The organism is Microvirga tunisiensis (assembly GCF_009296175.1).
Lineage (GTDB): Bacteria > Pseudomonadota > Alphaproteobacteria > Rhizobiales > Beijerinckiaceae > Microvirga > Microvirga tunisiensis.
In genome coordinates this window covers 1-54,751 of sequence record NZ_VOSK01000018.1, presented here as the reverse complement: position 1 = coordinate 54,751, position 54,751 = coordinate 1, and the positions used below count along the sequence as shown (strand labels likewise).

Annotated in this window: 52 protein-coding genes and 1 tRNA gene; 22 read left to right on the top strand and 31 right to left on the bottom strand. The window is 61.9% G+C overall.

Features of this window, described 5'->3' with window-relative positions; all coding sequences use genetic code 11:
- Positions 1-422: 422 nt before the first annotated feature.
- Positions 423-1,112 carry a recombinase family protein gene (locus FS320_RS08090; RefSeq protein ID WP_152710660.1) on the bottom strand — a complete coding sequence of 230 codons (690 nt, stop codon included), beginning with the start codon at positions 1,110-1,112 and terminating at the stop codon, positions 423-425.
- A 455-nt stretch (positions 1,113-1,567) separates the two neighbouring features.
- On the opposite strand from FS320_RS08090, the gene FS320_RS50670 reads away from it, so the two are divergent.
- Complete coding sequence (locus FS320_RS50670; RefSeq protein ID WP_152710658.1) at positions 1,568-1,774, top strand: DUF1127 domain-containing protein; 207 nt, start codon at positions 1,568-1,570, stop codon at positions 1,772-1,774.
- A 35-nt stretch (positions 1,775-1,809) separates the two neighbouring features.
- Positions 1,810-2,445 carry a LysE family translocator gene (locus tag FS320_RS08080; RefSeq protein ID WP_152710656.1) on the top strand — a complete coding sequence of 212 codons (636 nt, stop codon included), beginning with the start codon at positions 1,810-1,812 and terminating at the stop codon, positions 2,443-2,445.
- Between the two features lie 354 nt (positions 2,446-2,799).
- Here the strand turns inward: FS320_RS08080 and FS320_RS08075 are convergent, their stop codons facing one another.
- Positions 2,800-3,597: a hypothetical protein gene (locus FS320_RS08075; protein WP_152710654.1), complete on the bottom strand. Its 798-nt coding sequence runs from the start codon at positions 3,595-3,597 to the stop codon at positions 2,800-2,802.
- Between the two features lie 587 nt (positions 3,598-4,184).
- Positions 4,185-4,442: a hypothetical protein gene (locus tag FS320_RS08070; protein WP_152710653.1), complete on the bottom strand. Its 258-nt coding sequence runs from the start codon at positions 4,440-4,442 to the stop codon at positions 4,185-4,187.
- A 406-nt stretch (positions 4,443-4,848) separates the two neighbouring features.
- Here FS320_RS08070 and FS320_RS08065 point away from each other — a divergent pair, with 406 nt between their 5' ends.
- On the top strand, positions 4,849-5,043 hold the full coding sequence (locus FS320_RS08065) for a hypothetical protein (RefSeq protein ID WP_152710650.1): 195 nt from the start codon (positions 4,849-4,851) through the stop codon (positions 5,041-5,043).
- 131 nt (positions 5,044-5,174) lie between these two features.
- On the opposite strand, the gene FS320_RS08060 is transcribed toward FS320_RS08065, so the two are convergent.
- The 8 genes from FS320_RS08060 to FS320_RS08025 form a co-directional block, all read right to left on the bottom strand.
- Complete coding sequence (locus FS320_RS08060) at positions 5,175-5,849, bottom strand: DUF1236 domain-containing protein (protein WP_152710649.1); 675 nt, start codon at positions 5,847-5,849, stop codon at positions 5,175-5,177.
- 224 nt (positions 5,850-6,073) lie between these two features.
- Positions 6,074-6,622: an RNA pyrophosphohydrolase gene (locus tag FS320_RS08055; protein WP_152710647.1), complete on the bottom strand. Its 549-nt coding sequence runs from the start codon at positions 6,620-6,622 to the stop codon at positions 6,074-6,076.
- A 222-nt stretch (positions 6,623-6,844) separates the two neighbouring features.
- Positions 6,845-8,161: a S41 family peptidase gene (locus tag FS320_RS08050; RefSeq protein WP_152710645.1), complete on the bottom strand. Its 1,317-nt coding sequence runs from the start codon at positions 8,159-8,161 to the stop codon at positions 6,845-6,847.
- On the bottom strand, positions 8,161-9,459 hold the full coding sequence (locus tag FS320_RS08045; protein WP_152710670.1) for a murein hydrolase activator EnvC family protein: 1,299 nt from the start codon (positions 9,457-9,459) through the stop codon (positions 8,161-8,163). The genes FS320_RS08050 and FS320_RS08045 overlap by 1 nt, the downstream gene beginning before the upstream one ends.
- 192 nt (positions 9,460-9,651) lie before the next feature.
- The gene (rlmH, locus tag FS320_RS08040) at positions 9,652-10,146 is read right to left on the bottom strand and encodes a 23S rRNA (pseudouridine(1915)-N(3))-methyltransferase RlmH (RefSeq protein ID WP_162002878.1); all 495 of its coding nucleotides are present in this window, start codon (positions 10,144-10,146) and stop codon (positions 9,652-9,654) included.
- Between the two features lie 73 nt (positions 10,147-10,219).
- Complete coding sequence (gene rsfS / locus FS320_RS08035; RefSeq protein WP_420846712.1) at positions 10,220-10,549, bottom strand: ribosome silencing factor; 330 nt, start codon at positions 10,547-10,549, stop codon at positions 10,220-10,222.
- 149 nt (positions 10,550-10,698) lie between these two features.
- Complete coding sequence (locus FS320_RS08030) at positions 10,699-11,355, bottom strand: nicotinate-nucleotide adenylyltransferase (RefSeq protein ID WP_162002877.1); 657 nt, start codon at positions 11,353-11,355, stop codon at positions 10,699-10,701.
- Positions 11,352-12,593, bottom strand: a complete 1,242-nt coding sequence (locus FS320_RS08025) for a glutamate-5-semialdehyde dehydrogenase (RefSeq protein WP_152710664.1) — start codon at positions 12,591-12,593, stop codon at positions 11,352-11,354. The genes FS320_RS08030 and FS320_RS08025 overlap by 4 nt, the downstream gene beginning before the upstream one ends.
- A gap of 181 nt (positions 12,594-12,774) precedes the next feature.
- Between FS320_RS08025 and FS320_RS08020 the strand changes: the two genes are divergently transcribed.
- The gene (locus FS320_RS08020; RefSeq protein WP_244627028.1) at positions 12,775-13,560 is read left to right on the top strand and encodes a DUF72 domain-containing protein; all 786 of its coding nucleotides are present in this window, start codon (positions 12,775-12,777) and stop codon (positions 13,558-13,560) included.
- On the opposite strand, the gene proB is transcribed toward FS320_RS08020, so the two are convergent.
- The 5 genes from proB to rplU form a co-directional block, all read right to left on the bottom strand.
- Positions 13,530-14,645, bottom strand: a complete 1,116-nt coding sequence (gene proB / locus FS320_RS08015) for a glutamate 5-kinase (protein WP_162002876.1) — start codon at positions 14,643-14,645, stop codon at positions 13,530-13,532. The two genes, FS320_RS08020 and proB, sit on opposite strands and share 31 nt — an antisense overlap.
- Positions 14,642-15,676, bottom strand: coding sequence for a GTPase ObgE (gene obgE, locus FS320_RS08010; protein ID WP_152710641.1), 1,035 nt, complete (start codon positions 15,674-15,676; stop codon positions 14,642-14,644). Before obgE ends, proB begins: the two co-directional genes overlap by 4 nt.
- 256 nt (positions 15,677-15,932) lie before the next feature.
- Positions 15,933-16,583: a GNAT family N-acetyltransferase gene (locus FS320_RS08005; protein WP_152710640.1), complete on the bottom strand. Its 651-nt coding sequence runs from the start codon at positions 16,581-16,583 to the stop codon at positions 15,933-15,935.
- 178 nt (positions 16,584-16,761) lie between these two features.
- Entirely contained in the window at positions 16,762-17,028 is a 267-nt protein-coding gene (gene rpmA / locus FS320_RS08000) for a 50S ribosomal protein L27 (protein ID WP_152710638.1), read from the bottom strand.
- A gap of 35 nt (positions 17,029-17,063) precedes the next feature.
- Entirely contained in the window at positions 17,064-17,456 is a 393-nt protein-coding gene (gene rplU / locus FS320_RS07995) for a 50S ribosomal protein L21 (protein WP_152710637.1), read from the bottom strand.
- A 262-nt stretch (positions 17,457-17,718) separates the two neighbouring features.
- Between rplU and FS320_RS07990 the strand changes: the two genes are divergently transcribed.
- Positions 17,719-17,808: transfer RNA gene (locus FS320_RS07990), tRNA-Ser, on the top strand.
- A gap of 589 nt (positions 17,809-18,397) precedes the next feature.
- Here the strand turns inward: FS320_RS07990 and FS320_RS07980 are convergent.
- The 5 genes from FS320_RS07980 to FS320_RS45095 form a co-directional block, all read right to left on the bottom strand.
- The gene (locus tag FS320_RS07980) at positions 18,398-20,077 is read right to left on the bottom strand and encodes a hypothetical protein (RefSeq protein ID WP_162002875.1); all 1,680 of its coding nucleotides are present in this window, start codon (positions 20,075-20,077) and stop codon (positions 18,398-18,400) included.
- A 120-nt stretch (positions 20,078-20,197) separates the two neighbouring features.
- Positions 20,198-20,509 (bottom strand): hypothetical protein, encoded by a 312-nt coding sequence (locus tag FS320_RS07975; RefSeq protein ID WP_152710634.1) that lies wholly within the window; start codon positions 20,507-20,509, stop codon positions 20,198-20,200.
- A 55-nt stretch (positions 20,510-20,564) separates the two neighbouring features.
- On the bottom strand, positions 20,565-21,566 hold the full coding sequence (glsA, locus tag FS320_RS07970; RefSeq protein WP_152710632.1) for a glutaminase A: 1,002 nt from the start codon (positions 21,564-21,566) through the stop codon (positions 20,565-20,567).
- Between the two features lie 48 nt (positions 21,567-21,614).
- A complete protein-coding gene (locus FS320_RS07965; protein ID WP_152710630.1) occupies positions 21,615-21,899 on the bottom strand; it encodes a YXWGXW repeat-containing protein in 285 nt (94 codons plus the stop codon).
- A gap of 28 nt (positions 21,900-21,927) precedes the next feature.
- Positions 21,928-22,065 carry a hypothetical protein gene (locus FS320_RS45095; RefSeq protein WP_153885292.1) on the bottom strand — a complete coding sequence of 46 codons (138 nt, stop codon included), beginning with the start codon at positions 22,063-22,065 and terminating at the stop codon, positions 21,928-21,930.
- Between the two features lie 340 nt (positions 22,066-22,405).
- Here FS320_RS45095 and FS320_RS07960 point away from each other — a divergent pair, with 340 nt between their 5' ends.
- On the top strand, positions 22,406-22,681 hold the full coding sequence (locus FS320_RS07960; protein WP_152710629.1) for a hypothetical protein: 276 nt from the start codon (positions 22,406-22,408) through the stop codon (positions 22,679-22,681).
- Between the two features lie 350 nt (positions 22,682-23,031).
- A complete protein-coding gene (locus tag FS320_RS07955; protein ID WP_152710627.1) occupies positions 23,032-24,033 on the top strand; it encodes an AraC family transcriptional regulator in 1,002 nt (333 codons plus the stop codon).
- Positions 24,034-24,152: 119 nt separating this feature from the next.
- Here FS320_RS07955 and FS320_RS07950 read toward each other — a convergent pair whose 3' ends face one another.
- Genes FS320_RS07950 through FS320_RS07940 form a run of 3 tightly spaced genes read right to left on the bottom strand, consistent with a single transcriptional unit; the run spans position 24,153 to position 29,490 of the window.
- Positions 24,153-25,313: an efflux RND transporter periplasmic adaptor subunit gene (locus tag FS320_RS07950; RefSeq protein WP_152710626.1), complete on the bottom strand. Its 1,161-nt coding sequence runs from the start codon at positions 25,311-25,313 to the stop codon at positions 24,153-24,155.
- A complete protein-coding gene (locus FS320_RS07945; protein WP_152710624.1) occupies positions 25,310-28,396 on the bottom strand; it encodes an efflux RND transporter permease subunit in 3,087 nt (1,028 codons plus the stop codon). Before FS320_RS07945 ends, FS320_RS07950 begins: the two co-directional genes overlap by 4 nt.
- Entirely contained in the window at positions 28,393-29,490 is a 1,098-nt protein-coding gene (locus FS320_RS07940; protein WP_244627027.1) for an efflux RND transporter periplasmic adaptor subunit, read from the bottom strand. Before FS320_RS07940 ends, FS320_RS07945 begins: the two co-directional genes overlap by 4 nt.
- A 396-nt stretch (positions 29,491-29,886) precedes the next feature.
- Between FS320_RS07940 and FS320_RS07935 the strand changes: the two genes are divergently transcribed.
- The 13 genes from FS320_RS07935 to FS320_RS07875 all read left to right on the top strand — a co-directional run bounded on the left by FS320_RS07935 (position 29,887) and on the right by FS320_RS07875 (position 43,997).
- Positions 29,887-31,458 (top strand): AbgT family transporter, encoded by a 1,572-nt coding sequence (locus FS320_RS07935; protein WP_152710621.1) that lies wholly within the window; start codon positions 29,887-29,889, stop codon positions 31,456-31,458.
- A 64-nt stretch (positions 31,459-31,522) separates the two neighbouring features.
- Positions 31,523-32,725, top strand: coding sequence for a M20/M25/M40 family metallo-hydrolase (locus FS320_RS07930; RefSeq protein ID WP_152710619.1), 1,203 nt, complete (start codon positions 31,523-31,525; stop codon positions 32,723-32,725).
- 110 nt (positions 32,726-32,835) lie between these two features.
- Complete coding sequence (locus FS320_RS07925; protein ID WP_152710617.1) at positions 32,836-34,668, top strand: SLC13 family permease; 1,833 nt, start codon at positions 32,836-32,838, stop codon at positions 34,666-34,668.
- Positions 34,669-34,771: 103 nt separating this feature from the next.
- Positions 34,772-35,293, top strand: a complete 522-nt coding sequence (locus tag FS320_RS07920) for a Na+/H+ antiporter subunit E (protein ID WP_244627026.1) — start codon at positions 34,772-34,774, stop codon at positions 35,291-35,293.
- Positions 35,286-35,546, top strand: coding sequence for an MrpF/PhaF family protein (locus FS320_RS07915; protein WP_152710613.1), 261 nt, complete (start codon positions 35,286-35,288; stop codon positions 35,544-35,546). Before FS320_RS07920 ends, FS320_RS07915 begins: the two co-directional genes overlap by 8 nt.
- Positions 35,547-35,549: 3 nt before the next feature.
- Entirely contained in the window at positions 35,550-35,798 is a 249-nt protein-coding gene (locus FS320_RS07910; protein ID WP_152710612.1) for a Na(+)/H(+) antiporter subunit B, read from the top strand.
- Positions 35,795-36,139, top strand: a complete 345-nt coding sequence (gene mnhG / locus FS320_RS07905; RefSeq protein WP_152710610.1) for a monovalent cation/H(+) antiporter subunit G — start codon at positions 35,795-35,797, stop codon at positions 36,137-36,139. The genes FS320_RS07910 and mnhG overlap by 4 nt, the downstream gene beginning before the upstream one ends.
- Positions 36,136-36,828, top strand: a complete 693-nt coding sequence (gene mbhE / locus FS320_RS07900) for a hydrogen gas-evolving membrane-bound hydrogenase subunit E (RefSeq protein WP_152710608.1) — start codon at positions 36,136-36,138, stop codon at positions 36,826-36,828. Before mnhG ends, mbhE begins: the two co-directional genes overlap by 4 nt.
- 12 nt (positions 36,829-36,840) lie before the next feature.
- Positions 36,841-37,212, top strand: coding sequence for a sodium:proton antiporter (locus FS320_RS07895; RefSeq protein WP_152710606.1), 372 nt, complete (start codon positions 36,841-36,843; stop codon positions 37,210-37,212).
- The gene (locus tag FS320_RS07890; RefSeq protein ID WP_152710604.1) at positions 37,206-40,304 is read left to right on the top strand and encodes a proton-conducting transporter transmembrane domain-containing protein; all 3,099 of its coding nucleotides are present in this window, start codon (positions 37,206-37,208) and stop codon (positions 40,302-40,304) included. Before FS320_RS07895 ends, FS320_RS07890 begins: the two co-directional genes overlap by 7 nt.
- Before the next feature lie 322 nt (positions 40,305-40,626).
- Positions 40,627-41,967, top strand: coding sequence for an SLC13 family permease (locus FS320_RS07885; RefSeq protein WP_152710602.1), 1,341 nt, complete (start codon positions 40,627-40,629; stop codon positions 41,965-41,967).
- The gene (locus FS320_RS07880; RefSeq protein ID WP_152710600.1) at positions 41,919-43,037 is read left to right on the top strand and encodes an IS110 family RNA-guided transposase; all 1,119 of its coding nucleotides are present in this window, start codon (positions 41,919-41,921) and stop codon (positions 43,035-43,037) included. The genes FS320_RS07885 and FS320_RS07880 overlap by 49 nt, the downstream gene beginning before the upstream one ends.
- Before the next feature lie 117 nt (positions 43,038-43,154).
- Positions 43,155-43,997: an SLC13 family permease gene (locus FS320_RS07875; protein WP_152710599.1), complete on the top strand. Its 843-nt coding sequence runs from the start codon at positions 43,155-43,157 to the stop codon at positions 43,995-43,997.
- Positions 43,998-44,987: 990 nt separating this feature from the next.
- On the opposite strand, the gene FS320_RS07870 is transcribed toward FS320_RS07875, so the two are convergent.
- The 7 genes from FS320_RS07870 to FS320_RS07840 form a co-directional block, all read right to left on the bottom strand.
- Complete coding sequence (locus tag FS320_RS07870) at positions 44,988-45,818, bottom strand: NAD-dependent epimerase/dehydratase family protein (protein WP_152710597.1); 831 nt, start codon at positions 45,816-45,818, stop codon at positions 44,988-44,990.
- Between the two features lie 165 nt (positions 45,819-45,983).
- Positions 45,984-47,537 carry an arabinosylfuranosidase ArfA gene (gene arfA / locus FS320_RS07865; RefSeq protein WP_152710595.1) on the bottom strand — a complete coding sequence of 518 codons (1,554 nt, stop codon included), beginning with the start codon at positions 47,535-47,537 and terminating at the stop codon, positions 45,984-45,986.
- A gap of 65 nt (positions 47,538-47,602) precedes the next feature.
- Positions 47,603-48,451, bottom strand: coding sequence for an ABC transporter ATP-binding protein (locus tag FS320_RS07860; protein WP_152710594.1), 849 nt, complete (start codon positions 48,449-48,451; stop codon positions 47,603-47,605).
- Between the two features lie 12 nt (positions 48,452-48,463).
- The gene (locus FS320_RS07855; RefSeq protein ID WP_152710591.1) at positions 48,464-49,525 is read right to left on the bottom strand and encodes an ABC transporter ATP-binding protein; all 1,062 of its coding nucleotides are present in this window, start codon (positions 49,523-49,525) and stop codon (positions 48,464-48,466) included.
- Positions 49,522-50,391, bottom strand: a complete 870-nt coding sequence (locus FS320_RS07850) for an ABC transporter permease (RefSeq protein ID WP_152710589.1) — start codon at positions 50,389-50,391, stop codon at positions 49,522-49,524. The genes FS320_RS07855 and FS320_RS07850 overlap by 4 nt, the downstream gene beginning before the upstream one ends.
- On the bottom strand, positions 50,391-51,395 hold the full coding sequence (locus FS320_RS07845; RefSeq protein WP_152710587.1) for an ABC transporter permease: 1,005 nt from the start codon (positions 51,393-51,395) through the stop codon (positions 50,391-50,393). Before FS320_RS07845 ends, FS320_RS07850 begins: the two co-directional genes overlap by 1 nt.
- A 41-nt stretch (positions 51,396-51,436) precedes the next feature.
- The gene (locus tag FS320_RS07840; protein WP_152710585.1) at positions 51,437-53,326 is read right to left on the bottom strand and encodes an ABC transporter substrate-binding protein; all 1,890 of its coding nucleotides are present in this window, start codon (positions 53,324-53,326) and stop codon (positions 51,437-51,439) included.
- Positions 53,327-53,484: 158 nt separating this feature from the next.
- On the opposite strand from FS320_RS07840, the gene FS320_RS07835 reads away from it, so the two are divergent.
- On the top strand, positions 53,485-54,441 hold the full coding sequence (locus FS320_RS07835) for an ArsR/SmtB family transcription factor (protein ID WP_152710583.1): 957 nt from the start codon (positions 53,485-53,487) through the stop codon (positions 54,439-54,441).
- 116 nt (positions 54,442-54,557) lie between these two features.
- Positions 54,558-54,751, top strand: a 194-nt coding sequence (locus FS320_RS47170; RefSeq protein WP_210252203.1) for a hypothetical protein, incomplete at its 3' end; no start/stop codon positions are given.

Here is a 54,751-nt window from a genome sequence, read left to right as displayed (position 1 = left end):
AAGCGCGATCATGGACTACCTGGAGCACCACAATGCCGACCCGAGACCCTTTGTCTGGACCGCCTCGGCCTCAGCTATCCTGGAAAAGGTCGCCCGTGCGAAACAAGCGTTAGAGTCACAACACTAGGTTGTCCGTGGCTTGTCTCAAGGTCCTCCAGGGCCTCACCACCTGACCCCATCTGACTATCATTCATAATATCCAAGCAACTACCCACATGAAGCGAATATTTCCCCTGTGTCACCCGAGATCACAGAGAAGGTCTAGAGGGTAATATGATGTAACCTTAAAGCAATCGCTTGTGTGTTTATTTGTTAAATACTTTACGTGTTTACCTGTTGGAGTGTCAGCAGGTTCCAAGGTCTTTCAAAAAGGCATAACCTATGGCAAAGTAGGGTCCTGACATAATTCCTACTAGTCAGGTCTAGCCATTCAGTCTCTCAAGGACATTTAGGACACCCCTGGCCGTCCACTGGCCTCCTCTAGCCGTAGCGATGCCTTGGCTGTTGAGTGCCTTTGCCATGGCATTGGCTGAGGTAATCCCCTGTGCCCGTAGGTCCTCCAAGACCCCAGCAAGCATCTGTGCCCTATCTTGAGCCCCCTGAGACACAGCTTCCACAGCCTCACGGTTGCCTCGTCCCTTCAGGTGCTGAGCCCCCTTGGGGTTCCCCAACTTCACCCCACATGCCTTAGCAGCAGCCAGAGCAGCTTTGGTCCTCTGGGCAATCAGCGTGCGTTCCTTCTCAGCCAGAGCCGCATAGACATGCAGCATGAAGGGGTCTGCATCCGCCCCAAGCTCAGTGACCACAAATCGGACACGGCTCCTCATGAGTCCACTGATGAAGTGAACATCACGGCTCAGCCTATCCAGCTTGGCCACCATCACCACAGCACCTAGCCTCTTAGCTTTCTCAATAGCGGCTGCTAACTGGGGACGCCGTTCAAGAGCATCAGAACCCTTGCCAGTCTCGACCTCGGTGTACTCAGCAACGACCTCTAGGCCTTCCTGGGCGGCAAATCGTGCCACAGCTTCCCTTTGTGCCTCCAAGCCCAATCCTGACCTACCCTGACGCTTGGTTGAGACACGATAGTAGGCAACAGCCGTGCGGTTCATGTGTGGTCAGCCCCCTGTGTAAATCCACCATACCAGTGTTTGGTGTTTTTACAAATGAGGCGTGTCAAAGCCGGTCAGGAATATACGATGAGATTACTCTCAATCTGAAGTCTATTGGTGTATATTAATCGGAAAAACGGGAACATGATGTGAATATATAAGCCATGTTTGCTCGCCGTAAACAGCACATGTCAGGTATCTGCAGCAATTCGCTACAGTAATACTTGTAATAATACAATTTTAAATTACACGAATTAGTTATTTTCAGTAGTTAATTTTGCTTACTTGCATGTCCTCTCCAATTAAAGCTAACGTGTATCAGGCTTAACAAGCAAAGATTCGTAATATTATCGAAACTCAACAATGCCCATTGATGATGTACTTAGGCATAGTTACCATGGTAACAATGCAGCATACACCCTAATAGCCAGTTTCTCAATCGGCCGCTACAGCGAATGCAGGAGGTTAATATGACTACTTTTGCTCTTCACATGTCGCATCTACAGGTTTCTCTGAGACCGGTTGCTGTAGTTGGCCAGTGGCTAACGAGAAGGCGTATCCGACAGGAACTTCTCGAACTTGATGATGAGCAACTCACCGATGTCGGGCTCAGCAGGGACATTGTGCTGGAAGCAGCGAACAAGCCTTTGTGGTCAGCCTAAGAATTCAACAAGCGACAGCTTGGCGGAGGTGTGACATGTCCTGGCTCCACGAACCTGTTTTTCTCAAGGCAATGGTTCTTGGGTTTTGTGTCGCTGCACCCATTGGGCCCGTTGGAATTCTCTGTATCAACCGCAGCTTAGGAGGCGGTGCTGTTCTCGGTCTGGCCACAGGCCTCGGAGCATCGACTGTTCAGGTTGGATGGATTCTCATCGCGACAGCCAGTGCCGCAAGTTCTCTAATCATCAGGCCAGATTCTAGTATCGCCCATCTTGCCTCTCTCAGCACGGCAACGCTGCTAATCTGGATGGGAATTCGCGCGATACGCCGTGGGGGAAACATTCCGCCCGGCCTCAAAGCAGCACCAACCCTCCTAGTCTGTCTGACCACATATACGTCCGGAGTTGTGCTTGCGGCCTCGAACCCGGTCACCGGCATTCTCTTCATCACAGCGGCTCCGACGATCACTCCTTTTGGCACAGGCAGCTTTGAGACGAAGATTGCTCTGGCTACAGGCACGTTCCTGGGCTCAGCAATATGGTGGGCAGCACTCAGCGGCTGTGTCGCGATATTTAGGAGCCAACTCCGGCCAAGTATCATTCAGATTGTAAATAGGGGCTCTGGTGTTCTGCTCCTGTCTCTCGCGGGCGGAGTGCTAGCCAAGGTTGTCTGAAGCGAGTTTGCCCGAGCCTTCACTCTTCCTCCAAGTCGTGATGATTCCCTCTGGTTTCTCTTGAGCCCTGAGCGTGTCTTGGGGCTTTCTTTTGCCTCGACCTCTCAGGAGTCCCGCTCGCCAAAACTGACCCCAGGGGGTCTGGGGTGACCGGGGTATTTTCCCAGAAGGGTTAAAGGGTCATTCTTATTGCTGTTGGGACCTCTGAGGTGAGTGAAAGCCCTGAGAATTTTTGGGACTCCTAAACCCCCCTCAGCTTCTCTCAACTGCCCCCACCCCTTCCCCAGAAACAACCCACCCATCGAAAGGGTAACTAGCGGTACAGCAATCTAGGGGGCTGTGGCCTTGCTGAAGTCACGTAGCCAACTCTCTAAACCAGGAGCATTGCCTAACTTCCCGCTTGGGGCGAGGATGATAGTCTTGGTTCAATGCGCCGTTTGAGATTTTTTCGAGGACAGGAATTGCCCCACCAGAGTGCTTTTGGATGAAATTTTTCACTATCCAAGTCCAGCAGAACCCATAAAACAGGAATGAGTATACGAGAGGTCCTGTACCTATCGTTGAGTACTTTGCCCATACGGCACCACAAACGACAAGCACCGCCAGAACGCCAGAAAGCCTTACCGCAAGACGAGGGAAGAACGCCCAAGACGCCCAGAACATCCCCTCAATCAATCCCAAGGGAATTGAGGTCAGATTGTATTTATAAAGGAAAATTGAACTTGCGATGAACAGCGATCCGCTGATTAAGCAAATTGTCCTTAAAATGATTGGTTTCTCTATCTCTTTAAGATGGGCCTCCAAGTAATATGAAACTGACTTGGGTTCCTTGAGCCCTACGATAAAAGCACCAATCAAAAGGGCAACAATACCGAAAACGCCACCCATGATTACAGCCATTATGACTGTAGCTGGCGCTGGAGAACCTGTCGTGACCGATGCTAATCCTGGGAAACGGGCGGTTACAAAGCAGAATACACCAATCTCTAGTGACCAGAACAAGACCTTATGCCAAGGCTTGATGGTAGGAGGAGCTAACTCCGGCGGCTTATTACTTGTCTGGGATGCGGAAGCCTGTGCCGCAGCGGGTCCTGGAACAGCCTTATCCGCAGCAGGTCTACTCACCCTCTCCGGCATCAATGCCTTAGTCACTGCCGCTTCGAGGACAGCCGATGCATCTGCTCGCTTCGGGTCTGAGGTAGCTTGAGACTGTGTTTCGTCCTTAGAAACGAAAGTCCCACATTCGCTACAGAATTTATACCCAGGACCTAGCTTTGCCCCGCAATTGTAACAGTAATTCAAGATTGTATACCCCACCCCATATAGCCACGCTAAAATGTGAGTAGGTCTCTGAGCAATCAAAAATGCTGCTTTTCCAGCGCATTCAGTCAGGAGCAAACGCCTCCCACCCTTCAACCAATCAATCTTTGCATGAAGGCATGGGTGGGGTTACCAAGAACGAAACTGGAGTAATAACTGGGGTGCGTCCGAGGTTGTATGTAAATGCACCACTTACATCTGGGACCCAGAACCTTGGTGATACAAATGGTGATACGCCCACTTTCGCCATAGCTGCAACGCGTGTAGAGTCAATGACTTAGGGCGCAAGTGTGATACCCCAGATACCGGCCAGGGGCACCATTCCGGCTTTTAGACGCCTTGAACCCAGCCTCTCGGGGCGCAGTTCTCTCGGAGACTGTGAAGGCTCCTCGGTATCGTTTCCTGCCGAACCACAGGAACTACGGCTCATCCTCGACGATAGGCTCACCGGTCGTATCCTGTATCGGTCCCTCCTCCTCGCTCTTGTGCAGTTTTGGATGGCTCTTCGCGGGTGATGAGGGATCCGTTCGTGCTTGGCGCGCAGCATTGAACTCACCATCCGCCGGTCGCTTTGCCTCAGCGGCGTCTAGCTCCTGTTTCGTCCGCACATAATCAACGGCAGCATTTTCTGATGCTGCTCCCTTTTGCGGTTTTGTATCGTCCGGCTTTTTTACCATGGGAGAACCTCCGAGCAGGGCGGGAGGCCACGAACGTCTCTCGCCCGGCCATTTACGTCGTCCCTCAAGGTTCGCTGCGAACCCGGCTCTCCTTTCGAGAGCCTCCTCAATCCAACATGCGGAAATGGCATGCGTTCCGAATGCTCCGTTTGCCCGCCCTGGCGGTGCACCCGCCAACGACAGGAGAACCGGATGGATCTCAAGTGCGGACGCTGCTTTTAGATCCGATGCCGTAACGCTTTAGGGCTACCCCATCTTCAAACTTGCGAATGACATTCTCTTTCGAACAAATGGCCGCGGCCGAAGGAAGATGCGGATTTATGATCGGGGCGGCGCAAACCTGCGCCATGGGGGGTTTTCGGCACACATCATTGATTGCATTCAAAGCCGCGAGGAGGGGCTTGTGATGGAAGCCGAAATCGAATTCGTTGCCCGCGCTCTCTATACTGCCGAGGATGATGCGCAAGATTGGGACCGTGAATCCAACATCATCAAGGACGAGTTTCGTCTTTATGCCCGAGCAGCCCTGGAACTGCTTGCAGAGAAGCGCAAGCCAAAGACGTTCGACGCAAAGATCTGTATATTTCCCTATGCTGCCTGAGGTGCATCCCGCACGTCGCATGAATCCTCTGTGCAGCACAGTCAGGACGTCATTCGACAACTATTGAAAGGCGAAGGCCCGCGGCCGATCGGCCGCGGGCTTCGTTTCTTCAACGAGAAGAATGAACTCGATCAGCCTCGACGCTCGATCACCGTGACGATCCGGCGGGAGCTCGGCTCAACAATCACGATCTGATCGCGGACGACCACGTATTTACATTCCGGCAGGCCGGACAGGATGCGCTCCACGTTGTCCGGGCAGTCGTACAAGGTCGTCACGGATGTTGGAATGGTCGAGCCGACGCTGACGCTGAAGGTCACGTTCGAGAGCGGCTGAACATTCACGCTGCGGAACGACTCGGTGATCTGGGTCCGCTGCTCCGACGTCACATTGACGCTCGTGGAGTTGGACGAGGTGGTGCTGCCGGTCGTGTTGGCGGCTCCGCCTGACTGGCTGGCCGTGTTGCCCGTCGTACCGCTCGTCCCGCCAGAGGCCGTACCGGATGCGTTGCCGCGTGTCCCGCTGGACGTGCCGGATGAGGCGCTATCCGTCGAGCTGCCGGCGCTGCCCGAAGGAGCGCTCCCGCCGCTGGAGGCGGAGCCCGACGTCGTTCCGCTCGACGTCCCGGATGCAGCACCACCCGCGGCACCACCGGAGCCGGAGGAGCTGCCGGGAGTCGTGATCGTCGAGCCGCCAGAAGCACCGCCGGAGCTGCTGCCGCCTGAACCGCCACTCGTCTGGGCCATGGCCGCGACGCTCAACGAAAGAGCCGCTGCCGCAACGGTTGCCATCAAAGTTGTACGCATCGAAAGATCTCCCATGAATAGAGTGCTCGCAAGAGCTCTCTGCAATGCGTATCAACGAGATGTTTTCGGCCGGGTTCCGCCCCTCTCTTTGGAGTTATGTAACGTACATCTCCCGTTCATCTTCATGAACGTTTTGTACCGCAATGCCGACTTGCTTCGTAACCTAGACAGACATCACCTGCCAGAGCTTAAGCTACGATGCCGATGAAGTAACCTCGGCTTGATCAGGGGCGATCTGAGGCCTGTAGGTGATGCAACGAGAGCGATGCGAAAGCCGCAACGACCTTCTCGTAAACCGGTCGCTTGAATGGGATGATCAGTTCGGGAAGCTTATGCATCTCTTCCCAGCGCCATTCGTCAAATTCAGGCCTATGGCCGCCACCGCCGGGTTGATGAATGTTGATCTCGCTCTCGTTCCCTTCGAAGCGAAAGGCAAACCATTTCTGGTTCTGGCCGCGATAGCGCCCACGCCAAGCACGCCCTGCAACCATGGACGGGAGGTCATAGGCATACCATTCCGGAGCTTCGGCCAGGAGGCTCACCGAACGGACGCTCGTCTCTTCATGGAGTTCGCGCAGGGCAGCCTGGTAAGGCTCTTCGCCGGGATCGATGCCGCCCTGCGGCATCTGCCAGGAATATCCGTCGGTGGCGGTATCGGCCTCGGAACGACGCCGGCCGATGAAGACCAAACCGTCTTTGTTGATCAGCATGACACCGACACAGGAGCGATAGGGCAGATCTTTTCTGGCCTGTGATCCTCTTGCGCTCCTCATTCGACTTTCACTCCCTCGATGCGGCCCCATGGTGCAACCGGTTCTTGATGATTGCCGACGCTGACGCATGGTTCCAAAGCAGGAAAAGAGAGTGCCGGTTCACCGCTTCTTGCACAAGCCTTTCCGCGTGGTTGTGAGAAGCCGAATGAAAAATGGGCCTGACGGTGTATCCCGTCAGGCCCATTTGCAGCATTGTTTCTCAACCGAAAGGGCGAACCACGATCAGTTGGGCGTCGTGGTCGTGTTGGCAGCACCCTTGCGAACGCCATGCAGCAGGTCGTAAGCAGCGAGAAGCTGCTTGTCCTTGGCCGGATCCGGCGGAACGTAAGCGGAGGAACCGCCGCGCTCTTCCTTCTCCCCGCCATTCTGCAGGTGGCCGCGCAGACCGGCCTCGCCCTTGGTCTCATCCTTGCCCTTCAGCTCGTCAGGCACTTCCTGCAGCACCTCGATGTCGGGATCGATGCCCTTGGCCTGGATCGACCGGCCGGCGGGGGTGTAGTAGCGCGCCGTCGTCAGGCGCACGGCGCCATTGCCGCCGAGCGGGATGATGGTCTGCACGGAGCCCTTGCCGAAGGAGCGGGTTCCGAGAACCGTCGCACGTTTGTGGTCCTGCAGAGCGCCGGCCACGATCTCGGAAGCCGAGGCCGAGCCGCCGTTGACGAGCACCACCAGTGGCTTGCCCTTGGCCAGATCGCCGACCTTGGCGCTGAAGCGCTGCGTATCCTCGGCATTCCGGCTGCGGGTTGAGACGATCTCGCCCCGGTCGAGGAAGGCATCGGAGACCATGATAGCCTGGTCGAGCAGACCACCCGGGTTGTTGCGCAGGTCGATGACGAAGCCCGCCACCTTGTCGGCGCCGATGTCGGTCGTGAGCTTCTCGATGCCTGCACGCAGGCCCTCGAAAGTCTGCTCGTTGAACTGGGTCACGCGCAGAACGCCGATGTCACCTTCCATGCGGGCGCGCACCGGACGGACCTTGATGGTCTCACGGGTCAGCTTCACCACCACCGGATCCTTGGCTTCCTTGCGCTGGATCTTAAGGGTGACCGAGGAATTCACCGGACCGCGCATCTTGTCGACGGCCTGGTTCAGGTTGAGGCCCTGAACGGGTTCGTCGTTGATGTGGGTGATGACGTCGTTGGCCAGGACGCCGGCTCTGGAGGCAGGCGTCTCGTCGATCGGCGTCACGACCTTGACGAGACCGTCCTCCATGGTGACCTCGATGCCGAGGCCACCGAACTCGCCGCGGGTCTGCACCTGCATGTCGCGGAAGCTCTTGGCGTCCATGTAGCTCGAATGGGGATCGAGCGAGGTCAGCATGCCGTTGATGGCCGATTCGACGAGCTTCGACTCTTCAGGCTTCTCAACGTAATCCGTCCGGACCTTTTCGAAGACGTCTCCGAAAAGGCTCAGCTGGCGGTACGTGTCAGCCGAGGCGGCGACCGCGCTCATGCCCGACAGAAGGCTGGTCTGAGACACCATGGTCGCGGTGCCCGCGCCAATGGCCGCACCGAGAATCAAAAGGGATAGTTTGCGCATTATCCGCGAACCTTTTCGCTTAGCGATTTTGCCCACCAGGGACCTGGGTCAATTGAACCGCCGTCTTTCCTGAACTCAACATAGAGGACGGGATTGTTCTTTTCTATGGCGGCGCCGATCAAACTCATGAGAGGAGCTTCTCCCATGGTCGCAACGGGTTCGCCTGCGAGCACGAACTGCCCGACATCGACGTTGATGTGGTCCATACCGGCCAGAAGAATATAGTATCCCCCACCGGCATTGATGATCAAGAGTCGACCGTAAGATCGGAAGGGGCCCGCAAAGGACACCCATCCGTCGGTGGGTGATACCACACTCGCCTTGGGCCGTGTCGTGATCGAAATGCCACGCGTCGTTCCGCCATAGCCGTCCGGGGCCCCGAAATCCAAGGTCGTGTCGCCGCTGACCGGCCGCGGCAAGAGGCCCCGGGCCTCTGAAAATGGGATTTTCGGGGCCAATCGAGCCGGGTCCCGGAAGGCGAGCTGGGCAAATTTCTCCCGGGTTTCGCGCTCCTGCGCCTCGGCAGCCTTACGGGCCTCCTCGGCAGCGCGCTGGGCACCGGCGACTTCCGCTTCCATGCGGTCGACCAGTTCTTTCAGCGTGCCGGCCTCACGGGCGAGGTCCTCGGCCTTCTGCCGCTCGGCGCCGGCATTGCGCTCAACCTCGGCGATGCGGCTCTGCCGAGCCTCCATGAGGGCCGCCAGGCGCTCCTGCTCCCGGTTGAGGGCCGTCAACTCCCCATTCAGCGTCGTGCGGTCGGTGGTGATGGCCTCCTTGAGGCGCACGAGCTCGGCAAGGTCCGTTGCCAAAACCTCGGCCTCGCCCCGCAGTTCCGGCAGAACGGCGCCCAGCATGATCGAAGCGCGGACCGCCTCAAGCATGTCCTCGGGCCTCACCAGAACGGCTGGAGGCGGACGGCGTCCCATGCGCTGCAGGGCAGCGAAGACCTCGATGATGACGCCGCGGCGGCTCTGCAGGGAGCGGCGAATGGCCGCTTCGCTGGAGCTGAGGGTCTGCAGCCTCTGTTCCAGACTCCGGATCCGGTCCTCGGTGCCGCGCACCCGGCCGGCGGTGTCGATCAGGGCAGCATTAAGCTTGGCCCGGTCGGCCTTGACGTCTTCGATTTCGGCCTCAAGGCGCTTGCGTGCATCGGCATTGGCCGCGATGGCCTCTTCCAGAACCTTCAGGTTCTGCTGCCGTCTCGCCTTTTCTTCGGCCGTTTGGTCTAGCGCTGTCTGCACTGCGGACACAGCAGGTCGCTGCTGGGCCCCGACGGGCCCCAAGCCGGCAAGAACCATCCAGATGGCAAGGCCGAGCGCATCGTGCGGAAAAGTGAACCCGGTTTTCCGCCGATGCGGACCTTCGGTTTGCCCCGAACGAGGCGCTCGTAACGAAAGAGTGCATCGGATCAATCCCAAAAGTGGAAGCCACTTTTGGGTCCGGTGCTCGGTAGCCTTGCGAAGGAAATGGAACTTGAAGCGGATCATCCGTCAGGAATCATCGTGGCCGGCGCGATGATAAGGGTGTCCGGCTATGATTGTCAGGGCCCTATAGAGCTGCTCGGCCACGAGTGCCCGTACGATCTGGTGCGGCATAGTGAGCGCCCCGAAGGAGACGACGAGGTCGGCGCGCTGCCTCAGCTTGGGATCGAGACCGTCGGGACCGCCGATCACACAGGCCACGCCGGAGCGGCCCTCGTCGCGCCACTGCCTGATTCGCTCGGCGAAAGCCTCGCTGGACGGGCTCCTGCCACGCTCGTCGAAGACGATCAGCACGGACGAGCCGGCCTTTTCGAGAAGGGCCGAGGCTTCTTCCGTGCGCCGGTCGTCCTCGCGGCGTGCCCGGCTCTCGGGCAATTCGACGATGTCGAACCCCGCCAAGCCCAAGGCACGGCCCATGCCATCGACCCGCTGCTTATAGCGCTCGACAAGCTCCCGCTCGGGGCCGTTCTTGAGACGGCCCACGGCCAGCAAGCTCAATCGCACGTATCTCGCCTTATCACTTCAGTGCCGCATGATCTTGTTCGGGCAACCGGTTTCCACTTGCCCGAATCATGCGTCAGCTGACGCGGTCCTGCGGGCGGTCGGCGCCCCACATCTTCTCAAGGTTGTAAAAGCCACGGACCTCAGGACGGAAAACGTGGATCAGGACGTCGCCAGCGTCGATCAGCACCCAATCGCAGGCAGGCAGGCCTTCGACGCGCGCGTTCCCGACCCCCTTGTCCTTGAGGTCCTTGATCACACGGTCGGCAATCGCGCCGACATGGCGGTCGGAGCGGCCCGATGTCACGATCATAGTGTCAGCAAGCGAGGTTTTTCCGGCCAGGTCGATCTCGACCGTGTTTTCGGCCTTCATATCCTCGAGGGAAGCCAAGGCAACGGCCCGGATGTCCTCACCTAGCGGAGCGTCCGCTCCGGAGAGAGGAGGAAGCGGATTCTTGTCCGCTTCGACGGAAGATAGTCGGTTCAGGTTCAGACCCTTTCTCAGCAGCACTCGATGGTGCCGATCCTTAAGATAATGTAGGAGGGCCCCATTTTTCAACGTCCTCCGGAGGGAGAAGTTCGTCTCATTTGGCGCAGCTTGGTAGACGATAAGTGGGACCGAGGCCCGTGCAGGAAGACCCAGGCCGGCGGTTCACGTCCCGGCAGAGCAAGAGCCTCGTTCTCGCCGATCCGGCTGGCGGACAGAGCCGCGGCGGTTTTGGACCGGACGGCCTTCAGGGTCCAGCCGGGCCGGTCGATCACGGCCATCGGCATCATGCGGGCAATGCGCCGCCAGCCGCGCCAGCGGTGGAAGCTTGCCAGATTGTCCGCGCCCATGATCCAGACGAAATGAACCCCGGGATAGCGCCGCTTGAGGTAGGCCAGGGTGTCCACCGTGTAGCGGGCCCCGATTTCCTCCTCAAAGGCGGTCACATCGATGCGGGGATCGTCTGAAACCTGCTTGGCCTCTTCCACACGCATCGCGGTCGTTGCCAGTTCGCCGGTGTCCTTCAGGGGATTTCCTGGCGTGACGATCCACCAGACCCGGTCGAGCCCGAGCCGCTTCAGGGCCATGAGGCTCACATGGCGGTGCCCGGCATGGGCCGGATTGAATGACCCGCCATAAAGTCCGATCCGCATACCGGCAGCCGCCCGCGGCAGACGGGTCAGGCCCGAGGGCCTGATGCGGAAGCGGGAAGACGATGACTTCACGGGCGCGTCTGGCCCGAGCCGCGGATGCGGTATTTGAACGACGTCAGCTGCTCCACCCCAACCGGTCCGCGGGCATGCATGCGTCCCGTGGCGATGCCGATCTCGGCGCCGAACCCGAACTCGCCACCATCGGCAAACTGGGTCGAGGCGTTGTGGAGGACGATGGCGGAGTCGACCTCGGCCAGGAAGCGCTCGGCGGCCGCGGCATCATTCGTGACGATGGAATCGGTGTGATGCGAGCCGTAGGTCTCGATATGCGCCAGGGCGACATCAAGGCTGTCGACGATCCGAGCCGAGATGATGGCGTCGAGGTATTCGGTGCGCCAATCCTCGTCCGTAGCCGGCGCAACGCGGGAATCGGCCATCTGCACGGCCTCGTCGCCGCGCACGGCGCAGCCCGCGTCGAGCAGCACGGAGATCAGGGGCTTGAGATGCGTCTCGGCACAGGCCTGGTCCACCAGCAGCGTCTCGGCCGAACCGCAGACGCCCGTGCGGCGCATTTTGGCGTTCAGCACAATTTCCTTCGCCATTTCCAGGTCGGCCCCGCCATGCACATAGACATGATTGAGGCCCTCCAGATGCGCGAAGACCGGCACCCTCGCCTCCTCCTGGACCCGCGCGACAAGGCTCTTGCCGCCACGCGGCACGATCACGTCGAGATTGCCGTCGAGGCCTGAGAGCATGGCTCCCACCGCCGCGCGGTCACGAGTCGGCACGAGGCGGATCGCATCGGCAGGCAGTCCGGCCTGCTCCAGCCCCTCACCCATCGCCTCCGCAATGGCAAGCGAGGAGCGGAAGCTCTCCGAACCGGCCCGCAGGATCGCGGCATTGCCCGCCTTGAGGCAGAGCGCCCCCGCATCGGCCGTCACGTTGGGACGGCTCTCGAAGATGACGCCGATCACGCCGAGCGGCGTCGCCACACGCTCGATCTGCAGGCCATTGGGACGCTCGAACCGGGCGAGCACACGCCCGACCGGATCAGGCAGCGCCGCAATGCTCTCGACCGCATCGGCGATAGCGTCGAGGCGCTCAGGGTTGAGGATGAGGCGATCGATGAAGGCACCGCTCGGCCCTTTGGCCCTCGCATCGGCCAGATCCTCGGCATTGGCGGCAAGGATCGCATCCGCACGGGTTCGGATGCAGGCAGCCATGGCATGCAGCGCCGCATTCTTGCCTTCGGCACTCGCCAGCGCCACCTGCCGGGCTGCGGCCCGCACGCGGCGGCCGAGATCGGCCATCAGAGCCGGAACGCCTGGATTGCCAACCAAAGCCGCACCTGACGCGTTGAGGTGTTGAGTAAGCGATTGTGCGCCCAGGGCTCGAGTATCGTCCATGTCCAAGTCCCAGCCCCTGATTGCTTCAGGGGAAATACATCGTTCAGAACCCATAGCACGTCCGGCGGCTCACGAGCCAAGCCGCATGATCACGTCTGCCATGATGAAGACGGAGATCCGGATCGGAACCTCGGGCTGGCACTACAGGTCCTGGCATGGACCTTTCTACCCGCCGCGCTTAAAGATCAAGGACTTCCTGTCCTATTACATCCAGCGTTTCGACACGGCGGAGATCAACAATTCCTTCTACAGGCTCCCGACCGAGCAGGCCGTAAGGGCTTGGCACGATTCCACGCCGAAGGGCTTTCTGTTCGCCTGGAAGGCTTCGCGCTTCATCACCCACATGAAGCGGCTGAAAGGGATCGAGGAGAGCATCAACCTCGTCTTCGACCGGATGAACGCCCTCGGCGAGAAATTCGGCCCGGTCCTGTTCCAGCTGCCGCCCACCTTCAAGGCCGATGACGAGACGCGGGAGCGGGTGGCGCGCTGCTTGTCGCTGATCCCCGAGGGCCGGCGCTGTGCCTTCGAGTTCCGTCACACGAGCTGGTATGAGGAATCGACCTTCCGCATTCTGCGGGACCACAATGCGGCGCTCTGCATTTCCGATCACGCCGACGCGCCTGCGCCCTGGGAAGCCACGACGGATTTCGTCTATGTGCGTGCCCATGGCACCAATGGGCGCTATGCGGGCAGCTACTCTGCCGAGACGCTGCAGAATTGGGAGCGCCACATCGCCGATTGGCGGAAGAGCGGGCGCAGCGTTTACGTCTATTTCGACAATGACATCAAAAGCGCGGCCCCCGGCGACGCCCGAGCGCTGCTACAACTCATGAACGACGATCAGTCGCTCAAAGCCATGTCGTCCCGGTGAACCATCTCGGTCCTGCCAGGATAGCCGAGGATTCCTTCGATCTCGCGGCTCGGCCGACCGATGATGCGCGTGGCATCCTCCGCGTCATAGGCCACGAGGCCCCGACCGAGCACACGGCTCTCGCTTCGGATCGTCACCGCATCGCCGCGATGGAAGGTGCCCTCGATCCGGCGCACGCCCACCGGCAGCAGGCTCGCGCCGCCCTGGAGCGCGCGCGCGGCGCCCTCGTCCACATAAAGCGTGCCGCGAGGCTCGAGCGCACCTGCGATCCAGGTCTTGCGCGCGGTGGCCGGGTTGGACGGCGTGATGAACCAGGTGCAGCGCCCGCCTTCGGCAATGCGTTTCAGGGGATTCTTCGTGCGGCCATCGGCGATGATCATATGGGTACCGCCGGAGGTGGCGATCTTGCCCGCCTCGACCTTGGTGCGCATGCCGCCCCGCGACAGCTCGGAGGCGGCCCCGCCGGCCATGGCCTCGATGGCAGGCGTGATGCGTTCGATCACCGGAATGTGCTCGGCATTCGGATCGGACGCAGGTGGCGCCGTATACAGACCGTCGATATCGGAGAAAAGGACCAGAAGATCGGCTCCGATCATGGTGGCCACGCGGGCAGCCAAGCGGTCGTTGTCGCCGTAGCGGATCTCGGAGGTCGCGACCGTGTCGTTCTCGTTGATCACAGGCACGGCCCGCATCTCGAGGAGCTTCAAGGTCGTGGCGCGGGCATTGAGATAGCGCCGCCTCTGCTCCGTGTCGGAGAGCGTCACCAGGATCTGCCCCGCCGTGATGCCATGATGGGCCAGCACCTCCGACCAGGTGCGGGCCAGGGCGATCTGGCCCACGGCCGCAGCCGCCTGGCTTTCCTCGAGCCGCAAGGGACCAGAGGGGAGCCCCAGAACCGATCGCCCCATGGCAATGGCACCGGAGGAAACCACGAGAACGTCCGCGCCTTTCGCGTGAAGATCCGCGATATCCTCGGCGAGCGCCGCGAGCCAGGCATGATTCAGCCGGCCGCGGACCCGATCGACCAGCAGCGCGGAGCCGACTTTCAGAACCACACGGCGGAATTGACTCAGTTCATGGCTCACGGACGCCACTCTTCCTGGGACTGGGCAGGCACTTCCTCGGCCTTCTCCTGATCGATCACCGTGAGGAGCGCCTGCAGCACCTCCTGCACGCCCTGACCGGAGGCGGAGGAGATCACATAAGGTGTCCGCTTGGAGGCCTTCTTGAGCTTTTTCAGCTGATCCTTGAGCGTATCCTCATCCAAGGCATCTGCCTTTGACAGTGCGACGATCTCAGGCTTGTCGGCGAGCCCATGGCCATAGGTCTCGATCTCGTGACGAACGGTCTTGTAGGCCTCGCCTGCATCCTCGCTCGTGCCCTCGACCAGGTGCAGCAGCACCCGGCAGCGTTCCACATGGCTCAAGAACCGATCGCCGAGGCCCACGCCCTCCGAGGCGCCCTCGATCAGGCCCGGGATGTCGGCCAGCACGAATTCCCGGGAATAGGCCCGCACGACGCCAAGACCGGGATGCAGCGTGGTGAAGGGATAATCGGCAATCTTCGGCTTCGCTGCCGTGACGGTGGCGAGAAACGTGGACTTGCCCGCATTGGGAAGCCCGACGAGGCCGGCGTCCGCAATGAGCTTGAGACGCAGGATCAGCGTGCGCTCCTGCCCTTCCTGGCCAGGATTGGCCCGGCGCGGAGCACGGTTGGTGGAAGTGGTGAAATAGGCGTTGCCGAAGCCGCCGTTGCCGCCCTTTGCCAGCAGCACCTTCTGGCCCACATGGGTCATATCGGCGATGACGGTCTCGCCATCCTCCTCGAGGATCTCGGTGCCGGCCGGCACTTTGAGAACCGCATCGGCCCCTTTGGCGCCGTGCCGGTTCTTGCCCATGCCGTGGCCGCCGGTCTTGGCCTTGAAATGCTGCTGGTAACGATAATCGATGAGGGTGTTCAGCCCCTCGACGCATTCCGCCCACACGTCGCCGCCACGGCCGCCATCGCCGCCGTCCGGCCCTCCGAACTCGATGAACTTTTCGCGGCGGAACGAGATGGCACCGCCGCCGCCGTTGCCGGAGCGGATATAGATCTTGGCTTGGTCGAGAAATTTCATAACCCGCATCCTTTACGGGACTGGAGCATTTTTCGCAAAACCGGATCCGGTTTTGCGGTGAAAAAACGCGCCCATCCACGATGACCGTGCGGGGGCAACGCGGATCTAGAGCATCGGGCCCAAAAGTGGAATCCACATTTGGAATCCATCCGATGCCCATTCCTTGATGAGCGCATCGTGCGGAAAACCGGAACCACTTTTGAAATCCGCGTGCTGGAAGAAGCGCCCCCGAAATCTCGGCAGCGCCTCCTGTTTTTCAGCTCGCGAGGGACATATCCCGGTCCACCTCGACCTCGACGGAGAGAGGCTCGCGCACGAGGCCGGTATGGCCCCAGCTCTTCAGGCTCTCCCATGCCCGCCGGTCGAGGCGGAAATGGTCGGCCGGATAGAGCCCTCCCCGGGCCGGCAGCTCGACGAGGCCGGCGCCCTGATAGGCGAAGCCGCACTTCTCCAGCACCCGCCGGGAGGCCGGCTTGATGACCCGGGCCGACGCGGTGAGCTCGTCCATCTCGCCATAAGCAAAGAAGGCATCGATCAGCGCTCGGGCTACCTTGGTAGCATAGCCCTTGCCCCAGTAGGGAGTACCGAGCCAGTAGCCGAGGCTGGGCTTGCCCATCTCCGGATCGGGGCCGATACCCACCATGCCGATGAGGCTGTTCGGCCGCCCCTTCGGCGTGATGGCGAGCTGCAGCCCATGGCCGTCCGCATTGGACCGCCGGGACTGGAAGATAAATCGCTCGGCATCGTCCGGGTGATACGGATGCGGAATTCGAGCCGTCATCTCCGCGACCGATTTCTCACCGGCAAGGCGTACGATGGCTTGAGCATCCGCGAGACGGGCCCAGCGCAGCCACAGGCCGCGGGTCTCGAGGCGGAAAACATCGTCACGGGTGAGGTCGGGAAACATCGTCTTGCTCCGATCCGTTGGGCCCCCCTTGGGCCCGAGAAATGACGAAGGGGAGGTGGACATCCCACCTCCCCTGTCGATTTCGGATCTGAGCTTGGCCTTTTGGGCCTGATTGGAGCTTTAGATCCGCCGGGTCGGTGTGATGCCGGCGGGAGCTCCTTCGTTTCGCTCTCGCCGTTTACTCTGCGGCCTCTTGAGCCGGTACGACCGATACAAAAGCTCGGCCTTGACGCGTCAGGAATCGGACTCGGCCATCGGCCGTGGCAAAGAGGGTGTGGTCTTTGCCCATGCCGACATTGGCGCCGGCATGCCATTTCGTGCCGCGCTGACGAATAATGATGTTGCCGGCGACAACCTGCTGATCGCCGAATCTCTTGACGCCCAGACGACGGCCTGCCGAGTCACGGCCGTTGCGAGACGAACCGCCTGCTTTTTTGTGAGCCATGGGTTACTCCCGTGTTCCTGTCAGTTGCCGAACGCTTATTCAGCGGTGGCCGGCGCAGCTTCGTCAGCCGCAGCCTTGGTGGTCTTCTTAGCCGCAGCCTTCTTGGGCTTCGCGCCCGCGGAGAGGATCTCGGTGATCCGCACCACGGTATAGTCCTGGCGATGCCCGCGCTTGCGGCGCGAATTCTGGCGACGGCGCTTCTTGAAGGAGATGACCTTCTCGCCGCGGGTATGTTCCACCACCTCGCCTGCCACAGTCACGCCCTCCACGAGGGGGGCGCCCACCTGGGTCGAGCCGTCGTTCGTGACCATGAGAACCTGGTCGAATGTAACGGCAGCGCCTGGCTCACCTGCGAGCGTGGCGACGGTGATGACGTCGTTGGCGGCAACGCGATATTGCTTGCCGCCGGTCTTGATCACTGCGAACATCTTGATCCTCGTGTTCAAACCCAATTCTCAGCGGGGAAAGTCCCCACCGGATTGGCTTTTTGGCAGTTCCGGCTTCGGTTCACGGCAGACTGAGCTGCCGCATGGATATGGGCAGGCACTCGTACCCGCTCATAGAGGAGGCCTACCTACGGACTGCCCTCGCCTTTGTCAATCAAAAACCTGATTTTTGGTGCTTGAAGACCCGCCAAGCCCGTGATATCCACCCCGCCTCAACCAGCGGGACCAAGGTCCTTCGCACCCCGGAGAGGTGGCAGAGTGGTTGAATGCACCGCACTCGAAATGCGGCATACGGGCAACCGTATCGGGAGTTCGAATCTCCCCCTCTCCGCCACTCCTGCTCAAAATCAAGCATTCACCTTAAATCCAGGCTCCACATAGGTTTCATGCCGCCCGAGTGGTACACATGATCCTTGCAATGGCACGTCCCTGGAAGCATCCCAAGACCGGCGTCTACTGGTTCCGCAGGCGGTTCCCACCCACCTCCTCGCGGCTGTCGGCAAGCGCGAGGAGAAACGCAGCCTCGGGAATCTCCTGCAGGCACCGCTCCACATAAGGGCCATCTGGTTCCCTGGGCTTCTAAGGAATCCTCGTTTGATGGGCAGGATGGTGAAATCGTAGGTATCGGGGTTCGGGAACTCCCTCCCTGCCACCGGCGGGGTGAACTCGCCCCTGATGATCTGGTCGGCTGCGTTTCCACGAATCCATAGATCTGTCGGATCGTTGGCCGGAAGGGGAATCCAGACGTGGTATCAATGGGTGCGACCCGGGATGTTTCCCCAGGCCGGCAGCCCCGTCCGCGGTGGAAGGTCGGCGAGCGCGGCGTGGGCGCGAGCCTCGCGTCATCTTCCTCGGCGACATTGTCGACCATGGTCCCGACAGCCGGGGGATGATGGACCTCGTCGCCAAGACGCTGGCTCCCATCATTGCGACTTCACGAGGCCGGAAAACCCGGCAACGGCCAGCAGGCTCAGCGCCCACCCCACGACGGACTGGAAATAGAAGTAGGTCAGGGCGGACGTGCCCCAACGCTTCGATGGATCCGGCCGCCAATACGCCTTCTGATCCATCTCGAGCACCGGCAGCAGCGTGTCCATGGAATACATCCAGGCATTGAAGCGGGGGTAGCTCGACGCCTCCCACTGCTCGCGGAAACACGCAAGCTGCGTTTGGCCCGCCTCGGCACGACCGCTCACGGACTGTTGCGTCGATGCGAGAAATCGCTGCTCGGACTTGCCGACCCCGCACAGTGTCCACTCGGGCGAGCGCAGGACCACGGGGCTGTTCGGCTTGAAGGCGTCCTGTAGCTCCGCGTATCCGAAGATGATGACGCCGAAAAGCCAGAAGAGCGTGAGCCACACGAAGGCCAAAAGCGGCTGGCGCCCGTAGGCGACGGTGACCTCCAGAACGCCGTCCTTGATGGCGATCATCCCCCGCCACAGGCGGGACCGCGCCCGCTTCCGACGTGCCCGCCTTTGCAGGCGCTCCTTCGCAATGAGCACGGCGCGCGCATCCTCATCGTGTCCCATCTCGCGAAAGACCGTCGCGAGATGCTCGAAGGGCTGCGGCCAGAAGTCCTCGCCCCAGCGCTCCGGTGTCTGCAATGAGAGCCAAGCGAGACGGCCCGCTGCATCGACCGGCCCGTCGATGAAGGCCCCGTAGCGGCAGCGGTTCAACCGGACATCGCCCTTGCCGGGCCAACACGCGAATTCATCATGGACCGTGTCGATCGAGGCTCCCTGCATGTCCAGGAGACCCTTGACCTCGGCACCGTTGCGCAGGAAGAAGGCGCCTTCGATCAAGGTGCGGCTCAACTGGAGCGCATTGTGACCGGGATTGACGAAGGCCGCGCCGGTGCAGTCCAGGTCTCCTCCGATGTGGGATCCCAGCAGCCGCACCTCGCCCTCGACGGCGGCGGCGCGCAGGATGACGCTGCCACCCGCCTTGATGGCGTCGGCACCGATCGCGACCTTGTCCGGACGGTAGACGACGAGCCCGGCGCAATCGAAGTCGGCTGCGAGTTGCGCGCCCGACACGTTGATGCCGCCCCTGATATCGGCGCCCCGCAGGTAGATGTTGCGCACCTCGAGGCTTCTGGCATTGAGCGCGATGCCTCCGATCGCGTGAATGGTAGCCCCATCGCACGCGAGGTTGCCGCCCAGGCGCGCGTCGGCGAGGCGGATCTCCCCGCTGACGTGGGCCCCGCGCAGGTAAAGCCCGCCCCGGGCCTCGAGCCGCTCTGCATCGATTCCGGGGAGGAAGGATCCATCCAGGAACAGGCGATCGATCACGGCCGACCTCAGAACGGGAGCGGCGTCGAAGCGGCAGTCCTTCAACCCGATGTCGCGGAACACACGGCATGCCTCGAGGTCGAGGACACCCCTGATGTAGGCCCCGCTCAGCCGAACCCCTTTCTCATGGGGCCGATAGCCTTCCTCGCCGCCCAGGAGGAGGAAGCGCAGGAACGCTGCGCGGACGGCCCGTGACGGATCATCCGCTTCCGGACGCGAGCCGTCGCCCAGACGATCGAGATCGCCGCTGAGGAGCCGGGAAACGATCTCCTCCTCGGCCGGCAGGAAGGGCCGAAATCTGTCGCTCTGCACGGGCCGACCTTTCTGTTCGCCCTGATGTTTGGCCTCTGCCGTGTTCAAATATCGGCAGGCCCGTCACAATCAGACCTAACCCGATCCGCCCCAGCCAGGACGGTCGGCTGACGCTCATTCTCACGATCGGTTCACCACAACCTTTGCTGCCGCCAGGCGCCGGTAGAGGGTCCGGCGACGGAGCATGGGCAGCCAGTCGTAGACGACCATCTCGGCGGGCCGCCAGATCACGACCCAGCCGACGATGACGAAGCGCTCCTGGAGCACGCGGCCGAATGGTCCTCCGGCGCTCTCGGACAGCCTCCAGGCAACGAAGAGGCAGCCGCCCAGAACCGCGACGCCGATCGCCTGGCCAAACGCGATGGCGATCATGAGGATCCACGACGCCTTTTCCTCCGCCTGGACGTGATTGAGGGTCGTCGCACCTGTCATGGGTGTCGCCCGGGGTGAGCGGCCCGATGGTGTTTGGCGAAATGGCAGCACCTCGTTATGTCTCCGGCGTCGAGACGAGCAGGTCGAGACCGAGGCACTGCGACAGGAACTGCGCCGCCAGTTGCCCCCTGACGCTGTTGCCGGCCTTATCGAGCGGTGGCGCGAAGGTGCCCAGTCCGCCCTTGCCCGGCGACACCGTGACGATGCCGCCGCCGATGCCGCTCTTGCCCGGCAGGCCGATCTCGTAGAGCCAGTCACCCGAGGTCTCGTACAGCCCAGCGGTCAGCATGACGGCGAGCGCGTAGTGGCAGACGTCCGGATGAACGACCTGCTCCCGGGTGACCGGATTGAAGCCGCCATCAGCGAGCGTCGCACCCATGACCGCAAGATCCTTCGCGCTGACGTTCAGCGAGCATTGCCTTGTGTAGAGATCGACCGCCTCGGCGGGATCGCAGTAGATTCGGCCGACGCTCTCGAGCATCCAGGCGATGCTGCGGTTGCGGAAGTTCGTCTCCGATGCCGAGGCATAGACCTCCTCGTTCAGCGCCAGCTCGCGTCCGGCAAACCGCGAAAGCCCCTCGTGGATGAAGCGCCACTTGGCATCCGTGTTCCCGCCGGGCGCCAGGCTCGTGGTTGCGATGGCGCCCGCATTCACCATCGGGTTGGTCCGCCCGTCGGCATTGCGCTCGATGCCGGCAAGCGAATTGAAGGCATGGCCCGTGGCGTTCACGCCGAGCCGCTCGCGCGCTCCCGTCGCGCCGATCAGGTTACAGACCAGCGCGAACACGAATGGCTTGGAGACGCTCATGACGGTGAACGCATGTTCGGCGTCCCCGACCTGGAAGACGCTGCCATCGGTTCCCACGACGCAGATGCCGAACAGGTCACCCGGCACGCGGGCGAGCGCCGGGTAGACCTGCGAGACCTGTCCTTGGTCGACGGACCGGAACCGTTCATGGGCTTCCATCACGAGCCGTTTGACGGCCTCCCCGGACGGCAGCCGCCCGGTGGAGATGTAGGAGGTTCCGGGGTTCACGAACGGGTTTAGCAGCTCCATGATCAGCCTCCTCTCGCGTCTCCCGCGACGGTGTGCTGCCGCTGCCGCCTACCAGCGGCCCCTGCGACGGACCCAGTGGCCCGACACCCAGACCCAGCGTCCGCGGCGGGCATTCCAGACCCAACGGCCCGGCACCCAGATGAACCCAGGCCGTGGCCGCGGACGGCGCTCGACCCGCCGGCGTGGCGCGGGCGGACGTCGGCCGGGCCGTGGCCTCTGAGGACGACGTTCGGGCCGCGGCTGGGCTTCGGCGTCCGTCGATGCGACCGTGCCGAGCGGGATGGCTAGCACCGCACCGAGCAATCCGGCCAGAAGGGAGCGTCGTGACAGCATCTCAATCTCTCCCGCTGTCTTCAATGCGTCAGGCCGGATGAGCGGCCATCGTGCCCGCAGCTTCCACACCCTCGCTCGGGCTCGGCGGGTGCGCCCGCGAGAGGGCGGCCTGGAGCTTGGCTTCCTGGGTCGGGTTATCGAACCCGACGATCACCAGTTCAGCCATGATGTCCTCCCAAGCGCAGCGAGAGGCCGTTGCGAACGGTGAGAGTATCGCCTGCTGGAGGCACGTCCATCGGGCAAAACCCCGAACCGGGACCGGAATTGTCCCGAGAACGTGTGCAAAAACCGCCTTCGCCGAACCGCCGCTTTCACCACGGTCGCAGGTCCGCCCCAAGGACCTGCGACCGGACCGCCAGGGGATGTTTGCGCCCGACCCGATTAGGGCCTCTCTCCCGAGAATTTCAGGGTTTCCCCCAATATCCGAACACGAGGCGATGGCGGAACCTGTCGTCGTCCGCGGCCCATGGCGGGTTCGCGATCAACAGCCCGGAAGGGAAGGTCCGATGAGGAAGATCACGACAGCCATCGCCGCCGCGGCGCTCACGCTCTCCGTCGCAGCTTGCGAAACTCCCGGCGAGCGGGCGGTGGGCGGCGCCGCCATTGGCGGCCTTGCGGGGGCCGCGATCGGTGGAGCGGCGACGGGCCGGGCCGGAGGGGCCCTGGCCGGAGGGGCTATCGGTGCGGCCGGCGGGGCCATCGTCGGCAGCGCGACAGCCCCGCGGAGCCGCTGCCCCTATGGGACCTTCCGCGACCGATGGGGCAATCTCCGCTGCCGCTGATCGCACGGTGAGGTCGATCGCCTGGGAGCGGTACCTGGCGGGCTTTGCGCAACCCGCCGGGACGGAGCGGGAGCCGACATCGGGTACGCGGGTGGAAGGGACTTGGTGGCGTGAGCTTCTGCGGGGCCCGCGTCCCCGACCGCGACAGACACGATGTCCCGAGACAGGATTGAGCACGTTACCGCATAACCGTTGGAGCCCGCCATTCTCCGCACCGGGAAGGATCTTTAGGCGCGGCCTCAGGCCAATTCCCGGTCCGCCCCAGGGTTAACCCCGATGGACCCGTTGCCTGCGAGGGATAACCTGAGGGTCACCAAGGCGGGCCATCTTCCCTTCGAGGAGTACGTTCCATGGCTGAAGTGCCGTCGAGGAGCAATCCCGTTTCCGCAATGGCCCGATCCATGCCGCCCCAGCCCGGAGCTGTCCGGGAGATCATGGTTCGACAGGCATCGGCATTCTTCGATAAGGACATTGCCTCCCTCGACCGCGAGGCGCGCGTGAAGAAACTCGATTCTCGATCCTGGGACCTGGGCGTCATCCGGCTGGAACGGATTTCACTGGTCCGGAGATCGGGAAGGATCCACCGCCGCGGCACTGTCCGGGCTGATGACGGGTCCCGCGGAGGCCATATTCGGTCCGTCGCGTCAGCGTACTTGCAGCATGGATCGCCACCTGACATGAATTGCCGGATCCTGGTCGCCTCACTCGACGAGGAGGCCTCCGAGCAGCTCTTGACCGCATTCCTTCCGCGTACCGTGCTCGGGAAACCGGTGCTGTCGCCAGGCAGGGAACACATGGTGGCCCTGAATTCGTGGCAAGGTGCCTTTCTTGCGGACCATCTCCTCTCGTTGGCCCGTGTGCTGCCCTCGATCCCGAAGGCGCACTGGCCGATGCTGGGGGCGGTGACCTGCACCCTGGTTCAGAGCTGCCTCGTTCCCGCGCCGGGCAATCCCGCACGGACCGACACGTCGAGAGCCACGGCACTTCGCGAGCGTCTCCGCTGCGTCGTCAGACGGAACATGAGCTCGCCGGATTTCGATCCGGAGGCGTTCAGGCGGCTTGTCGCGATGTCACGATCCAAGCTTTACCGTATTTTCGAGGGGGTTGGCGGCGTCGCACGGTTTATCCAGGACGAGCGCCTCGACGCGGCCAGGCAACGCCTCGCCGACATCGGGGACAGGATTTCGATTAGGGCGCTGGCCGGTGAGGTCGGGTTCCTCGAACACTCGACCTTCAGCAGGGCGTTCAAGCTGAGATACGGCAGCAGTCCCTCGGAATTCAGGGAGATGGTTTCCGCCCATCATCCTCTCGAGACACCTGACCATCGACATGATGTCGAGAGCATGCCTTGAGCGTGCGATGGGTCCGGGTGACATGTGCAGGCTTAACGATCGTCATCATCACATCCACACCATCGGTCCGGGGCAAGGTGGGCGCTGCCCCTGTCTTCAGGGCGGACCACGCTGCCGCCTCATTTGAAGCGGGACATTGCGCCAGCCCTCTGTTCACGGGCAGTCGTCGGCCGCGTCCTGATGGGAGCCACCCGCTGGCCCGGGTGAAGGGCCTGGACACCGCCGGTGACGACGACATCGTCCGGGTCGAGCCCGTGCGAGATGATGGCCCTGTCGGAATCAAAGCGCAGGATGTCGACGGTTCGCAGCGAAACGGTGGACGTCGCGGGATCGACGATCCAGAGTGCCGGCGATTGCCCGGCCCTGGTGAGAGCACTCGCCGGAACCGCGATGACCGCCGGAGAGAGCAGTTCGATCGTCCCGATGACGGTCGATCCCAGCCGCATCGCTTCCGGAGGATTTTGCAGGCTGACCCGGACCTGGAACGTGCGGGTCACGGGGTCCGCCTGCGCCGCGATCTCGCGTACGCGCCCGACGGCGACGACGGAGCGGTCATCGGCGAGGGCGACGCGGATGACTGGATCCTCGTCCTGCCGCTCGAGGAAACGCGCGGGCACGTTGAATACGGCATCGCGTCCATCGTCGCGGGCCAGTCGCACGATGGCCTGGCCCGGCTGCACGACTTCACCGGGCTCGGCGCTTCGAGCCGTCACGACGCCGGCGGTGCTGGATCGAAGCTCTGTGAAGCCGAGGCGATCACGCGCCAGTTCGACTTGCGCCTCGGCGTCCTCGAGGCTGGATTCGGCGGTGTTCCTCGCCTGCAAGGCCTGGTCGAAGCGCGGCCGGGTCGTGAAACCCTGCGCCATGAGCTGTTCCTGACGGTCAAAGGCACTGCGGGTCGTGCTCACCTCGCCTCGCGCGGCCGATAAGGTTGCCTTCGCGGCCGTGAGGGCATTCTGTTCGGTTTGCGGGTCGAGCCGGGCAACGATTTGCCCGGTCGAAATCCGGTTGCCGACGTTCACGGGTCGCTCCACGACGCGGCCACCGATGCGGAAAGCAAGCGCGACGTTGTTTTCTGCCTGGATCTCGCCCGACAGTTGGATATCGTTTGCCAGCTTGCTCGCCTCCACCGAGACGACATCGACCGGGCGACCCATATCCGGCGGAGATGGTTCGCTTTGGCCGCATGCAGCCAGTCCGGAAAGGATGACGGCGGTCATCGCCGGCCCCGGTCGGACCCATGCAGTCAATCGTGACGTCAGGGCGGTCATATCGGTCATGATCGGGACGCTCCCGCAACCGCCGGAACGGCGTCGACGGTGCCAGCGGCGGACGAACGCCTGTCGAACACGGTGACATAGAGCGTGGGCAGCAGGATCAGGGTGAGGACCGTGGCGACCAGGAGCCCACCCATGATCGCATAGGCCATCGGGCCCCAGAAGACCGTCGGTGCGATCGGGATCATGCCGAGAACGGTAGAGATCGCCGTCAGCATGATTGGACGGAACCGCGTCGTGCTTGCGTCGAGCGCGGCCTCCACGACGCCCTTGCCGCCGGATCTCTCCGCCTCGATCTGCCCGATCAGGATCACGGCATTCTTCGTGATGATGCCGATTAGGGCGAGAACGCCGAGCAGCGCCACGAAGCCAAGGGGCTTGCCCGATATCAGGAGCGCCCCGACGACCCCGATGAGGCCAAGGGGGGCGATGCAGAGGACCAGGCCAAGCAGCTTGAAGCTGCGCAACTGCGCCATGAGGACCGTCAACATGATCAGGAGCATCAGGGGAACCACCGCAATCACCGACGCCTGCGACTTCGCGCTCTCCTCGACGGTTCCGCCGACATCGATCCGGTATGAGGGCGGCAGGGTCCGCCGCAGTTCATCGATCTTCGGGGTCAGGGCGGAGACGGCCGTTTCGGGAAGGATTCCCGGCGCGACATCGGCGGCGACGGTCAGCGTCGGCACCCGGTCCCGGCGCCAGACCAGGGGTGTATCGAGCCCGTAGTGGAACGTGACGAACTGCGACAGCGGCACGGATTGCCCCCCCGGCAAGGCGACCTCCATGGTCCTCAACGTCTCGATCGAGGCCCGCTCGTCGTCCCTTGCGCGAGCGACGACATTGACGAGATAGATGCTGTCACGCACCTGAGTGACGACCGTTCCGGACACGACCGTGTTGAGAATGGACGCGAGCGCCGCCGAGCTGAGGCCAAGGCGCCTCGCCTCATCCTGGTCCACCCGCAACTGAAGCTTGCGCGATGGCTCGATCCAATCGAAATTGACCTGCTTGGCCTGCGGGTTCGAGGCAACGACCTGGGCCAGCTTCATGGCAACGGTGCGGACCTCGCCGGTATCCGGTCCGCTCACGCGGTATTGCAAGGGCCAGCCCACGGGAGGTCCGAGCTCCAGCGGGTAGACCCGCCCGACCAGATTCGGGAACTCGTTGGCCAACATCGCTTCCAGCTTCACCTGAAGCCTTTCCCGGGCGGGCACATCCCTTGCGACGATCACGGCCTGGCTGAAGAAATCGTTCGGGAGCTGGACATTCAGCGGAAGATAGAAACGGATCGCGCCGCGTCCGACGTAGGTGCTCCACCGCACGACGTCGGGATCGTCCTTCAAGGCTGCGTCGAACCGACCGACGAGTTCCTCGCTCGCGAAGATCGAAGCGTTCTGGGGCATCGTCAGGTCGACCAGAAGCTCCGGGCGGTCGGACGCCGGGAAGAACTGACGCGGCACCAGCGGAAGAGCCAACAGCGAGGCGCCGAATAGGCCGATGCTGACGGCAATCGTGAGCCAACGGGCCCTGATAGCGCCGGAGAGGAGCCGCCGGAAAAGCACGACCGCGCGGCCGGGTGGCGCGTCGGCTGAAGAGGTCTTCGGCTTGGACAACATCGCGACGCCGAGCACCGGCGCGAACACCACCGCCACGAGCCAGGAGATGACCAGGGCGATGCTGACGACGGCAAAGAGCGAGAACGTATACTCGCCCGCCGAGCTTGCCGCGAAGCCGATCGGGACGAATCCGGCGATCGTCACCAGCGTGCCGGCCAGCATGGCCATGGCATACCGCTCGAAGGCATAGGTCGCGGCCTTCACCTTTTCGTCGCCCGCGGCGAGGCGGGTCACCATGGCGTCGGTGGTCGTCATGGCATCGTCGACGAGCAGGGCCAGCGCGATGATCAGCGCCCCCAGCGAGATGCGCTGCATGTCGATGTCGACGACATCCATGATCGCGAGCACGGCCGCGAGTGTCAGCGGAATGGACAGGGCGACGACCAGGCCGGGGCGGATCCCGAGGCTGATGAAGCTTGCGACGAGGATGATGGCAACCGATTGCCAAAGCGACGTCATGAAGTCGGCGATCGCGTGATCGACGGTCACGGCCTGGTCGGCCACCAGATGCGGTTCGATGCCGAGCGGCAGGTTGGCGGTGATCCCCGCCATCGCCTTCCTGACATTGTCGCCGAGCGCCAGGATGTCACCGCCGTCCCGCATGGCGATGCCGAGGCCGATCGCCTCCCGCCCGTTGACATGGAACATCGGCTGCGGCGGGTCGGCCGGGCCGCGCTGTACCGTTGCGATATCGGCCAGCCGGACCATGCGGTCACCCACCGGGAAGTTCACGTCGAGAAGATCGGCTTCCGTCTCGAAAGCCCCGGATACGCGCAGGGCCATGGTCTCGTCCCGGGTCTGGAGCACACCCGCCGGCCGCACGAGGTTCTGGCTCTGCAAGGCCGCCAGGAGGACCGTCCGGTCGATGCCCAGGTTGGCCAGTTCCCTCACTGAGAACTCGACGAAGATCCGCTCGTCCTGGGCGCCGATGATCTCGATCTTGGATACGTCGGGAACGAGCAGGAGCCTGGAGCGGATGTCCTCGACGTAGTCCCGTAGCTCCCGACGGGTGAACCCATCGGAGGTGAAGCCATAGATGATGCCGAACGTGTCGCCGAACCGGTCATTGAAGAACGGCCCGAGCGTGCCGGTCGGCAACGTGTGGCGGATGTCCGTCACCAGGTTGCGGACCTGATACCAGGTATCCTGCACGTCCGATCCCGGGATCGACTGCTTCAGGTTGACGAAGATCGTCGTCAGTCCCGGCGTGGTCGAGCTTCGCAGGAAGTCGAGGCCGGGTGTTTCCTCGAGCTGACGCTCGAGCCGTTCCGTGACCTGCGTCAGGGTATCTTCCATGGTCGCACCGGGCCAGGCCGCGGAGACGACCATCGTCTTGATGACGAAGGAGGGATCCTCATTCCGGCCGAGGCGAAAGAATGCCAGGAGGCCAGCGGCCACGGCCACGATCATGAGATAGATCACGACGGAGCGGTTCCTCAGGGCCAGTCCCGACAGATTGAAGGTCATTGCGGTTCCATTCCGGGGAGCATTACGGATTGGCCCTCGTGCAGGAGATTGGCGCCGGCGGTCACGACGATGTCGCCCACGGCGATCCCCTTCGCGACGAGGGCGGTTGCGGGACCGGCGCTGATCACGTCGAGGGTGCGCCAGATGACCTTGGTCGTCCCTGGATCGACCGCCCATACGCCGGTGTCCTGCCCCCGCCGCACCAGTGCCGTGGAGGGGATCGCCAGCGCCGTCTGCGCGCTCCCCCGGAGGATGCCCGAGACGGCCGTGCCGAGCCTGAACGATTGCGGCGGATTGGTGAGGCCGACACGGATGGCAAACGTTCGGGTGACGGGATCCGCCTGCGGAGCGATCTCCCGGACCCGGCCGTGAGCCTTGACATTCGGATCGCTGGCCAAACCGACGACGACCTCGACATCCGGCGTTGCCGCCCGAGCCAGGTCGGCCGGGATCTCGAAGACGGCATCGCGACCATCCCGCCGAGCGAGCTGCACGATCATCCGACCGGCTGCGACCACCTCACCGGGCTCCGCGCCGACTGCCGTCACCACGCCCGGCGCATCCGCCTTCAGGGTGGTGAACCCGACGATATCCTCGGCGGTCCGGACGCGGGCCCCGGCCCCGTCCACCTGTGCCTGCGCCGCCGTGCGCGCCTGCTCGGCGGCCTCGAAATCGGCTCGCGTGGTAATGCCGCGTTCGACGAGTTGACGCTGCCTCTGGTACTGGTTGTCCGCCTGTGCCAGGACGCCCTGGGCCGCCGCCAGCGCCGCCCGTGCGGAGCGGAGCTCGTTGAGCTCGTTCTCCGGGTCGAGACGTGCGACCACCTCTCCATCGCCCACCGACACTCCGACGCGGGCAGGCCTTTCGACCAAACGGCCGCCCAATCGGAACGACAGAGATGCCTGGTCCTGAGCCTCGATATGGCCCGCGAAACCGACATCCGCTGACTTGGCGGCAGGCTCGACCACGATGACACGGGCGGGTCGAACCGGTGCCGGCGCCTCGACCTCGGCCTGGCATGCGGCGCACCAGAGCACGAAGGCGACCGGAACGGCGACTTGCAAGGGAGGACGAGCGCCGAAATCTCGAGACATTTCCCACATCCTGCCTTCCGCAAGTCATCGGCGGGCCTCGCCCGACTCCTCCGGCGCCGAGGCAGCAATCGGCGGGGACCCCAGCCGATGGCCGCAATGCACCTCCAGGACCGGTGACGCTTGCCCCCGGGTATAGGGTATCAGAAAGTCCCGATTGCGCAGATTAGCTCATCATCCCAACGCTGCGCGATGCATCCCATTTTTGGATCACAGTCCTCGCGTTGTGAGGTTCATCCCACAAATTGGGACGGCCCGTCTAAGCCTGGGACGCTGCGCCGATGCATTACGGAGCGGGCGCGCTAAGCTCACTTGGGTCACCGCTGGGCACCGTTGCGTCGATGCGGCTGTGGCAAGCCTGTCCCAGACGCGACGGTCATGTCGCTTGAGGCTAGAGCGATGGCAATCATTCAAACTGCGCCCAAGTCCCTGGACACCCAGCCCAAGACCATCATGCAGCGGTTTCTCGACGGCGTCGAACGGGTGGGGAACATGGTTCCCCATCCCGTGGTCATCTTCCTGATCCTCATCGCCATCGTCATCGTGCTCTCGGCCGTGCTCAGCCTGTTCGGAGCCGCCGTCTCCTTCGAACGCATCAACCCGGACACGCACCAGGTCGAGACCGCCACCACGGAGATCCGCAGTCTGCTGAACACGGACGGCATCCGCTTCCTGTACGCGTCGCTGATCCCGAACTTCATGGGCTTCACTGCGGTCGGGCTCATGATTGCGGCGATGATCGGCGCCGGAGTGGCGGAGGAGTCCGGCCTGGTCACCGCACTGATCCGGAAGCTCGTCATCGTGTCGCCGAATTGGGCGCTGACTTATATCCTGTCCTTCGTCGGCATCCTCGCCAGCATCGCGGCCGATGCCGGCTACCTGGTCCTGATCCCGCTTGCGGGCATCGCCTATCTGGCTGTTGGACGGCATCCACTGGCCGGCCTCGCGCTTGGTTTCGCTGCCGTTGCCGGGGCCTTTACCGTCAACATGCTGATCAAGCCGCTCGACGCCGTGCTCGTCGAATTCACCAATGACGCGGCTCATCTCGTCGATCCCAACCGGTCCATCGGCCTCGCCTCGAATGTCTGGTTCTCGTTCGCCTCGGTGCTGTTCCTCACCGTCGTCGTCGCCTTCATCACCGACCGCATGATCGCGCCCCGCCTGGGAACATACGATCCGAATCTGGCGGCGGAAGGAACCACGACGGAGCAGGGCGCCGAACTCTCGGAGCAGGAGTCCCGCGGCCTGCGGTTCGCCGGCTTTGGACTGCTCGGGCTGCTTGCAATCTTCTGCCTCCTGACCCTTCCCTCGTTTGCACCGTTGCGCAATCCCGAGACCGGAGAGCTCATCGGCAACTCGCCCTTCATGAACGGGCTGATCGCGCTGATCATGCTGATGTTCCTCGTCACGGGATGGGCCTACGGCATCGGTGCCGGCACTCTCAGGACGCTGCCCGAGGTGATCGCGGCGATCGAGAAATCGATCAAAAGTCTCGGCGGCACGATCTTTTTGTTCTTCGTTCTGAGCCAGTTCGTCGCCTATTTCACCTACACCAACATGGGGACGGTGATGGCGCTCAGCCTGTCGGGTGCTCTCCAGGCAGCCAATATCGGAGCGCTGCCGCTGCTGCTTGGCTTCATCGTCGTTGTCGCCATCATCGACCTGCTGCTGACCGGCGCCATCGCCAAATGGGCGATCTTCGCGCCCGTCTTCGTGCCGTTGCTCATGAAGCTCGGGGTCGAGCCGGAGGCGGTGTTGGCCGCCTATCGCGTCGGCGACTCGCCGATGAATGCGATCACGCCCTTGAACGCCTATTTCGCCCTCGTTGTCGGGTTCGCGCAGAGATACGATCGGTCGGCGGGCGTCGGCACCATCGTGTCGCTGATGCTTCCCTATGTCGTGTGGATGTTCATTCTCTGGACCGCTCTCTTCGCCATCTGGCAGATGCTCGGACTTCCCTGGGGAATTTGAGCCAACGCCGATGTCCGTCTGACCGACGCCGTCGTGAGGCAACCTCAAGCAATGGAATGAGACGATGAACAGCTCTGCAACTTCCATCGATGTCGCCGCCGCGGAAGATCACCTGATGCGGTTCCTGTCGGTCGAGGGCGTCACCGGACAGGAGGCGGCAATCGCGGCCGCCGTCTCGGACGCGCTCCAGAAGGCGGGCGTACCGGCCTCCGCGATCCGCTTTGACGAAGTGAACAAGCGCATCCCCGTCCCGACGGAAACCGGCAACCTCATCGTCGATCTGCCTGGAACGCGACCCGGGCCGCGGCTGCTGTTCTCCACCCATCTCGACACGGTGCCGCTCTGTGCCGGCGCCAAGCCTCGGCGCGAGGGCGACCGCATCGTCTCGGACGGCACGACGGCTCTCGGCGGAGACAACCGCACCGGATGCGCCATTCTCGTCGTCCTTGCGGAGACGCTCCTGAAGCACAACCTGCCGCATCCTCCGATCACGCTGCTCTTCACCGTTCGCGAGGAAAGCGGCCTGCACGGCGCGCGCGAACTCGATCCGGCCGATCTCGGCGGCGCGGTGATGTGCATCAACGTCGATGGCCAGGACCCGAACGACTTGATCGTCGGTGCGGTCGGCCAGGAGAACTGGGACGTTGAGATCAGGGGCAAGGCCTCGCATGCGGGTGTGGCGCCCGAGAGGGGCATCTCGGCGACGCTCGTCGGCGCGGTCGCCCTCGCCGAGGCGAAGCGCGAAGGGTGGTTCGGCAAGGTCGTGAAGCCCGACGGCCGGGGCACGAGCAATGTCGGGATCTTCGGCGGCAAGGATGGCAAGGCCGCGGGAGACGCAACGAACGTCGTGACCGACTACGTTTCCATCAAGGGAGAGGCAAGAAGTCCGACATCGGCCTTCGCCACGGCGATCGCGAAGGGATTCGAAAACGCGTTTCAGAAGGCACGCAACGAGGTGAAGGATCATGAGGGCGAGATGGCCGTGATGTCCTTCACGCACATTCCTTCCTACCCACCGTTCAATCTGGATGAGGGCTCGCCCGTGGTGCAGCGTGCCACCAGAGCCATGACCATGCTCGGTCTCAAGCCCAATTACCTGTTCTCGAATGGCGGCCTCGATGCCAATTGGCTCGACAAGCACGGTGTCCCCACGGTCACCATCGGCGCAGGCCAGGCGGAGATTCACACCATCAAGGAATACGTGAACCTACCGGAATTCGCGACGGGGTGCCGCCTCGCGCTGCTGTTGGCCACGATCGAGGACTAGGTGGGCGGAGGGGGCGACATAGTCGATTCGGGAGCACAAGGGCGCCACATGCCTGGCACCCTAACCCATCGCGCACTCCGCAAATGTCGGGTTGACGAGGAGACGAGCGATTGAGCCCGATCACTTATATCGCCGCCATCATCGCAGTCACTGTCGTCCTGTTCATTTGGAACAAGCTGCCGGTCGTTGTCGTCGCGATGGCGACAGCGTTGGCGCTGTGGGCGACGCAGGTTCTCACTCTGGGGCAGGCGCTGGGCGGGTTCGGCGATCCTGCCGTCATCTTCATCGCCTGCCTTTTCGTCGTGAGCGCGGGGCTTGAGACGACCGGCGTCACGGCCTGGGCCGGTCAACTGCTGATCCGGGGCGCCGGACAGGAGAGCCGGACGCGCCTCCTCCTTCTCACCATGAGCCTCGTGGCCGTGCTGACCGCCCTGATCAGCGTCAACGGCGCGGTCGCCGCTCTCCTGCCGGTCGTTGTCGTCATGGCGGTTCGTCTCAAGCGCAAGTCCTCGCAGCTCCTGATGCCACTCGTCTTCTCCGCCCATGCGGGATCGATGCTCGCCCTCACCGGCACGCCCGTGAACGTCCTCGTCTCCGAGGCAGGGTTTGAGGCTGGAGTCGGCGGGTTCGGCTTCTTCGAGTTCGCACTCGTCGGCATTCCCTTGCTTGCCGGCACGATGGCCATCATCGTTCTGTTCGGCGAGCGCCTCCTGCCCCAGCGCAACGGCGCCAAGATGCCGGCGGACCTCAGCCGTCATGCCAGGACGCTGGTGGAGCAATACGGGCTGGCTGACGGCATCTTCCAACTGCGCGTGCGTGCCACCTCTCCCTATGTCGGTCTTTCACCATCCGACATCGACCTCTCGGCCTTTCCCGGCATGCAGCTCGTGGCCGTCCAGGACGGCGACAGTGCCGCCCCGCTGCGCCGGCCCGTGGGAGATGGCGATCACATGCTCGTGCGGGGGACGGCGGAAGCCGCCGCCGCACTCGCCAAGCGGATGCATCTGTCGTTCCGCGAGGACACGGCGTCGGACCAGGGCGAGGAGACCCTGTTCAACCGCCGATCCGGTCTAGCCGAGGTGGTGATCCCGCCGCGCTCGGGCCTAATCGGCCAGACCATGTTCCCGGGCATGGTCACCGACAGCGGAGACCTCATCGTTCTCGCGGTGCAGCGGGCCGGGTCTCCGACCGACGCCGTCAACTCGAAGGCCGGCAGTGGCGGCGTCGCGTTGCGACCTGGCGATACCATGCTGCTTCAGGGGACCTGGAAGGCTCTCGATCTTCATCTCAGCGATCCGGATGTCCTGGTGGTCAACTCGCCCGAACTGGTACGGCGCCAAGCCGTGCCCCTGGGGCCGGGAGCCTACCAGACGATTGCCGTCCTGGCCGGCATGGTCATCCTGCTCGCGACCGGCTTCGTGCCGCCTGCCGTCGCCGGCCTGCTCGCCGCCGGGGCCATCATCCTTTCGCGGATCCTGACCGTCGAGCAATCCTACCGCGCCATCGACTGGACGACGGTGATCCTCGTCGGTGCTCTGATGCCGCTGTCGACGGCGATGGTGGAAACCGGAGCCGACGAACTCATGGCCGAAGGCCTGGTCGGGCTCGTCGGCGACGTCGGGCCCGTTGCCCTGCTTGCCGGCCTTTTCGTGCTCACCGCCGTCATGGGCCAGTTGATCAGCAACACCGCGACTGCACTGATCGTCATTCCCATCGGCATGGCGGCCGCGACCAGCATGGGGATCTCGCCCCGCCCCGTGCTCATGAGCATCGCAGTGGCCGCGGCCGGGGCCTTCCTGACCCCCATTGCAACGCCGACGAACCTGATGGTCATGGGACCGGGAGGGTACGCGTTTGGCGATTACTGGAAGCTGGGATTGCCGCTGCTGATCTGGTTCTTCGTCGTATCGGTCTTCCTGGTGCCGCTGATCTGGCGGTTCTGATCGGTGGCGCATAAAGCCGCCACGCACAATTCGAACGGACGAGCGCGATCTGACTGCAAATTGGATACCATGAGAGGCATGGTCGCAAATGGGTCAAGCAGATTTGGACGACAATGCCGCCGGCATACCTTCTTGGTCACATGGACTGATCAGCCTCTGGGCCGTGCTTTTTGTCGTCTGGATGGTTGCCAATTCCACGGTGGCGACCGTCGTCGTGCTCCTCGGCGCAGCGATCACGCTGCCCATCGCCTGGATTCTCGCGGCCTCCGGCGGCACCTGGAACCGGATTCGCTGGACTCCCGACGGGCTTCTCCACTTCTCACTCTACGGCGCGACGTTCCTCGTCGAGCTCGTCAAGGCCAACATCGCCATGATGCGCTACGTCTATGCGCCGCGGATCGATATCAAGCCGGGCATCGTCAAGGTCCGCACCCGCCTCAAATCGCCGATCGGCCGACTGGCACTTGCCAATACGATCGCGCTGACGCCGGGCTCGCTCGTGATGGAATTGAGGGGCGACACGCTCTTCATCCACCTGCTCGATATCGACGGCATCGACGCCGACGCGACGACAGACGCGATCGTCAGACCGTTCGAAAGGCATCTGGAGCACGTCTTTGGCTGAATCCATCGTCCAGGTCGCGGCTGCCCTCATCTTCGGCGCCATATCACTTGGCGTCATCCGGCTGGTACTCGGGCCGACAACGATCGACCGGATCGTCGCGATCGACATGCTGACGATCATCTCGATCTCGCTCATCGTTCTCTATGCCCATGTTTCGGGACGCTTCGTCTATATCGATGTCGCTCTCGTCTATGGATTGCTGAGCTTCCTGGCGGTGCTGGCGATCGCACGCTTTTTGGAAAAGGGACTCTAGCGCATGCTCCAGCTTCTCATCCTGGTGGTCTGTGCCGGCATTCTCGTCAGCGGGCTTCTCGCGGTGTGCCTGAACAACCTCATCGCCGCGATGGTGAGCTCGGGCCTGGCCGGCCTGTTCGCGTCCGTGTCGTTCCTGCTGCTTGCGGCTCCGGACGTGGCGATGGCGGAGGCGGCGATCGGATCGGGCCTCACGACCTTCATCTTCATCTATGCCCTCCGCCATGCCGGCCACGGGGAACATGAACCATGATCGAGCTGATCGGAAGCCTGTTGATCCTGTCTGGCGCCGTGTTCCTGTTCTCAGCCGGCCTCGGCCTCGTGCGCATGCCGGATTCCTTCACCCGCATCCAGGCCGGCACCAAGGCGACGACCCTGGGCAACATACTGATCGTGGTCGGTCTTGCCTTCTACCATCCGGGATGGATCCCCAAATTGGCCCTTGTCATCTTTTTCGTCCTGATGACGAATCCCGTTTCCTCCCACGCACTGTCGCGCGCCGCGCATCGGATCCGCACGCCGATGACGCCGGCAACCGTGACGGACGCGCTCGCGGACGACGGGAAGACCGGCGATGCGGAGGGAGCACCATGATCCATCGCGTCGGCGCCCTCTTCGCCGTCACCCTGTTCGCACTGATCTTCGTCCGATTGGCCGGAGGCTATACGGAACGGTCGGCCCTTCGCCCGCTTGCGGAACACTACGTGTTGCAGGCCCCGCTCGAACTCGGGGTCTCGAATATCGTCACCGGAATCCTCATCGCCTATCGCGGCTTCGATACGCTGGGCGAGGTTGCCGTGCTTTTCATGGTGGCGGCCAGTGTCGGCCTGCTTCTCAGGAAGGACGAAGCCGACCTCGGGGAAGCAAAGGCACCCCAGCGCAGGCCCGCCAGCGAGATCGTGATGACCGGCTCCCGGGTGTTGCTGCCCGTGATCCTGACGTTCGGCGCCTATGTCATCGTCAACGGTCACCTGTCCGCCGGAGGCGGGTTTCAAGGCGGCGCCATCGTCGCCTCCGGAGTCATGCTGTTGCTTCTGGCTGACCCGGCCGCACGGCTCAACGCCGCGGCGCTTAGCATGATCGAGTCCCTTGCCGGCATGTTGTATGTTGGGATGGGCATTCTCGGACTGATCCTAGCCGGTGGCTTCCTCGACCCGCGGTTCCTGCCGCTCGGCGAAGCCGGGACCCTCATCAGCGCCGGCGCCATTCCGTTGGTCTCGGCGCTGCTCGGCATCAAGGTCGGGGCAGAGCTCAGTGTCATCATCAACCGCTTCCGAAGTTGAGCGATCGAGTCCATGGCAACGATCCTACCGGTGTCCTCCATCCTGCTGATCACGGGCTTCGGGCTCGTCCTGATCGGCCTCTGCGGCATCCTGATCCATCGCCATCTGCTTCGCATCATCATCGGGTTCACCCTGTTCGGCACCGGACTCCATATCGTCATCGTTGCAACCGGCTATGTGACCGGCGGCACGGCACCGATCATCGACCGTGCGCTCGGCCCGGCCGAGGCAGGACGTGCGATCGACCCCATCCCTTCCGCGTTGGTGGTGACGGCCATCGTCATCGGCTTCGCGGTGACGGCCATCATGCTCGCTTATGCGGTCCGTCTCCATTCGGCCAGGAAGACCTTCGACATCGGTGCGTTCACGGAGTCGAAATGGTAGCGAGCCTGTTCCATCCGCTCAACATCTTCCTTCTCGGTCTGGGTGGCGGATTCGTCATTCCGCTGCTCGTCCGGATCGGCAACGCCTGGCTGTCCGCCGGCTTCTTCGTCGCACTCGTCGGAATTGGGGTCATCAGCGGCGTTTCGCTGCTGCGCATTCTCGCTGGCGAGCCGCCCATCGATGTCCTCACGGCAGGATCGTTGCCGCCCGTCTCGATCAGTCTGCGCTTTGGCCTGGCCGAGGGATTTGTCGCCGCAAGCGTCAATGTCGTGGCCATCCTTGGAGCGCTGCATCTTTGGGATCGGCTGCGCGGCAACTACGCGGCGCTGCTGCTCTACCTGGGCCTCACCATGGGCATCAACGGCATGGTGATGACCCGGGACCTTTTCAATCTCTTCGTCTTCCTGGAGATCGTCTCCATCGCGACCTATGGACTTCTCGGGCTCGAGCGCACACCGGCCGCGTTGGGGGCGGCGTTCAAGTTCATCATGGCGACGGTCATCGCGTCGTCGTTCTTCCTGCTCGGCACCGGCTTGCTTTACCTGGCCGTCGGCAGTCTCAGCATCGATGCGCTCGTTGCCGCCCGGTCCGACGTCACGGGGCCCGTCGGCGAGGCGGCGCTCCTTCTCGTCCTGTCCTGCTTGGTCATCGAACTGAAGCCTTTCCCCGCCAATGGCTGGGGACTCGACGTCTATGAAACCGCCCCGAGCGGCATCGTCGCGATGATCTCCGTCGGTGTCTCCGCTGGCGTATTCTTCTCGCTCGTGAAACTGCTCCCCCTCTTTGAGGACCAGCTCCCCATCCTCGCTGTCTCGGGCGGAGCCACGTTCCTTTTCTCCAACCTGATCGGTCTGAAGCAGTCCAATATCCAGCGGCTTCTCGGCTATTCGTCGATCGGGCAAATGGGCCTGCTCCTCCTCGGACTGGCGCTTCTGCATCAGGTCGGCGCAGTGGCATCGATTCCGCTGGTGGTGGGTGGCCTGTTCCTGAATCATCTTCTCGCCAAGGCCGGACTCTTCTGGATCGCCGCCGTGATCCGGCAGCGCGATCTCGACCAAGCTGTCGGCCTCGCCGGTCGCCCGCTCCTCGCGGGGCTGCTGACCCTCTTCCTCGTGGCCATCGCCGGACTGCCACCATTCCCCGGATTCTGGGCCAAATGGGCACTTGTCATGCAACTGACCAGCGCTGCCAAGCTGCCTTGGGTCGCGCTGATCCTATGCGGCTCGCTGCTGGAAGCAGCGTATATGTTCCGCTGGTTCACCCGCGCCCTCTGCACGCAGGATAACGGCCCGACCGACATGCCATCGGCCGCCGCGTTGTTTTCGATCGTGGCCGTCGCGCTCCTTCTGTGCATCTCCGGCTATGTCGCGGCGCGCGCCTCGGGAGCAGGCGCACCCTGGATGTTCGTCCCGCTCCTTGCCGGCCTCGTTCTCCATGCGCTCGACCGCATGCCAGGCCGGGCAAAGGGCTTGCTGATGCTTGCTGTCGTCCTTGTCGCCGGTAGTCTCCTGGCGCAAGCCGCCCAGGGCCTTGCCTGGCTCTTCGCGATCCTGCTCCTCGCCGGCAGCCTCGTCATTGCCGCGGCGGGCCTCTACAGGGTTGATGAACGCCCTGGCTACTATCCGATGCTGGCGATCCTCCTGCTTTCGATCCAGGCGCTGCTTCGATCGTCCACGAGCCTGGAGTTCTTCTTCAGTTGGGAGATCGTGACCCTGTCGACCTGTTTCCTGATCGCGAAGGGCCGGGGTGCGGGGCCGCATGTTCTGGGCTTCCTGCTGTTCTCTTTGCTGTCTGCCTTCCTTGTGCTGGCTGGTTTTGCCGGTATCGCCGCGGTCAGCGGCTCGACCAGCCTGAATGCGCTGATGACGAGCGGCCCGGACGCCAGCGTAGCTTTCGCATTCCTCGCGGCCGGCTTCCTGGTCAAGGCGGGTGCGATCGGCGTGCACGTCTGGCTGCCCGGAGCCTATTCCGAGGCGGACGACGATTTCACCGCAATGCTCTCCGGCGTAATCAGCAAGGTTGCGGTCTTCGGTCTGCTCATGGGAACCTACCTCGCGATCCGGTCCGAGGTCGGACTGGAGCTCGCGCATGCAATGGCCTGGCTCGGCATGCTGACGACTATTGCCGGTGCGTTGATGGCGCTCCAGCAGACCGATTTCAAATGCCTCCTCGCGCTCTCCAGCATGAGCCAGCTCGGCTACATCATCACCGCTACGGCCCTGATGAGCCATCTCGGTTGGGTGACCGCGCTCTATCTCGTCGCGAACCACATGATGGTGAAGGGAATTCTCTTCCTCGCGGTCGCCGGGATCACCTTGCGCACGGGTACGCGCAGCTTCGCGGAAACAGGTGGGCTTGCCCGCACCATGCCGATGACATTCGCCATCGTGCTCGTCGCCGTCATTTCGATGTCGGGTCTGCCGCCACTGATGGGTTTTGGTGGCAAGTGGTTGCTGTTGAGCGCCATGACGGAGAAGGGCTGGCACTTTCTCGCCGTCGCCGGGCTCGTGGCGACCTTCCTTGGCTTCCTCTACATGATCCGTCTCGTCAGCGGCCTCTTCCTTGGGCCGTATAGGGGTGAGCACGTGAAAGTCAGGGAGGCGCCAACGGCTCTCCTCCTTCCGCAACTCGTGCTGATCGCGGGTATCCTCGTTCTTTCACTCTACCCGAAATTGCTGATGGATCCCGTTTCCGCTGCAATCGACCCGCAATTCGCCTCGACGCTGGTCTGGGAGGGGATGTCCCTGGAGACGATCTATGGCTACTGGAATCCGACGCCGATCATGATTGGAGCCGTCACCATCGCGGCTGTCCTCGGACTGATCGCCTGGCTCGCATATTCTGGCGACCAGCGGAATGTCGTCGATCTTCGTCAGTTCTTCGCCTTCTATCGCCCCATCATCGGCTTCGCATCGCCCCCTGTCGCTATCGTCTTCTGGCGGAGCATCGCGGACGGCACGCTTGCCGCAGCGGATTTGGCCCGAGGAGTCTATTCCGGGAACGGTCAGACCTATGCCCTGTATGTGCTGTTCTATTTCCTGGTCATCTATGTCACGAGCACCGGACTCGCGGGGCTATGGGCCGGAGGTTGACCCTGAGCGCCGACACAGTCTCGGGACGTGGGTCGCTCTGGGAGAGCGTCCATCAGAAGGGTACGTGAACGGATGGCGGGAAGGGTTACAACACTCCTCATGGTGATGTTCCGGTCCCTCGTCGGGAAGAGGATTGTGCAATCAGGAGTGGATTGCCTGTTCCAGAATGACCATGAGGGTGGGTTGCTTAGCCTCGCGTCCCATTAGCGTGCCGAGCGCCCCGTTGAGGCGTACGCCGCTAGAATTTGGTTGCCGTCAGCCCTGAGACGACCCAATCTGGCGCTCCGCAGCGTAACGATCGGTCGTGCGAAGAAATCCTGGAATGTCCGAACTTGCTGTCATCCTTGGCCTGCTTGCCGCCGCGATCGTGATGTTCGCCATCAACAAGCCTCGCCTGGACGCCGTGGCGCTGATCATGCTCACGGCGCTGCCCCTGACAGGCGTACTCACGATGCAGGAAGCGCTCGCAGGCTTCAGCGATCCCAACATTGTCCTGATTGCCGCCCTGTTCGTGATCGGAGAGGGACTGGTGCGAACAGGCGTGGCTCAGGGGCTCGGCGACTGGCTGACCACGAAGGCCGGGGCTAACGAACTGCGCTTGACGACTCTTCTGATGACGGTCGTCTGCGCACTCGGAGCGACCATGAGTTCGACTGCCGTGACTGCAATCTTCATCCCCGTTGCGCTGCGGATCGCCCAAGGCACTGGCATCCCGCCCGGCCGATTGATGATGCCGATCAGCTTCGCGGCCCTGATCAGCGGGATGACGACACTGGTCGCAACAGCACCGAACCTCGTGGTCAACAGCGAACTCGAGCGTCACGGCATCGCGGGCTTCTCGTTCTTCAGCTTCACGCCTTTCGGCATGCCCATCCTGGTGCTGGGCATCATCTACATGGCGTTCGCGCGACGCTGGTTGCCGGCTAAACATCGGGCGAAGACCGCCAACCGGCCGACATTCGCAATGTGGGTCGACGAGTATGGCCTCGCGAACCGCGAATATCGTCTTCTCGTGACGGACCGCTCCCCGCTCGCCGGCAAGACCTTGGAGGAACTCAACCTGCGCGGCTCATCCGGGGCAAACATTATCGCCATAGAGAGAAGCCGCAACTTCTCGAGGGAACTTCTCCGGCCGACCGCAAAAATGGAAATCAGGGTCGACGATGTCCTGCTGATCGACTTGCTCCCGAACAGCAGGGACGTCCAGTCCATTCGGGACGATTTCCTCCTTGAGGAGTTGCCGCTGGAGGGGACCTACTTCAGCGATCGTTCGCAGGAAATCGGATTGGCGGAAGTCATCGTACCGCCATCGTCTGATCTGGTTGGACGCTCGGTGCTCGAAGCGCATTTCCGGAGTCGCTTCGGACTTTCGGCCATTGGCCTCAGGCGAGGCCGTATCGTGCACGACCGAAGTCTCGTCAACGAAAGGCTCGAGGTTGGCGACATGCTCCTGCTCGTCGGGACCTGGAGCGACATCGAGCAACTTCGGTCGGACGATGAGGACCTGGCAGACCGTATGTTCGTTGCCGGCGGAGGTGGCTCGTCCACACTATGCGATGAGCGAGGGTTGCGCTGGATGGGCCGGCGCCGAGCCTCCCGCACAGGGGACGAGCCATGCAGCAGAAGAGCAAAGTGTTTGTCGGTCTGGATACCTCCAAACTGAAGATCTCCGTCGCCGTGGCCGAGGACGGCCGCCAGGGAGAGATCCGCTTTCTCGGCGAGATCGACAATACCCCCGAGGCGATGCGGCGCCTGGTCCACAAGCTGGCGAGCCGGCACGGCGAATTGTTGTTCTGCTACGAGGCCGGCCCCACCGGCTATGGCCTGCAGCGCCAGATCGCGGCTCTGGGACATGAGTGTGCCGTCATCGCGCCGTCGCTCATCCCCAAGCGTCCGGGCGAGCGCGTCAAGACCAACCGGCGCGATGCCCTCACCCTGGCCCGGCTGCACCGGGCCGGCGAGCTGACTGCCATCTGGGTGCCGGATCCGGGCCATGAGGCGGTGCGCGAGCTGGTGCGGGCGCGGGAGGCAGCGATGGAAGATCTGCGCGAGAAGCGCCAGCATCTGCAATCCTTCCTGCTGCGTCATGGGCGGATCTTTCCCGGCCGCAGACCGTGGACCCAGGCGCATGCCCGCTGGCTTGCGGAGCTCGTCTTCGAGCATTCGGCTCAGTATCTGGTCCTGCGCGAGTACCGGCAGGCGATCGAGGAGGCCGAAGCCCGCCTGGACCGGCTGACCCAGCAAGTCGCTGAGGTGGTTGCGACCTGGTCGATGGCGCCGGTGGTCGAGGCGTATCAGGCCCTGCGCGGCGTGGCGCTGCTGACCGCCGTCACCTTTGTGGCCGAGATCGGCGATGTGCGCCGCTTCGACAGCCCGCGGCAGCTGATGGCCTATCTCGGCCTGGTGCCGTGCGAGAGCTCGACCGGCGAGCGGGTGCGGCGGGGCCGCATCACCAAAGCGGGCAACGCGAGAGTGCGTCGGGTTCTCATTGAAGGTGCCTGGACCTATCGCTTTCCGGCCCGGATGAGCCGCTTGCTGCAGGAGCGCCAGGAGGGCTTGCCAGCGGCCGTGCGGGCGATTGCCTGGAAGGCACAGGTGCGGCTGTGCGCGCGCTATCGGCGGCTGATGGCCGCTGGCAAGCGCCAGACCGTGGTCACCACCGCGATCGCACGGGAGATGGCAGCCTTCCTCTGGGCCATCGGGCGTGAGATCGAGCCGCGCTCGGCCGCATAAAGCCGAACGCGCTCACGGTCATTGCGGAGGGCCTTATCAGTTTGGACTGACATCTGCGGTTGCGCAGCGCCGGCGGCAGGGCCTCGGTGGGGAATCCTTGAGAGAATTGTGTGGCCGATGAGCCTTCATCGACGCCCGCTGGCAGATCGAGGCAGCCCCGGACGAACACACGGAAATGCGGTGACCAACCCGCGCATCAGAGTTGGCTCAACCGTCGTCTTGCAGCTCTGCCGCCAGCCCTGCACAATCGCTCCATCCTGCCACACCCGGCTCCCGCCCTGGGATCGCACTCCCACGTCCAAGCTCATTGACAACGAACATCAGAGAATTATCCGACTCCCCGCGGAACTCGACGAAGTTCTCCCAGTCCCCGGAAAGGCCGTTCAAGCGGTTGCTTGCCTAGCGCTCGTCGTCGGGCTGATGATCAGCGGCGTCATTCCGAACGTACATGCCGCGTTGATCGGGTGCCTGCTGATGGGGCTATTGGGGTGCATCGATCTTCCCAGCGCCTATCGCTCGATCGACTGGAAGACGATTGTGCTCATCGTTGGCATGCTGCCGTTCTCGATCGCGTTGCAGAGGACCGGGGGAGTGGACTTGGCCGCTGATGCCCTCATGACGCTCATCAGCGAATCCGGGCCCCGTGTGATCCTCGGAGCCCTCTTCCTCATAACCGCGCTGCTCGGCATGTTCATCTCCAACACCGCGACCGCGGTCCTGATGGCGCCGGTCGCCCTTGCGGTGGCCAAGGATCTGAACGCTTCGCCGTATCCTTTTGCCATGATCGTGGCCTTGGCTGCCTCAACCGCTTTCATGACGCCTGTCTCGTCTCCGGTGAACACCCTGGTGGTTGGTCCGGGGAATTATTCGTTCGGAGACTTCATAAGGCTTGGCGTGCCTTTCTCCATCCTCGTCCTTATCGTTTGCGTGATCGTGGTACCTTGGATCCTGCCGATGTAGCAGACGTTGGAGGCGATCGGTTAACGGATAGTTCGTGACAAACCGAGCCGGGCGGTGGATTCGTGCCGGGGGTGCGCGGAACCAGCCTCATTCGCAGGCTGGGATGCAGGAACCCCAGACGTGGACGGCTTGTCTTCGGCACCGCTATCGATGAGTTGATCCGTTGCGAGGAAGAGGATGCAGACCTTTGCTCCACCACGTTCGGTCAGGTAACCCGGCAATTCCGCATTGCGATCGTAGTTCACGTGCCACGCGCAATCAGGTGGCGATGTGTTCGCGTTGACAGCCTTCTGAGGGGTCTGCCCGAGTGCGCCGTGGGATACGGCAAGTGACGCCAAGGCCAGTGATCCTGGAAGAAATCGCTTCATGTTCCATCCCGATCTGGTGTTTTTGGCTAGGGATAGGAGCATTGCGCATGCCGCTAGAGCTGAATGCATCAATCTCGGAACGACGGCCATCTCCGAATGAGATGCCTCGCTCAGCCGGGATGTCTGTTGTTTGTCAATCGGGATGGCTCTAGGAGGGATCCCAAGCGCCCTCAATCCTCATGGCACCGGGCGGCAAATGCTCCAAAGGCACCCCTTATTTCGCAGTGGTGGCCCGGATGGCCCCCTCTTTAGGATCGCGTCTACTAAACGGGAGCCAACAGGGGAATAGGACTCTTTAATCATGGAATACTGCATGGGTTAGGGACCTTCGAAGATCCGGTTGGGGTCAAGGACGATCCTTGGCGCGGCCGTGGAGATGTCCGCTCACCGCGCGAATGCGGACATTCGATCGACTTCGGCCTCATGCCGAAAGGAGACCTTCCGGATACACAGAGGGAGTTCCGGAGACGGAATTTTACAAGGAATCTCTGCTTGAGCCCTGCACTAGGCTGTGTGTCTAGGCGATGATATGACCCTGTCCTGTGATGGTCGCTCCGCTTTTCCTTGCGGTCCGGCAATGTCCGGGAGGTATTCCCTACCGAAGCAATCCGACCTCTCGGTTTCAATGGCTCATCAACCGAGCGATATCGGCAGCGAAACGCATCTCAGAGTCGTCCTGTGGCTGATAGTCAATCACCCGACGCGCATTGGTGATGCTCCAGAACTTGCGGGCGTTGTTGGAAACCCCGTAGAAGATATGAAATGGCACACCGTACTCATCGTCGATCCGAGACGTCTCAATGGATTTGCAGAATAGCTGCTGCAAATCGCGCCCGCTGATGTAGCCTGCGAGTTCGCGCACGTAACGATAACGGGGCAGATCGGCAAACTGGCTGGCGTCGATCTCCCGAGGAACGACAACCCGAAGTTGAATTACCTCTAGCTTCCGTCCAAGGCTGCCACACGCATACAAAAACCCGAGCGACTCGTAAGCCGCCTTGGCCCAACCATAGAAATTGTCCGGTCGCGGGTAATCCTCCGGACCGACGCGATCACGCAGGCCAGCAAAGTAGGGTTGCTCGTACCACTTCGCTGCCTGATTGGTGCTGGCCGCCACCACTCGTCGTACACCGTGGTCCAGAGCCATCTGGTAGACCCGCTGCATCATATCGATGTTACGGCGTTCGCCGTCGTACTGGCTTTGCGGATCGGAACCGGCCGGTGGCTGGTAGGCCGAGTGGACCACCACATCCATTCCGGTGAAAATAGCGCTCAGATCCGCAGAACTCGCCGTGAGCAGATCGAGCACCTTGACACCATCAATCGGCTGACCTGTTCCATTCTCCCGCCGAGTGTCGATGAGCCGCAAGTCATACCGTTCGCGAAAGTCCGGGAGCAACTGGCCCGCGATGTAACCGGTTGCACCTGTCAGCAGCACCCGTTGCTTTGCCATGGCCAATCTCCTTCACACCCTTTGCTGAGTTTTGACTGTTCTGCGTCAGCAACAAGCCTTACCCTTCGCGCGAATAACGCGTGTAAAGTCGGAAAAGCGCCAGGGGCGGCGACCGCCCTGGCAGATCATTCAAGCGGCCCTTCTTCGACAGCCTCGTTCAGGCGCTTACTGCTTCTGAACTTCGAGTCGGATTACGTTCCACGTGGCCGGAGCGAGCTTGGCCCGTACCTGTTCGCCCCAAATCTCAACACCCTCCAGTGACGAGGGCTTGATCGTATCTGGTGCATCCTTCGTGTTGATGGCCATGAGATCGTCGTTGCGCAGTTGGTGCGCCTCCTTCACTGCCAGACCCTCGAAGCCACGCACGAGCGCTTCGATCGACAGGCTCTCATCGAGGCTGCGGTTGAGCGCAAAGATGGTGACGCAATCCTCGTCATGGTTGTGAACCACGGAGAGCTTGAGGTAGGGCACGGCCGGAAGCGGGAACCGTAGCTCCGATGTACCACGTGGATCGTAGTACGTCGTCTCGTAGGTGGGCGAATTCACCTTCGTTTGCAGCACCGTGCCCCGGCCGAGATTGCTCATATCTTTGAAGGGATAGAAAATCGACTGACGCCAGGCAGGCCCGCCAGTCTCGGTCATAATCGGAGCAATCGCGTTCACCAGCTGCGCAAGGCAGGCCGACTTGATCCGATCGGCGTGATTGAGCAGGGAGATGCAGGCGCCTCCAAAAGCAAGCGCGTCCTGCATGTTGTAGATCTCCTCGAGGATCGTTGGCGCGACAGGCCAACCGAGCTTGACGCGACCCTCGTTCTTGCGGCGGGTCCGATACCAGACGTTCCACTCGTCGAAACTCAGCATGATGCGCTTGGGCGAGCGCTTGCGCGCAGCGACCGCGTCCGCAATAGCGACAACCTCCTCGATGAAGCTGTCCATCAGGTCCGGACTTGCGAGGAATGCCGGGGTGTCATCCGCATAGTTATTCAGATAGGTATGCAATGAGATGTATTCGACATGATCAAATGAGTGATCAAGCACAGTGTCCTCCCAGCTGCCGAAGGTCGGCATGTTGCGCGAGGACGAGCCGCAGGCGGCGAGTTCAATAGTTGGATCGATCCATTTCATAAGCTTGGCGGCCTCGGCCGCTATCCGTCCATATTCCCACGCAGTCTTGGTCTCCATTTGCCATGGGCCGTCCATCTCGTTGCCCAGGCACCAGAACCGCACGTTGTGCGGCTTTTCCCATCCATGAGATCGGCGCAGATCGGACAGTTCAGTACCACTTGGAAAATTGCAGTACTCCAAGAGACGGCGAGCATCATCGGGGCCCCGTGTGCCGAGATTGACAGCCATCATGGGCTCTACGCCGGCCACTCGGCACCAGTCCATGAACTCGTTGGTGCCAAATGTGTTCGGCTCGGTCGACATCCAAGCGAGATCAAGCCGGCGCGGGCGGTTCTCCACAGGGCCGACGCCATCCTCCCAATTGTATCCGGAGACGAAGTTTCCACCTGGATAGCGGATAATGGTGGGAGCCAGCTCCCGGACGAGCTCAAGTACGTCACGTCGGAATCCCCGCTCGTCAGCCGTTGAATGGCCCGGCTCGTAGATGCCGCCGTAAACGCAGCGTCCCAGGTGCTCGACGAAGGCGCCGAACAGACGAGGATCCGTTTCCGCGATTGAGAAATCGCGGTCAATGGTGACTTTGGCTTCTTTCATGGGAAGGCTCCGATCAATTAAGCAGGCAAACTCTTTTTGAGCTGGTGATGGGAATGAGGGGTGGATCAGGTCGCTACTGCCGGGATGATGTCCGTGAAAGGGTCGTCGCGCCAAGCGTTGTCGACGGACAGCACCGCCTGGCGGAGCTTGATGGAATACGGATGTTGCGGGGCCGCCAGCACCGTCCGGGCGTCGCCACCTTCAACTACCTTGCCCTTCTGCATGATGATCAGACGGTCGCTGATATAGTAGGCGGTCGCGAGATCGTGCGTGATGTAGATGATCGAGACTCCGATTTCGTCCCGCAGCTTTTTGAACAGGTTGATCACGGTCATACGCAACGATGCGTCGATCATCGAGACTGGCTCGTCGGCGACGATCAGGGACGGATTGGACACGAGCGCGCGCGCAATCGCCACGCGCTGGAGCTGCCCTCCCGACATTTCGTGCGGATAGCGCCCTCGGATTTCGGCAAGTGACAGGCCGACTTTGCGCAGGGACTCGTCAGCCCGCTCTGCCGCCGCCTCCGTTGTGCGGCATTCCGTAAAGCGCCGAGCCGCACTGAAAAGGTAGCGATCGACGCGCTTCAGGGGATTGAATGCATCGAAAGGATTCTGGAAGATCGCCTGCACGTGGCTCATGAACGCGAGCCTGTCACGGCGGCTGCGGACGTCGCGCAGGTCTCTTCCCCGAAACATGATTCGCCCGCTTGTCGGAGCGACGCTGTTCAAGATCATGCCCGCCAGAGTGGTTTTTCCACTGCCGGACTCACCGATGATGGTAAACACCTCAGGCTTATCCGCCGCGAGAGAAAAGCTGACATCATTCACGGCATGGTTGACCCTCCGCGAAACAAGACCGCCCCTCGTAAAGATCTTGTTGACGTTTTCCACGTCAAGAAGGTTCGGACTCATGCGCTTGCCTCCTTATGCGACCGCCTCGACCCGAGTGGGATCGGCCTGAGCAACGTGGCAGGCTGCCCGGTGCCCGGGCAGGATTTCCACCATTTGCGGAGCCTCGCGGTGACAGATGTCGATGGCGAGAGGGCAGCGGGGATGGAACCGGCACCCCGACGGAGGGTCAGCGAGACTCGGCGGCGAGCCTTCAAGGCCCTTCTTTGGCGCTTCGTCCCCGATGCGCGGCAGGCTGGAAATCAGATGCGCGGTGTAGGGATGGAGCGGCTTCTTGAACACATCCCTTGTCCTGCCCTCTTCCACTAGCCGGCCGGCATACATGATGCCGAGACGGTCGGTGAGGTTGGCGTGAACCGCCATATCGTGGGTCACGAATAAGACCGAGGACCCGAGCTCCTGCTGGATCTCCCGCACCATGGAGAGCACGCCCTTCTGGACGATCACGTCCAGCGCCGTCGTCGGCTCGTCGGCGATAATAAATTCCGGGCTGCAGACGGTTGCCAGAGCGATGGTCACCCTCTGCCGCATCCCGCCAGACAGCTCGTGCGGGTAGGCCTGGAGGACCGCAGGATCGAGGTGAACGCGTTTCAGGTGGCGCTCCACGAGGCGGGTAAAGTCGCCCCCCTTCACCCTCACGTGCGGCAATGCGAAGTCCGCGAAGGCGTGCTTGATCCGCCGAACCGGATTCAGCACGCTCATGGAGCCTTGCATGATGTAAGACAGATGGCTCCAGCGGATCGCCGACAGCTCCTGCGGCGAAAGCTTGTAGATATCCCGCTCTCCATCCTTGAAATTGAACCGCACGGAGCCTTCGATAACTCGGAACGGAGGACGGATGGCGCCCGCAATGGTCTTGATGAGGGAGCTCTTTCCGGAACTCGACTCGCCGGCGAGCCCATAGATCTCGTTGCGGTTGATCTTGAGGCTTACGTCGTCGACCGCCCTCACCTCGCGGTCGACGCCGAACAGCTGCGTCTTGTAGTAAGCCTTCAACCGGTCCACTGCGAGCAGCGGCGCGGTCTGCGGAGCCTTTAGTTCGACGGAAGGAGGAATGGGTCGGAGCCCGGTGATCATGCCTGCCCTCCGAGACGGCTGAGACGACTACGCGGGTCGATGTATTCGTTCATCGAGATGGCGAGCAGGAACAGACCGATAAACAGCATGATGACGAGCACGACCGGGAACGTGATCCACCACCAGATGCCTGAAACCAGTGCAGTGTGCTGGTTTGCCCAGTAGATCATGCCGCCGATAGTGGGAGTGTTGATGTCGGTGAAACCCAAGACCGACAGCGTTACCTCGATGCCGATCGACCAATTGATGTTGTTCATGGTCGTCGAGAACACAATCGGCAGAACGAACGGCAAGTGTTCCTGGAGAACGATCTTGCCGGTGCCCATACCTGAGAACACGGCTTGGCGCGTGAATTCGCGGGTCCTCAGGCTCATGGCAATGGACCGGATCAGCCGCGCATCATAGGCCCATCCCAGAAGCGCGGTGATAACGGCGAGCATCGCCCAGGACATCTGGTCCCGCATGATGAAGTAGAACAGCACCAAGATGGGAAAGAGCGGGATTACGACGAAAGTATCGTTGATCGACATCAGGACGCGGTCGACCCAGCCGCCCTTGTAGCCTGAAATCAGTCCGACCCCGAGCGATATGATACGGCTGAGAACCGCCACCACGATGCCAAACAGCAGGGTATTTCGGATCGCAAAGGTGAGCTGCCAGAATACGTCCTGCCCGCGCGACGTGGTGCCCAGAGGATACTCCCAGGAGGGTGGCACATCGGGCGGTACGACGTAGACGTCCATCGGCGGATACGGTGAAAAGAAGGAGCAGACCGCAACCGCCAGCACAACAAGCACCAGCACAAGGCCTATGGCGAACTCTCCATTGTAGCGGAAGAGGTCGCGAAAAATCTTCAGAGTGCTCATCAGCGTGCCTCCACGCGTGGATCGATCAGCGGATAGAGAAGATCGATGAGCAGGACAGTGGCGGAGACGGCCACGATCGAGACTGTTGTGATACCAAGAACCAGGCTGTAGTCACCGGCATGGACTGCGCTGATCAGGAGCGATCCAACACCTGGGTAACCAAAGACCTGCTCGGTGATGATTGCACCGTTGAAGATGGCCCCCAGCTGCAAGGCGAGGCCAGTCACCTGGGGGCCGAGGGCATTCCGCATCACGTAGGATCGCAGGATCTTGCTGCGCTTGACGCCCGCGAGCTCCGCGTAGACGACATAGTCTTCGGTTACGATGTTGGACACAAGCGAGCGCATCCCCATGAACCACCCGCCAATGCCGACCGCCATCAGAGAAAGCACGGGCAGGATCGAGTGAATGGCGACATCGAGGGCAAAGGCAGGCGTGTTGGAGCGGTCCGACGCCATTGTAGCGCCACCGCTGATCGGCAGAACCGGCCAGAGGAAACCAAAGACGATCAGGAGGACGAAGGCGACGACGTAGTACGGGATGGGGTGGATCCCCATGCTGAGAACGCCGAACGCCTTGAGGATGCGGCTGTTACGGTAGTAGCCCGCGAGACCGCCGAGTAAATTGCCGAGAAACCAGGTCAGGAGCGTCGAAACCAGGAGGAGACCGACGGTCCAGGGAAGGGCTCGCAGGATGAGCTGCGAGACCGGTGTTGGAAAAGCCGACAAGGAGGGCCCAAAGTCTCCGACCAAAACCCGTTTCCAGAACGAGACGTACTGTTCCCAGGGCGTGCCCTCGAGACCATAGAGCTGACGCAGCGATTGCCGCATCATCTCGATGGCTTCCGGACTGGTAGCCCCGTACGCTGTCGCTGCTGAGATTGATTGTTCGACCGGGTTGATCGGGGTCATATGCGTCACCAGATAGGTGATGTTGATCCCGACGAAGACGACGACAGCGAACTGCACCAGCCGCTTGGACAGGTAGGTCAGGTAAGCCCTCATGGACCGCTCCTTGTCTGACAATAGAAAGAGACGTCTGCGCGCTACTGCTGCTTGGGCTTCAGCTTCACCATCATTGAGCGGGAATTACCCCAATTCGGGACGGGATTGGCATAGGGATTGTCCGCAGTCGGGTATCCTGTCCAATATGTCTCATCCATGGCCGTGAAGACATTGTATGCCATCAGCGGGATGATCGGCATTTCGCGAACAATGAGCTTGGCGTACTCACGACCAAGTTCGACGGTCCGCTTGTCGTCGAAGGAAATCCGGCGCACCTCCTCGATGATCTTGTCGAGCTCCGGATTGCTCCACCGCTGCCAGTTGCGCGGCGATTGCGTCTTGCCCGAGGCCGCGACGAACTGGGAGTGCCAGCTGTCGAGGAAGTAGGACAGGTCCGGATGGCCGCCGTAGGTCTCGACACTCCAGGAAATGAGCGTCTCGAAGTCGCCGGCGTTGCGGCGGTCGAGCATCGTGCCTTGAGCGACCTCCGTCTTGGCATCAATGCCGAACTGGCGCCATTGCTGGACGATCATGGTGCCGGCTCGGGTCAGGATCGGACGGGTGTCACCCTCGACCATCAGCTTGATCGAGAACGGCTTGCCGTCGGGCGTGTACCAGGCATTGCCGCGTTTCGTATAGCCGGCTTTCTCAAGCAGCTCCGCGGCAGCCTGCGGGCTTGGCTTCCACCAACCGTAGCCGAACGCCTTTCCGATCTCCTTCGGATCGGTCGGAATCTGCTCCTTCATGGTGGGGCGCAGCATTTCGGCAATCTGGCTTCCGATGTTTGGATCGTAAGGCTTTATCTTGCTTTTGCCGGTGTCGATCTCATAGGACGCCAGCCACTCCTGGAGCGGGATGTGGTAGTCGTCGGGATGAGTCCCGGTCGGTGGGATACCGATTGGCGAAAGCGTGGCAGCACCGCGATAGGACGCCATCGAGACGGCCTTGACATCGATCAGCAGTGCCAGCGCCCACCGCACATCGCGGTTCTGGAAGGCCGGGTTCTGCATGTTGAAGATCACCGACGGCAAGGTCGGGTCGGGATGCGCGAATGGGAAGTTCTTGAACCAAGTCTTAAGGCTCGGAGACTGCTTGGACAGGGTGAACATGCCTTCGGGGGCAATGTCATGCACCACATCCAAGTTGTGGTTGAGCTGCGCGATCACGCGCTTATCCGGCGGACCTGGGTCGATATAGGCTGCAAATTTCGGTCCCGGCTCACCGTACCGCCCAAGTGTGGTGCGTTGCCAGTCGTCGCGCTTCTGCCAGATGTACCACTTCCCGTCAGGGTCGAAGCTGTGGATCTTGTAGGCACCAAGAGAAACTGGCGGGTTGAAGTCGAATTTCTGTGGATCGGCAGCTTTCTCGAAGACGTGCTTCGGCATCATCCAGATAGCGTTGAACCGCACCGTAAAGAGCGAGTGGAAGCGAGAGTTCGGCTTTTTGAGCTTGAACCGAACGGTCCATGGCTCGGGCGATGACACGCTCTCGACGTTCAGCGCCAGCAACGCACTCCAGCGCATGCCCGGATTCTTGATCTGGGTCTCGACCGTGTAGATGAGATCATCGGCGGTAAACTCGACGCCGTCGCTCCAGTAGACCCCAGGACGCAGCTTGACCGTCATCTCGGTGAAGTCCGCGTTGTAAATCGGCTTTTCCGCCGCAAGCGAGTTTTCCCAGACCCCATCGAGGCCGCGCTCCGGATCGATGTACCAGAGCGTATCAAGGGCAAGCTGATGCAGCCCGGTGTACTGCCCGCCAGCATTGATGGTCCAGATGTTGAACCATCCAGGGTTCTTGATCGTGCCTTCCGGGTTTTCGAGAATGAGGGTCTCGTTCCGGGGCACACCCGGGACGGTGGTTTGAGCCAGCGCGGTGGTCGCGGCCAAAGCCAGACCTGTCGCAACGGTAAGCAAGCGTAGAATTCGCATTGGCGCTCCTCCAGGGATCAACTTTATGTTTTTTCTTAGTTAGCACTTAGTTTTCGGGATTGGTCAACGGGATCATTGATATATATCGAAACTCCCGATACATATCCTTTTCAGCTGAACGGGCTCCAAGTGGCCCGAGATCTTGGTCGAGCGGTTGCATGTCGACATTCAAAAGAAAATTTCTGACGCTTGTCGCAGAGGAAAGCTCTGAAGCAATCCGAGGAATCGCTTCCCCCGGGCGGATTCGGATCCTCAAGCTTCTGCGGGCACGAGGTCCGCTGAACGTGAATGAGATCAGCGATGCACTGGACTTGCCGCAGTCCACGATTGCAACCCATATCCAGGTATTAGAACGCTCGGGGCTGATTGAGACAGAGACGCTCAAAGCGTCCAAGGGACAGCAGAAGGTCTGCTCAATTCGCTATGACGAAATCATCATTCGATTCGACGATCAGGATGCACTCAAGAGCAGGGACCATGTCGAAGTGTCCATGCCTATCGGTCTCTATACGAGCTGTGATGTGAGCGCCCCCTGCGGACTCTGCTCGACAGAGAATGTCCTGGGCGTTCTCGACGTGCCGGATTTCTTTCTCGATCCCCACCGCATGAATGCATCGTTGATCTGGTTCAGGCGGGGGTTCGTCGAATACAAATTCCCTAACAACGGCAAGGTTCTAGGCGCTAAGATCGATAGGCTCGAATTCGTTATGGAGCTTTCGTCGGAGGTTCCGGGCACGAGCCTTGACTGGCCATCCGAGATCAGCCTCTGGGTCAACAATGTGAAAATCGGGACTTGGATCTCCCCGAGTGACTTCGGCGACAAGCGCGGTGTTTACACTCCACAATGGTGGAAGCTGGAGGGGTCACAATACGGCAAGCTCGTTACTTGGCGGATCTCCCGGAGTGGAACATCGGTGAACGACGTCCAGATATCGGATGTAACACTCGATAAACTTGATCTCGATAAGCATCACGGAATTCGTTTGAGGATCGGGATCGATGAGACGGCCCGACACCCTGGTGGAATTAATATCTTTGGTCGCGGTTTCGGAAATTATGATCAGGATATCGTTATGCGGATCCATCTGAAGGAGCAACCGGGCGCCTTGGTGTAAATGGCAAACTCCAAAGGGCCGTAAGGTCCGAATTGGGTCGAGATCCTATGAGGGGTGGATAGCGATCCGCTTGATGGCAGAGTGAGGTTGCTGACCCACCACTCTGGAGGCGACCCATGTCATTCGATCACCGGCCCACGCAGACCGCTATCCGCACTGATCTTGGCGCGATCTTCATCTCGATGGAACTCTTATGTTCAAATGCAAGCGGCACGGCCACGACTGTTCATCCCGCCAATCATGGCTGGTCCCGCATCGTGGAGCTCATGCGCAATGTAGGAGACAGGGCCTCAAGACGACGGTTTGCAAA

What these genes read in the sequence shown, in the direction of transcription:
- FS320_RS08090 (WP_152710660.1), bottom strand. Translation starts at nt 1,112, where the DNA reads ATGAACCGCACGGCTGTTGCCTACTATCGTGTCTCAACCAAGCGTCAG.
- FS320_RS50670 (WP_152710658.1), top strand. Translation starts at nt 1,568, where the DNA reads ATGCAGGAGGTTAATATGACTACTTTTGCTCTTCACATGTCGCATCTA.
- FS320_RS08080 (WP_152710656.1), top strand. Translation starts at nt 1,810, where the DNA reads ATGTCCTGGCTCCACGAACCTGTTTTTCTCAAGGCAATGGTTCTTGGG.
- FS320_RS08070 (WP_152710653.1), bottom strand. Translation starts at nt 4,442, where the DNA reads ATGGTAAAAAAGCCGGACGATACAAAACCGCAAAAGGGAGCAGCATCA.
- FS320_RS08065 (WP_152710650.1), top strand. Translation starts at nt 4,849, where the DNA reads ATGGAAGCCGAAATCGAATTCGTTGCCCGCGCTCTCTATACTGCCGAG.
- FS320_RS08060 (WP_152710649.1), bottom strand. Translation starts at nt 5,849, where the DNA reads ATGCGTACAACTTTGATGGCAACCGTTGCGGCAGCGGCTCTTTCGTTG.
- FS320_RS08055 (WP_152710647.1), bottom strand. Translation starts at nt 6,622, where the DNA reads ATGAGGAGCGCAAGAGGATCACAGGCCAGAAAAGATCTGCCCTATCGC.
- FS320_RS08050 (WP_152710645.1), bottom strand. Translation starts at nt 8,161, where the DNA reads ATGCGCAAACTATCCCTTTTGATTCTCGGTGCGGCCATTGGCGCGGGC.
- FS320_RS08045 (WP_152710670.1), bottom strand. Translation starts at nt 9,459, where the DNA reads ATGGTTCTTGCCGGCTTGGGGCCCGTCGGGGCCCAGCAGCGACCTGCT.
- FS320_RS08025 (WP_152710664.1), bottom strand. Translation starts at nt 12,593, where the DNA reads ATGGCCGATCTCGGCCGCCGCGTGCGGGCCGCAGCCCGGCAGGTGGCG.
- FS320_RS08020 (WP_244627028.1), top strand. Translation starts at nt 12,775, where the DNA reads ATGATCACGTCTGCCATGATGAAGACGGAGATCCGGATCGGAACCTCG.
- obgE (WP_152710641.1), bottom strand. Translation starts at nt 15,676, where the DNA reads ATGAAATTTCTCGACCAAGCCAAGATCTATATCCGCTCCGGCAACGGC.
- FS320_RS08005 (WP_152710640.1), bottom strand. Translation starts at nt 16,583, where the DNA reads ATGTTTCCCGACCTCACCCGTGACGATGTTTTCCGCCTCGAGACCCGC.
- rpmA (WP_152710638.1), bottom strand. Translation starts at nt 17,028, where the DNA reads ATGGCTCACAAAAAAGCAGGCGGTTCGTCTCGCAACGGCCGTGACTCG.
- rplU (WP_152710637.1), bottom strand. Translation starts at nt 17,456, where the DNA reads ATGTTCGCAGTGATCAAGACCGGCGGCAAGCAATATCGCGTTGCCGCC.
- FS320_RS07975 (WP_152710634.1), bottom strand. Translation starts at nt 20,509, where the DNA reads ATGACAGGTGCGACGACCCTCAATCACGTCCAGGCGGAGGAAAAGGCG.
- glsA (WP_152710632.1), bottom strand. Translation starts at nt 21,566, where the DNA reads ATGGAGCTGCTAAACCCGTTCGTGAACCCCGGAACCTCCTACATCTCC.
- FS320_RS07965 (WP_152710630.1), bottom strand. Translation starts at nt 21,899, where the DNA reads ATGCTGTCACGACGCTCCCTTCTGGCCGGATTGCTCGGTGCGGTGCTA.
- FS320_RS45095 (WP_153885292.1), bottom strand. Translation starts at nt 22,065, where the DNA reads ATGGCTGAACTGGTGATCGTCGGGTTCGATAACCCGACCCAGGAAGCC.
- FS320_RS07960 (WP_152710629.1), top strand. Translation starts at nt 22,406, where the DNA reads ATGAGGAAGATCACGACAGCCATCGCCGCCGCGGCGCTCACGCTCTCC.
- FS320_RS07955 (WP_152710627.1), top strand. Translation starts at nt 23,032, where the DNA reads ATGGCTGAAGTGCCGTCGAGGAGCAATCCCGTTTCCGCAATGGCCCGA.
- FS320_RS07950 (WP_152710626.1), bottom strand. Translation starts at nt 25,313, where the DNA reads ATGACCGATATGACCGCCCTGACGTCACGATTGACTGCATGGGTCCGA.
- FS320_RS07945 (WP_152710624.1), bottom strand. Translation starts at nt 28,396, where the DNA reads ATGACCTTCAATCTGTCGGGACTGGCCCTGAGGAACCGCTCCGTCGTG.
- FS320_RS07940 (WP_244627027.1), bottom strand. Translation starts at nt 29,490, where the DNA reads ATGTCTCGAGATTTCGGCGCTCGTCCTCCCTTGCAAGTCGCCGTTCCG.
- FS320_RS07935 (WP_152710621.1), top strand. Translation starts at nt 29,887, where the DNA reads ATGGCAATCATTCAAACTGCGCCCAAGTCCCTGGACACCCAGCCCAAG.
- FS320_RS07930 (WP_152710619.1), top strand. Translation starts at nt 31,523, where the DNA reads ATGAACAGCTCTGCAACTTCCATCGATGTCGCCGCCGCGGAAGATCAC.
- FS320_RS07910 (WP_152710612.1), top strand. Translation starts at nt 35,550, where the DNA reads ATGCTCCAGCTTCTCATCCTGGTGGTCTGTGCCGGCATTCTCGTCAGC.
- mnhG (WP_152710610.1), top strand. Translation starts at nt 35,795, where the DNA reads ATGATCGAGCTGATCGGAAGCCTGTTGATCCTGTCTGGCGCCGTGTTC.
- mbhE (WP_152710608.1), top strand. Translation starts at nt 36,136, where the DNA reads ATGATCCATCGCGTCGGCGCCCTCTTCGCCGTCACCCTGTTCGCACTG.
- FS320_RS07895 (WP_152710606.1), top strand. Translation starts at nt 36,841, where the DNA reads ATGGCAACGATCCTACCGGTGTCCTCCATCCTGCTGATCACGGGCTTC.
- FS320_RS07890 (WP_152710604.1), top strand. Translation starts at nt 37,206, where the DNA reads ATGGTAGCGAGCCTGTTCCATCCGCTCAACATCTTCCTTCTCGGTCTG.
- FS320_RS07885 (WP_152710602.1), top strand. Translation starts at nt 40,627, where the DNA reads ATGTCCGAACTTGCTGTCATCCTTGGCCTGCTTGCCGCCGCGATCGTG.
- FS320_RS07880 (WP_152710600.1), top strand. Translation starts at nt 41,919, where the DNA reads ATGCAGCAGAAGAGCAAAGTGTTTGTCGGTCTGGATACCTCCAAACTG.
- FS320_RS07875 (WP_152710599.1), top strand. Translation starts at nt 43,155, where the DNA reads ATGAGCCTTCATCGACGCCCGCTGGCAGATCGAGGCAGCCCCGGACGA.
- FS320_RS07870 (WP_152710597.1), bottom strand. Translation starts at nt 45,818, where the DNA reads ATGGCAAAGCAACGGGTGCTGCTGACAGGTGCAACCGGTTACATCGCG.
- arfA (WP_152710595.1), bottom strand. Translation starts at nt 47,537, where the DNA reads ATGAAAGAAGCCAAAGTCACCATTGACCGCGATTTCTCAATCGCGGAA.
- FS320_RS07860 (WP_152710594.1), bottom strand. Translation starts at nt 48,451, where the DNA reads ATGAGTCCGAACCTTCTTGACGTGGAAAACGTCAACAAGATCTTTACG.
- FS320_RS07855 (WP_152710591.1), bottom strand. Translation starts at nt 49,525, where the DNA reads ATGATCACCGGGCTCCGACCCATTCCTCCTTCCGTCGAACTAAAGGCT.
- FS320_RS07850 (WP_152710589.1), bottom strand. Translation starts at nt 50,391, where the DNA reads ATGAGCACTCTGAAGATTTTTCGCGACCTCTTCCGCTACAATGGAGAG.
- FS320_RS07845 (WP_152710587.1), bottom strand. Translation starts at nt 51,395, where the DNA reads ATGAGGGCTTACCTGACCTACCTGTCCAAGCGGCTGGTGCAGTTCGCT.
- FS320_RS07840 (WP_152710585.1), bottom strand. Translation starts at nt 53,326, where the DNA reads ATGCGAATTCTACGCTTGCTTACCGTTGCGACAGGTCTGGCTTTGGCC.
- FS320_RS07835 (WP_152710583.1), top strand. Translation starts at nt 53,485, where the DNA reads ATGTCGACATTCAAAAGAAAATTTCTGACGCTTGTCGCAGAGGAAAGC.